At 50.8% G+C, this 57671-nt stretch carries 57 protein-coding genes (2 of these 57 cut by a window edge); 40 read left to right on the top strand and 17 right to left on the bottom strand.

Features of this window, described 5'->3' with window-relative positions; genetic code table 11:
- The 6 genes in view from phnM to JET16_RS16850 are tightly spaced (at most 56 nt apart) and all read left to right on the top strand, a layout consistent with a single transcriptional unit that may run on beyond the window.
- Window positions 1-582, top strand: the end of a protein-coding gene (gene phnM, locus JET16_RS16875) for a phosphonate metabolism protein PhnM (RefSeq protein ID WP_199617690.1). The gene continues 600 nt to the left of window position 1, outside the view; 582 of the gene's 1182 nt are visible here — the last part of the coding sequence; its start codon lies beyond the left edge, outside the window; the stop codon is at window positions 580-582.
- 18 nt (window positions 583-600) lie between these two features.
- On the top strand, window positions 601-1308 hold the full coding sequence (gene phnL / locus JET16_RS16870; RefSeq protein ID WP_199617689.1) for a phosphonate C-P lyase system protein PhnL: 708 nt from the start codon (window positions 601-603) through the stop codon (window positions 1306-1308).
- A gap of 56 nt (window positions 1309-1364) precedes the next feature.
- Window positions 1365-2390, top strand: a complete 1026-nt coding sequence (locus JET16_RS16865; protein ID WP_199617687.1) for a phosphate/phosphite/phosphonate ABC transporter substrate-binding protein — start codon at window positions 1365-1367, stop codon at window positions 2388-2390.
- A gap of 40 nt (window positions 2391-2430) precedes the next feature.
- The gene (gene phnC / locus JET16_RS16860; protein ID WP_199617685.1) at window positions 2431-3219 is read left to right on the top strand and encodes a phosphonate ABC transporter ATP-binding protein; all 789 of its coding nucleotides are present in this window, start codon (window positions 2431-2433) and stop codon (window positions 3217-3219) included.
- A complete protein-coding gene (locus JET16_RS16855) occupies window positions 3209-3994 on the top strand; it encodes a PhnE/PtxC family ABC transporter permease (protein WP_199617724.1) in 786 nt (261 codons plus the stop codon). The genes phnC and JET16_RS16855 overlap by 11 nt, the downstream gene beginning before the upstream one ends.
- Complete coding sequence (locus JET16_RS16850; RefSeq protein ID WP_199617683.1) at window positions 3994-4815, top strand: PhnE/PtxC family ABC transporter permease; 822 nt, start codon at window positions 3994-3996, stop codon at window positions 4813-4815. Before JET16_RS16855 ends, JET16_RS16850 begins: the two co-directional genes overlap by 1 nt.
- Window positions 4816-5099: 284 nt before the next feature.
- Here the strand turns inward: JET16_RS16850 and JET16_RS16845 are convergent, their stop codons facing one another.
- Window positions 5100-6101: an aldo/keto reductase gene (locus JET16_RS16845; RefSeq protein WP_199617681.1), complete on the bottom strand. Its 1002-nt coding sequence runs from the start codon at window positions 6099-6101 to the stop codon at window positions 5100-5102.
- A gap of 111 nt (window positions 6102-6212) precedes the next feature.
- On the opposite strand from JET16_RS16845, the gene pdxR reads away from it, so the two are divergent.
- The 5 genes from pdxR (at window position 6213) to JET16_RS16820 (ending at window position 12624) form a co-directional block, all read left to right on the top strand.
- A complete protein-coding gene (gene pdxR / locus JET16_RS16840; RefSeq protein WP_199617679.1) occupies window positions 6213-7619 on the top strand; it encodes a MocR-like pyridoxine biosynthesis transcription factor PdxR in 1407 nt (468 codons plus the stop codon).
- Between the two features lie 783 nt (window positions 7620-8402).
- Complete coding sequence (locus JET16_RS16835) at window positions 8403-10196, top strand: alanine--tRNA ligase (RefSeq protein ID WP_199617677.1); 1794 nt, start codon at window positions 8403-8405, stop codon at window positions 10194-10196.
- Between the two features lie 396 nt (window positions 10197-10592).
- Window positions 10593-11030, top strand: coding sequence for a cupin domain-containing protein (locus JET16_RS16830; RefSeq protein WP_407673158.1), 438 nt, complete (start codon window positions 10593-10595; stop codon window positions 11028-11030).
- Between the two features lie 56 nt (window positions 11031-11086).
- On the top strand, window positions 11087-11407 hold the full coding sequence (locus JET16_RS31150; protein WP_199617676.1) for a winged helix-turn-helix transcriptional regulator: 321 nt from the start codon (window positions 11087-11089) through the stop codon (window positions 11405-11407).
- 671 nt (window positions 11408-12078) lie between these two features.
- A complete protein-coding gene (locus tag JET16_RS16820; RefSeq protein ID WP_199617675.1) occupies window positions 12079-12624 on the top strand; it encodes a cupin domain-containing protein in 546 nt (181 codons plus the stop codon).
- Between the two features lie 97 nt (window positions 12625-12721).
- On the opposite strand, the gene JET16_RS16815 is transcribed toward JET16_RS16820, so the two are convergent.
- A complete protein-coding gene (locus JET16_RS16815; protein ID WP_199617674.1) occupies window positions 12722-13768 on the bottom strand; it encodes a bifunctional transcriptional activator/DNA repair enzyme AdaA in 1047 nt (348 codons plus the stop codon).
- Between the two features lie 122 nt (window positions 13769-13890).
- Here JET16_RS16815 and JET16_RS16810 point away from each other — a divergent pair, with 122 nt between their 5' ends.
- Both JET16_RS16810 and JET16_RS16805 read left to right on the top strand, forming a co-directional pair.
- On the top strand, window positions 13891-14868 hold the full coding sequence (locus JET16_RS16810; RefSeq protein ID WP_325176710.1) for an AraC family transcriptional regulator: 978 nt from the start codon (window positions 13891-13893) through the stop codon (window positions 14866-14868).
- A 151-nt stretch (window positions 14869-15019) separates the two neighbouring features.
- Entirely contained in the window at window positions 15020-15679 is a 660-nt protein-coding gene (locus JET16_RS16805; RefSeq protein WP_199617673.1) for a peroxiredoxin-like family protein, read from the top strand.
- A gap of 92 nt (window positions 15680-15771) precedes the next feature.
- On the opposite strand, the gene JET16_RS16800 is transcribed toward JET16_RS16805, so the two are convergent.
- From JET16_RS16800 to JET16_RS16790, 3 genes are all read right to left on the bottom strand, one after another.
- Entirely contained in the window at window positions 15772-17217 is a 1446-nt protein-coding gene (locus tag JET16_RS16800) for an alkaline phosphatase PhoX (RefSeq protein WP_199617672.1), read from the bottom strand.
- A 218-nt stretch (window positions 17218-17435) separates the two neighbouring features.
- Complete coding sequence (locus JET16_RS16795) at window positions 17436-18200, bottom strand: SDR family oxidoreductase (protein WP_199617671.1); 765 nt, start codon at window positions 18198-18200, stop codon at window positions 17436-17438.
- A gap of 88 nt (window positions 18201-18288) precedes the next feature.
- Complete coding sequence (locus JET16_RS16790; protein WP_199617670.1) at window positions 18289-19116, bottom strand: MerR family transcriptional regulator; 828 nt, start codon at window positions 19114-19116, stop codon at window positions 18289-18291.
- A gap of 163 nt (window positions 19117-19279) precedes the next feature.
- Between JET16_RS16790 and JET16_RS16785 the strand changes: the two genes are divergently transcribed.
- Window positions 19280-20086, top strand: a complete 807-nt coding sequence (locus JET16_RS16785; RefSeq protein WP_199617669.1) for an AraC family transcriptional regulator — start codon at window positions 19280-19282, stop codon at window positions 20084-20086.
- Between the two features lie 86 nt (window positions 20087-20172).
- Window positions 20173-21117 carry a DMT family transporter gene (locus JET16_RS16780; RefSeq protein ID WP_199617667.1) on the top strand — a complete coding sequence of 315 codons (945 nt, stop codon included), beginning with the start codon at window positions 20173-20175 and terminating at the stop codon, window positions 21115-21117.
- A gap of 18 nt (window positions 21118-21135) precedes the next feature.
- Here JET16_RS16780 and JET16_RS16775 read toward each other — a convergent pair whose 3' ends face one another.
- Window positions 21136-21738, bottom strand: coding sequence for a TetR/AcrR family transcriptional regulator (locus JET16_RS16775; protein WP_199617665.1), 603 nt, complete (start codon window positions 21736-21738; stop codon window positions 21136-21138).
- A 183-nt stretch (window positions 21739-21921) separates the two neighbouring features.
- On the opposite strand from JET16_RS16775, the gene JET16_RS16770 reads away from it, so the two are divergent.
- From JET16_RS16770 to JET16_RS16735, 8 genes are all read left to right on the top strand, one after another.
- A complete protein-coding gene (locus JET16_RS16770) occupies window positions 21922-23091 on the top strand; it encodes a YhgE/Pip domain-containing protein (RefSeq protein WP_199617663.1) in 1170 nt (389 codons plus the stop codon).
- A gap of 122 nt (window positions 23092-23213) precedes the next feature.
- A complete protein-coding gene (locus JET16_RS16765) occupies window positions 23214-23426 on the top strand; it encodes a YwbE family protein (RefSeq protein WP_199617661.1) in 213 nt (70 codons plus the stop codon).
- Window positions 23427-23558: 132 nt separating this feature from the next.
- Entirely contained in the window at window positions 23559-24104 is a 546-nt protein-coding gene (locus tag JET16_RS16760; RefSeq protein WP_199617659.1) for a PadR family transcriptional regulator, read from the top strand.
- A 26-nt stretch (window positions 24105-24130) separates the two neighbouring features.
- Window positions 24131-25297, top strand: a complete 1167-nt coding sequence (locus JET16_RS16755; protein ID WP_199617657.1) for an MFS transporter — start codon at window positions 24131-24133, stop codon at window positions 25295-25297.
- 72 nt (window positions 25298-25369) lie between these two features.
- Window positions 25370-25528: a hypothetical protein gene (locus JET16_RS16750; protein WP_199617728.1), complete on the top strand. Its 159-nt coding sequence runs from the start codon at window positions 25370-25372 to the stop codon at window positions 25526-25528.
- Window positions 25529-25616: 88 nt separating this feature from the next.
- The gene (locus tag JET16_RS16745) at window positions 25617-25868 is read left to right on the top strand and encodes a hypothetical protein (RefSeq protein ID WP_233531731.1); all 252 of its coding nucleotides are present in this window, start codon (window positions 25617-25619) and stop codon (window positions 25866-25868) included.
- Window positions 25869-25894: 26 nt separating this feature from the next.
- Window positions 25895-26320 carry an SRPBCC family protein gene (locus tag JET16_RS16740; RefSeq protein ID WP_199617654.1) on the top strand — a complete coding sequence of 142 codons (426 nt, stop codon included), beginning with the start codon at window positions 25895-25897 and terminating at the stop codon, window positions 26318-26320.
- Window positions 26321-26322: 2 nt separating this feature from the next.
- On the top strand, window positions 26323-26703 hold the full coding sequence (locus JET16_RS16735; RefSeq protein ID WP_199617719.1) for an ArsR/SmtB family transcription factor: 381 nt from the start codon (window positions 26323-26325) through the stop codon (window positions 26701-26703).
- 474 nt (window positions 26704-27177) lie between these two features.
- Here the strand turns inward: JET16_RS16735 and JET16_RS16730 are convergent, their stop codons facing one another.
- The 4 genes from JET16_RS16730 to JET16_RS16715 all read right to left on the bottom strand — a co-directional run bounded on the left by JET16_RS16730 (window position 27178) and on the right by JET16_RS16715 (window position 30414).
- Window positions 27178-27492: a luciferase domain-containing protein gene (locus tag JET16_RS16730; RefSeq protein ID WP_199617653.1), complete on the bottom strand. Its 315-nt coding sequence runs from the start codon at window positions 27490-27492 to the stop codon at window positions 27178-27180.
- Window positions 27493-27530: 38 nt separating this feature from the next.
- Window positions 27531-28874 carry an MFS transporter gene (locus tag JET16_RS16725; RefSeq protein WP_199617652.1) on the bottom strand — a complete coding sequence of 448 codons (1344 nt, stop codon included), beginning with the start codon at window positions 28872-28874 and terminating at the stop codon, window positions 27531-27533.
- Entirely contained in the window at window positions 28871-29347 is a 477-nt protein-coding gene (locus JET16_RS16720) for a MarR family winged helix-turn-helix transcriptional regulator (protein ID WP_233531729.1), read from the bottom strand. Before JET16_RS16720 ends, JET16_RS16725 begins: the two co-directional genes overlap by 4 nt.
- Window positions 29348-29466: 119 nt before the next feature.
- Window positions 29467-30414 carry a helix-turn-helix transcriptional regulator gene (locus JET16_RS16715; RefSeq protein WP_199617650.1) on the bottom strand — a complete coding sequence of 316 codons (948 nt, stop codon included), beginning with the start codon at window positions 30412-30414 and terminating at the stop codon, window positions 29467-29469.
- 100 nt (window positions 30415-30514) lie between these two features.
- Between JET16_RS16715 and JET16_RS16710 the strand changes: the two genes are divergently transcribed.
- The 8 genes from JET16_RS16710 to JET16_RS16675 all read left to right on the top strand — a co-directional run bounded on the left by JET16_RS16710 (window position 30515) and on the right by JET16_RS16675 (window position 39774).
- The gene (locus tag JET16_RS16710; protein WP_199617649.1) at window positions 30515-31708 is read left to right on the top strand and encodes an MFS transporter; all 1194 of its coding nucleotides are present in this window, start codon (window positions 30515-30517) and stop codon (window positions 31706-31708) included.
- A gap of 174 nt (window positions 31709-31882) precedes the next feature.
- Window positions 31883-32389, top strand: a complete 507-nt coding sequence (locus tag JET16_RS16705; RefSeq protein ID WP_199617647.1) for a MarR family winged helix-turn-helix transcriptional regulator — start codon at window positions 31883-31885, stop codon at window positions 32387-32389.
- Window positions 32386-34113 (top strand): ABC transporter ATP-binding protein, encoded by a 1728-nt coding sequence (locus tag JET16_RS16700; protein WP_199617645.1) that lies wholly within the window; start codon window positions 32386-32388, stop codon window positions 34111-34113. Before JET16_RS16705 ends, JET16_RS16700 begins: the two co-directional genes overlap by 4 nt.
- Window positions 34110-36026 carry an ABC transporter ATP-binding protein gene (locus JET16_RS16695; RefSeq protein ID WP_199617643.1) on the top strand — a complete coding sequence of 639 codons (1917 nt, stop codon included), beginning with the start codon at window positions 34110-34112 and terminating at the stop codon, window positions 36024-36026. Before JET16_RS16700 ends, JET16_RS16695 begins: the two co-directional genes overlap by 4 nt.
- 372 nt (window positions 36027-36398) lie before the next feature.
- Window positions 36399-38495 (top strand): AAA family ATPase, encoded by a 2097-nt coding sequence (locus JET16_RS16690; RefSeq protein WP_233531756.1) that lies wholly within the window; start codon window positions 36399-36401, stop codon window positions 38493-38495.
- Between the two features lie 57 nt (window positions 38496-38552).
- Window positions 38553-38714: a winged helix-turn-helix transcriptional regulator gene (locus tag JET16_RS31145; RefSeq protein WP_407673157.1), complete on the top strand. Its 162-nt coding sequence runs from the start codon at window positions 38553-38555 to the stop codon at window positions 38712-38714.
- A gap of 366 nt (window positions 38715-39080) precedes the next feature.
- On the top strand, window positions 39081-39443 hold the full coding sequence (locus JET16_RS30190) for a type II toxin-antitoxin system RelE/ParE family toxin (protein WP_199617637.1): 363 nt from the start codon (window positions 39081-39083) through the stop codon (window positions 39441-39443).
- A 31-nt stretch (window positions 39444-39474) separates the two neighbouring features.
- Window positions 39475-39774 (top strand): helix-turn-helix domain-containing protein, encoded by a 300-nt coding sequence (locus JET16_RS16675; protein WP_199617635.1) that lies wholly within the window; start codon window positions 39475-39477, stop codon window positions 39772-39774.
- Window positions 39775-40078: 304 nt separating this feature from the next.
- Here the strand turns inward: JET16_RS16675 and JET16_RS16670 are convergent, their stop codons facing one another.
- From JET16_RS16670 to JET16_RS16660, 3 genes are read right to left on the bottom strand one after another with little or no spacing between them, the layout of a single operon-like run.
- Window positions 40079-40615: a chromate transporter gene (locus JET16_RS16670; protein ID WP_199617633.1), complete on the bottom strand. Its 537-nt coding sequence runs from the start codon at window positions 40613-40615 to the stop codon at window positions 40079-40081.
- Window positions 40603-41193 carry a chromate transporter gene (locus JET16_RS16665; RefSeq protein WP_325176709.1) on the bottom strand — a complete coding sequence of 197 codons (591 nt, stop codon included), beginning with the start codon at window positions 41191-41193 and terminating at the stop codon, window positions 40603-40605. Before JET16_RS16665 ends, JET16_RS16670 begins: the two co-directional genes overlap by 13 nt.
- Window positions 41194-41218: 25 nt before the next feature.
- Window positions 41219-41701 carry an Lrp/AsnC family transcriptional regulator gene (locus JET16_RS16660; protein WP_199617631.1) on the bottom strand — a complete coding sequence of 161 codons (483 nt, stop codon included), beginning with the start codon at window positions 41699-41701 and terminating at the stop codon, window positions 41219-41221.
- A gap of 230 nt (window positions 41702-41931) precedes the next feature.
- On the opposite strand from JET16_RS16660, the gene ggt reads away from it, so the two are divergent.
- Window positions 41932-43482, top strand: coding sequence for a gamma-glutamyltransferase (ggt, locus tag JET16_RS16655; protein ID WP_199617717.1), 1551 nt, complete (start codon window positions 41932-41934; stop codon window positions 43480-43482).
- On the opposite strand, the gene JET16_RS16650 is transcribed toward ggt, so the two are convergent.
- Window positions 43428-45104 (bottom strand): PucR family transcriptional regulator, encoded by a 1677-nt coding sequence (locus JET16_RS16650; protein WP_199617629.1) that lies wholly within the window; start codon window positions 45102-45104, stop codon window positions 43428-43430. The genes ggt and JET16_RS16650 overlap by 55 nt on opposite strands.
- A gap of 218 nt (window positions 45105-45322) precedes the next feature.
- On the opposite strand from JET16_RS16650, the gene JET16_RS16645 reads away from it, so the two are divergent.
- The 8 genes from JET16_RS16645 to JET16_RS16610 all read left to right on the top strand — a co-directional run bounded on the left by JET16_RS16645 (window position 45323) and on the right by JET16_RS16610 (window position 54080).
- A complete protein-coding gene (locus JET16_RS16645) occupies window positions 45323-46045 on the top strand; it encodes an ABC transporter ATP-binding protein (protein ID WP_199617627.1) in 723 nt (240 codons plus the stop codon).
- A gap of 14 nt (window positions 46046-46059) precedes the next feature.
- The gene (locus JET16_RS16640) at window positions 46060-46920 is read left to right on the top strand and encodes an ABC transporter permease (RefSeq protein ID WP_199617625.1); all 861 of its coding nucleotides are present in this window, start codon (window positions 46060-46062) and stop codon (window positions 46918-46920) included.
- A gap of 23 nt (window positions 46921-46943) precedes the next feature.
- Complete coding sequence (locus JET16_RS16635) at window positions 46944-48032, top strand: ABC transporter substrate-binding protein (RefSeq protein WP_199617623.1); 1089 nt, start codon at window positions 46944-46946, stop codon at window positions 48030-48032.
- Between the two features lie 70 nt (window positions 48033-48102).
- Window positions 48103-49458 carry an allantoinase gene (locus JET16_RS16630; RefSeq protein ID WP_199617622.1) on the top strand — a complete coding sequence of 452 codons (1356 nt, stop codon included), beginning with the start codon at window positions 48103-48105 and terminating at the stop codon, window positions 49456-49458.
- A 42-nt stretch (window positions 49459-49500) separates the two neighbouring features.
- A complete protein-coding gene (locus tag JET16_RS16625; protein ID WP_199617621.1) occupies window positions 49501-50778 on the top strand; it encodes a Zn-dependent hydrolase in 1278 nt (425 codons plus the stop codon).
- Window positions 50775-52019: a pyridoxal-phosphate-dependent aminotransferase family protein gene (locus JET16_RS16620; protein WP_199617620.1), complete on the top strand. Its 1245-nt coding sequence runs from the start codon at window positions 50775-50777 to the stop codon at window positions 52017-52019. The genes JET16_RS16625 and JET16_RS16620 overlap by 4 nt, the downstream gene beginning before the upstream one ends.
- Window positions 52012-53223: an amidase gene (locus JET16_RS16615; RefSeq protein ID WP_199617619.1), complete on the top strand. Its 1212-nt coding sequence runs from the start codon at window positions 52012-52014 to the stop codon at window positions 53221-53223. Before JET16_RS16620 ends, JET16_RS16615 begins: the two co-directional genes overlap by 8 nt.
- Window positions 53220-54080 (top strand): fumarylacetoacetate hydrolase family protein, encoded by an 861-nt coding sequence (locus JET16_RS16610; RefSeq protein WP_199617618.1) that lies wholly within the window; start codon window positions 53220-53222, stop codon window positions 54078-54080. The genes JET16_RS16615 and JET16_RS16610 overlap by 4 nt, the downstream gene beginning before the upstream one ends.
- Before the next feature lie 50 nt (window positions 54081-54130).
- Here JET16_RS16610 and JET16_RS16605 read toward each other — a convergent pair whose 3' ends face one another.
- From JET16_RS16605 to JET16_RS16595, 3 genes are all read right to left on the bottom strand, one after another.
- Window positions 54131-55474 carry an ABC transporter substrate-binding protein gene (locus JET16_RS16605; protein WP_199617617.1) on the bottom strand — a complete coding sequence of 448 codons (1344 nt, stop codon included), beginning with the start codon at window positions 55472-55474 and terminating at the stop codon, window positions 54131-54133.
- Window positions 55475-55604: 130 nt separating this feature from the next.
- Window positions 55605-57152 carry a response regulator transcription factor gene (locus tag JET16_RS16600; protein WP_325176711.1) on the bottom strand — a complete coding sequence of 516 codons (1548 nt, stop codon included), beginning with the start codon at window positions 57150-57152 and terminating at the stop codon, window positions 55605-55607.
- Between the two features lie 33 nt (window positions 57153-57185).
- On the bottom strand, window positions 57186-57671 hold the final stretch of the coding sequence (locus JET16_RS16595; protein WP_199617614.1) for a cache domain-containing sensor histidine kinase. It continues 1311 nt past the right edge of the window; the window shows 486 of its 1797 coding nt (coding positions 1312-1797); its start codon lies off the right edge, out of view; the stop codon is at window positions 57186-57188.

Below are 57671 nucleotides of genomic sequence, written 5' to 3'. Positions count from 1 at the left end.
GAAATCGACCGCATCATCGACAGGCATCAACGGAAGGAGAAGCTGACCATTGACGCAATAAGGGAGCTCGCGCAATTCGCCCGCGAGCATGAAGTCGCGGTCGCTTCTCACGACGACGATTCCATTGAAAAATTGGAGCTTGTGCAAAGCTTCGGCGCGGTCATCAGCGAGTTTCCGATTACGTTGGAAATTGCCCGGAAAGCCAAAGAGAAGGGAATGTACACCGCAGCCGGCGCTCCGAACGTGCTCCTGGGCGGTTCCCACAGCGGCAATTTGTCGGCGGCCGAAGCTATCCGGGAGGGCAGCATTGATATATTGTGCAGCGATTATTACCCGGCCGCCATGCTGCACGCCGTCTTTGAATTGCACAGGAACCACGGCATGGATCTTTCCGAAATGTTTAAACTGGTGACGCTGAATCCTGCCAAAGCGGTCAACCTGGACCATGAAATCGGATCGATCCGGGAAGGCAAGAAGGCGGATTTGTTAATCATCGAAAAAATCGAGCCGGACTTTCCGGTGGTCACTTCGGTCTTTGTCGATGGCAGGCTCATACAAAAAACGAATTACCGAGTCGGATGACGGAAAGCGGGAAGATCAATGAAATCGATACTGACGATTGAGAACTTGTCGAAGTCGTTCACGCTTCATAACTTGAATAAACACATCAACGCCTTAGACCGCATCGATTTGGATCTGAAGGAAGGCGAATTTGTCGGTATTACCGGAAAGAGCGGCAGCGGGAAGTCTACGATATTGAAGAGCATCTACCGCACATATGCGGTCAAAGGGGGGAATATATGGTACGCATCGAAGAAATTCGGCCGGATCAATTTGGCGGAAGCATCGGAGCGGGAAATCGTTTATTTGCGCAAGCATGAAATCGGTTACGTTTCGCAATTTTTGAGTGTTATGCCGCGGACAACGGCAAGAGAGCTGGTGGAACAAGCGAGCGCGGAGATGGGGAACACCGAGGACGCCGCAAAGCGGGAAGCGGAAAAGATGCTGGAGCATTTTGAACTGGATGAGGATTTGTGGGACAGCTACCCTGCCACATTCTCGGGGGGTGAAAAGCTTCGGTTGAATATTGCCAGAGCGATGGTGAAGCGTCCGAGACTGCTTCTGCTTGACGAACCGACCGCAAGCCTCGATCACGGTTCGAAAACGAAGGTCAGAGAATTGATGGAGCAATTGATGAGGGAAGGCACGACCATGCTTGGTATCTTCCACGATCTTGAATTCATGAACAATTTATGCCACCGCGAGTATAACATGCACGACGGTCATTTTACGCAAGTAAGCGTTTGATTTAATCGCAGATTAACACTCGGTCTATAACATTCATATTGGGAGGATTGTTGAAAATGAAAAAAGCACTCACATTAATCATGGCATGCGTCTTTGTTGCGATTTTCTCAGGTTGTTCGCTGAATTCGGCCGGGAGCGGCACGATTTCCGTCGCATGGCTTCCGAACGAATCCGGCGCCGATGTAAGCGCGGCCCGCGAAGAGTTGGGCAAAATTATCGAAGAGTCGACCGGCAAGAAGGTGGAGCATAAGACGACGACGGATTACATCATTGCCGTAGAGGCCATTGCCAACGGCAATGCGGATCTGGCGTTCCTGGGTCCTCAATCTTATATTGAAGCTCATGACAAAAACGCGAAGGTACTCCCGCTTGTCGTACCGAGCGGGAAATCGGGGACATTGGACGACGCGGTGTACCACAGCTGGTTGGCGGTCAAGAAAGGAAACGGAGAGGCGTATAAGGACGGGGACAGCTTCAAGATCGACAATATTGCCGGAAAGAAATTCTCTTTCGTATCCACCAGCTCCACATCCGGGTTTAAAGTGCCCTCTTCCGGTATTGTGAACTATTTTACGAAGATGGATCAATACAAGGATTTGACTGCGGAGGAGCTGATGGAAGGCGGCAGCGGCAAGTTTTTCAGCGAGGTGCTGTTCGGCAATTCCCACCAGGGCTCCGCGGTGAACCTGATCAGCGGGAAGGCGGATGTGGCGGCATTTTGCGACAGCTGCGTCAAAAACTACGTTGAATTGGCGGAAGGCGAAGAAAACAAGCCCGGCGCCGTTTATCAGGTAAAGGCCGACGCGGAGGAGCCGTTCAATGCGTTCCCCGGCGAACAGTTCGTGCTCGTCTCCGTCACGCCGGTATTAAACTCGCCGTTCGTCGTAAATACGGAGAAAGTGGATCAGGCTACGGTGGACAAGCTTATTGAAGCTTTCACTTCCGACGAGGTTGCGAACAATCCGAAAATTTTCGTGCCGAAGGATTCGGAATTCTCGGGTTTGTTCAGCAAGAGCGGCGATGAAAAAATGCTTAAAGTGGAAGACGAATGGTTTAACCCGATTAGAGAATTGTCCAAATAACCGTTGGAACAAAACGCAAAAAACTTTGAGGGGTAAATCAATGAAAAATTTACTTGAAGTGAGACGGGTGTCGAAGCGTTACGGTCAAGAGACCACGGCTTTGTCCGATGTCAGCTTTAGCGTCAAAGAAGGCGAATTTGTTTCCATTATCGGTCCGTCGGGGGCGGGGAAATCGACCCTCCTCCGGTGCATCAACAGGATGGTCGATGCCAGCGGCGGAGAAGTCATCTATAACGATGTGAACGTTATGAAGCTGGACAAGCTGCAATTGAAGAAGGTCAGAAGAACGATCGGCATGGTTTTCCAGCACTATAATCTGGTCAACAGAATGAGCGTCATCGAGAATGTGCTTCACGGCAGACTCGGTTACAAATCTACCATTGCCGGGGTGTTGGGCCTTTACAGCGAAGAGGAAAAAAAGCAGGCGGTCAACATGTTGAACATTCTCGGTTTGCAGGAGCAAACCTATAAGCGGGCCGACCAGTTAAGCGGAGGGCAAAAGCAGCGGGTGGGCATCGCGCGGGCGCTCGTTCAAAAACCGAAAATGCTGCTTTGCGACGAGCCTATTGCCTCTCTTGATCCCAATGCGTCCAAAGTGATCATGGATTATCTCAAAACCATTTCGTCCACCATGGGGATTACCGTTCTTGTCAATCTTCACCAAGTGGACGTCGCGTTGAAATATTCCGACAGAATCATCGGCGTGAACAAGGGAAGAGTCGTTTACGACGGACCGGCCAAAGAATTGACCACGGGCATGATTCATACGATCTACGGCTCCGAAGCGGGAGAACTCATATTTGATCACGGTGGCAAAAATGCGGGGTGATTTCTTCGCGAGAAAAAGGATGAACTCCCTGATATATCTGGGAGTGTTGTCTTTAGTTACGCTTGCGGCGATCGTGATCACGGAATACAATGTTGCGAAAGGCTTTACCTCCATTCCCAAGGCAATCTTCTGGGGGGCTTCGAATTTTTATCCGAATGCGGAATCGTTGGGAAAGCTTCCCGATATTTTGGTCAAATTGCGTGAGACGGTGCTTGTTTCCGTCGCCGCCACTTCGACGGGGGCTGCCCTCGCCTTGCTGTTCGCTATATTCGGAGCAAACACAACCCGGTTTAACGCGTTTCTAGGCGGTATCAGCAGAGGGATCGCCACCGTCTTCCGAAACATCGATGTCGCCGCGTGGTCGATGATATTGCTGTTCTCTTTCGGCCAGAACGTGATGACCGGATATTTCGCGTTATTTTTCGGTTCGTTCGGATTTTTGACGAGGGCATTTATGGAAACGATCGACGAGGCGAGCGGGGGATCGGTCGAAGCGCTGAGAGCGACAGGCGCCGGATATTTCCACATCGTATTCCAATCCGTCATTCCGTCCGGCCTTCCCCAGATGGTCAGTTGGGTGCTGTTTACGATTGAAACCAACATCCGCCATGCCACGCTTGTCGGAATTTTGACAGGTTCGGGGATCGGCTTCGCCTTTAACTTATACTACAAAAATATGAACTATCATGCGGCCAGCCTCGTAGTCATATCAATCGTCATCACTATCTTATTCATCGAAGCGATTTCGAACTATGTCAGGAGGACGATATTGTAATGGCCGCCGAGACCGCAACGAGAATCAAAGTAAAATCGTTGAACAAAGCGACGATTACGATACGGGCCACGCTGCTTGTGCTGGCGGTTGCAACCGTATTCGGGTTCCTGACATTCGATTACAAAGACTTGAACTTCTTTGACGCTATCTTCAAGACGGCGCAAACTTTCAAAACCGTCTTGTTCGAGCCGCACTTTAAACATTTTACTTTTCCCGAAGCGGTATACAAGGTTTTTGTAACGATAGGACTCGCTTTTCTGACAACGTTGTTTGGAGCGGCGGTCTCCCTCTTTCTGGGTTTGTTCGCGGCCCGGAACTTGACGACGAGGGCGATTTCCAATGTCATCAGAGGCTGCGTCGCGTTTATAAGAGCGGTTCCGACGGTTTTATGGGTATTGATATTCGCCGTGTCGGCCGGGCTCGGGAGCGTTGCCGCGGTGGTCGGCATGAGCTTTCACACGATCGGATATTTGGTTAAAGCTTATTCCGAATCGTTCGAGGAGATGGACGAGGGCGTCATCGAAGCGTTAAAAGCGAGCGGCGCCAACTGGTGGCAGATCGTGTTCCAAGCGGTCATTCCCGGCACGATCACTTACCTTCTTTCTTGGACGTTTCTCAGGTTCGAAATCAACTTTGCCGTTGCGGTGGCTATGGGCGCGGCGGCGGGAGCGGGCGGAATCGGATTCGACATGTTTATGGCGAGCGTATTTTATTACGATCTAAGAGAAGTCGGTGTCATAACCTATTTTATTCTGATATTTGCGATCTTGCTGGAGATATTTGCAACCCGGTTGAAACGGAAGCTCGGGGTGAATGCGTGACAGCAGGATAGCCTCAGTTGTTTTAGAGGAACTGCAGGGTCTTATTTGGCTAAATTGGGCTCTGTCGAAGAAAATAGCGGAACTACAGGCACTTATTGGCTGGATATTAGGGAAAATGCCTCTCAATCCATCCAAATAAGTAACCTCAGTTCCGCTATTTTCATTGGGATCGTATTTTTAGGTGTTTTTAGGTCAAATAAGTGCCTGTAGTTCCTTTGAATTTGAAATATATATACGCGTTCGTCATTGGCGGTCTCTCACCTGATAGTAGTCGACATGACTTGTTACTGCGACTCCTTGTACAAAATTTGATCGATCTGCTGCATTTGCTCCTTGGTCAGCGGTCCGAACTGCAGCGCCTGCACGTTTTCCTTTACCTGCCGCATAGAGCGAAAACCGGGTATCGGTATCGTATCCTCACTTTTGGCCCAAATCCAGGCTAAAGCGCCTTGCGCAAGCGTTCTGCCGCCTGAGGTTAGGATGTCCCTAATATTCGAGAGCATGGCCGTCAGCTTGGGTGACGGCTTGCCGTCGCTATTGAAATAGGTCAGCCATCCCAGATTGTGCTTGCCGCGAATGTCCTTCGGATTGCTGACACCGGCATTCGCCGAATACTTGCCTGTCAGCAGGCCCATGGCGAGCGGTCCGCGGTTAATGCTGGCGAGGCCGTATTCTTCGCACACTTGCAGGATGGCGTCATTTTCGCGGAAAATGTTGAGATCGTGCTGAATGGCTGCGCAATAACGTCCTTTGGCGAACAGCTGGGCACTATCGGGCAGATCGGTTGACCAGCCGTACCAGCGGATTTTGCCTTCGGAAACCAAGTCCTCCAACACGGCCATGACTTCCTCCGCTTGGTCCGGCGGGTAATCGCCCAGGTGGAATTGATACAGATCGATGTAATCTGTGCCAAGTCTCCGAAGCGAAGCTTCACACGCTTGTTTGATGTAGGCAGCCGATGCATTTTTACCGAGCGCTTCCTTAGCAGCTTCATCGGTCACGTATCCGAATTTTGTAGCGATGACGACTTGGCTGCGTTTGCCTTGGACAGCCCGGCCGACTATTCGCTCACTGTGTCCGGCGCCATAATTATCAGCGGTGTCGATCAAGGTAACTCCCAAGTCGATCGCTTGATGAATGGCGCGAATCGACTCGCTGTCATCAATCTCGCCCCACCCGTATTCCTGGCCGGTTACCGCATCATGCCATGGTCCTCCGATCGCCCAGCAGCCGATACCGAGCGCTTCGGTTTCGATTCCCGATTTTCCCAGCTTCCTTTTCAACACTGCAATCACTCCTTTGTTCTTTGGTTGATTTTGATTATAATGAATGCAATTGGTATAATTTAGGTCCAATATCCATGAGTTTTGAGGAACCAATTTAGGGGCGGATTATAAATGTTCGGGTTTAGGCAGGGCGAACATCAGGGTTCGGTGATGATGCAGTTGTGCACGCATTTGCGCGCTATGATTGAGAGCGGGGACTTGCAGGCGGGGTTCAAGCTTCCTCCCACGCGGACGGCGGCGCAGGAATTGGGTATCGCACGCAGTATTATCATTGAGGTGTATGAGCAACTGATAGCCGAGGGGTACCTGGATAGCCGCGTCGGCTCGGGTACATTTGTTGCGGGCGGGATTCAAGTGCGTTTCAGGCGGCTGGCGGAGCCGGGTGCATGGCAAATTCCGGCCGAGTCTGCACGTATCGCCGCAAATAACGGCGTTATCGACTTCCGTGGCGGAGCGCCAGATCCGCGCTTGTTTCCGAGACGGCTTTGGGGCAAGTATTTGCGGGAGACGGCGGACCGCACGGGGGAAGAGCTGCTCGATTACGGCGACATTCGCGGCGATTCGGCGCTGCGCAGCGCACTTGCCAGCTATTTGTTTCGCGTAAAAGGCATTCGCTGCCATCCCGAGCAGGTCGTGATTGTTTCCGGTTCGTCGGAAGGCTTTTTGCTTATCGCTACCGCCTGCTCGCAGATGGTTCGGACCGTCTATGTGGAAGAACCGACGATCGATATCGTTCCGGCGATTTTTCGGCGGATTGGCTATACGCTTAGTCCGGTGGACGTCGATGAGAAAGGGATGGACATTGATCGGATCGGCCCGGAAGAGCCGGGTGGTTTGCTGGTACTGACTCCTTCCCACCAATACCCGACCGGCAGTGTTCTTCCTATTCAGCGCCGACAGCAGGTGGTGAGGCTGGCGGAAGCTGCGGGACATTACATTATTGAGGATGACTACGACAGCGAGTTCCGGCACAGCGGTGTGCCGATTCCACCACTGCAGACGTTAGCGCCGTCCCGCGTCATCTATTCGGGTACTTTCAGCAAGACACTCTCTCCGTCGTTGCGCTTAGGATTTCTCGTGTTGCCTCCCCAGCTTGCGGATACGGTCATCCGTACGAAAGCGGATCTTAATCTGTTTGCCCCGACGATTGCCCAGCATGCGCTTGCCAAATTTATCAAGGACGGTCATTTCGACCGCCATGTACAGAGGATGAAACAGGTTTACAAAAGGAGGCGCGGCGTGCTTGCGGAGGCGCTGAAGCGCCATTTTGGCGACGGGGTGGATATTCGAGGGGATGAAGCAGGCATGCACCTGCAAGCGAGCTTCGAAGAGGGACGCTGCGCGCGCTTGAAATGGGAGGAGGCGGAAGCGTTCGGCGTACGGCTGAATTCGCTGGAGGATTACGCGCTCGGGAAAGGTCGCCATCACCATCAGGTTGTGCTGGGCTACGGCAAACTGGATGATAAGGAAATCGCGGAGGGGGTAGCGCGGCTGCGGCGATTTATAATTGGTTGCTGATCCCGCAGTTCAGCGGTATTATTCGACGGCTGGCGAACCCGGGTTCGTCTGCTCGTAGGAAACGAATGAATCTCATTCTTCGATTCAGCATCAATGAAAGAGCATGGCGTCTGAATCTACCGCTAAGCATGCCTGCGTTAAATTCGTTTCATAAGCGATTTATAGGCATATATCGATATGCACCTTGGTTTTACCGCCGGAAGTTTTGATTGTAAGAGCTCAAAGTCATTCGTAACTCAGATTAAACAATACGTGCTAGCCGCTCATTCGCTCTTGAAATAAGCATTGGAAACTGCAGTTCTTTAGCGAGCAGGAGCGCTCTATCGTAACTTAAGATTGAGATCAATAGTACATCGAAATGGATCAGGGTCAACTACACCAAGCTACCGATATGTCGACAGCCTGTTCAGCTAACGGGCAGTTTACGTTAATTACGAGTGGGTTTTCGAGTATTATGCAGGTTGCTAATATACACGATTGACATCTGAATTCTAACTGGCTACAATAACAATAATTAGGAAATGATATAAATGAAATCAATGAATGAACAAAATATGCTACATTTCGTTCAGAGAGGGATGTTTTGGTGTGAAATCCTACGAAACTTAGTATGTTGCCGGTTCAGGAGTGCGGTTAATGCCCGCCGGTTTGACTCGTTATAGTCAATTGAGCTGATTGTATCGCTAAATGCGAAGACAATAACTTGGGTGGTACCGCGATTAATTCGTCCCAATCTTGGGGCGTTTTTTTGTTGTCTAAAATAGAGTAAAAGGAGAAATATCAATGAAACTGTATACATCTGAAGAGATTAGAGCGAAGTATATTCAGTTTTTTCAAGAAAAAGGTCATGCCGTCATTTCTAGCGCTTCCGTTATACCCGATAACGATCCCACCGTATTGTTTACGACAGCGGGCATGCACCCGCTGGTGCCCTATTTACTTGGAGAGAAGCATCCATCTGGAACGAGGTTAACCAATGTTCAGAAGTGTATACGTACTGTGGATATAGATGAAGTCGGTGATGATACCCATTGCACCTTTTTTGAGATGATGGGCAACTGGTCACTTGGCGATTATTTCAAACATGAATCCATATCGTGGAGTTGGGAGTTCGTCACTTCGCCGAACTGGCTCGATATACCCAAGCATAAAATTGCGGTTACTGTATTCGAAGGAGATGATGATGCTCCCCGTGATCAGGAGTCGTACGAGATATGGTGTGCATTAGGTCAATGTGAGGAAGAGATCTTCTTCTTGCCTAAAGCCGATAATTGGTGGGGGCCAGCAGGTCAAACAGGTCCTTGCGGTCCCGATACGGAAATCTTCATTATCTCGGATAAAGAACGTTGCGGTCCTACATGTTCGCCAGCATGTGGATGTGGGCGCTATGTTGAATTCTGGAATATTGTATTTATGAAATATAACAAAACGGCGGAGGGAAAGTTTGAACCGCTTGATCAAAAAAACGTCGATACGGGAATGGGCTTAGAGAGAGTGCTAGTCGCTTTGAATGGAGGAACAGTCTATGATAGCGACCTGTTTACTACGATATTCTCACGAATTGAAGAACTGTCGGAGACGGCATACGAAAATCAACCCAAAGCGTATCGAGTTGTTGCGGATCATACCCGCACGGCAGTATTTATCCTTGGTGATAATTACGGCATTACTCCGTCTAATGTCGACCAAGGCTATGTGCTGCGAAGATTGATTCGCCGAGCTGTTAGATTCGCAATGCAATTGAGTATTCAAGAAGGCGGTCTAGCGGATATCGCTAGCGCTGTGATTGACAAGTACGAGCTAATATACCCAGAGCTGCAAAGCAATCGCGATAAAATTATTAGGGAACTCCAGGCGGAAGAAGCTCGTTTTCAAAAAACGCTCGCGCAGGGACTTCGTGAATTCGATAAGCTTTCGATTTCATTAGTAAATGGTCAAATAGACGGTGCAGCTGCATTCAAACTTTATGATACGTATGGGTTTCCCATCGAATTGACCATGGAACTGGCAACAGAGCGTTCCATCGCCATCGATCTGGAAGGATATCTAGAGAAATTTCAGAAGCATAGAGAGTTATCTCAAGCCGGAGCAGCCCAAAAGTTTAAAGGCGGTTTAGCAGATAATTCTGCACAGACGGCAAATCTGCATACGGCAACTCATCTTCTGCATGCTGCACTACGAAAGGTTCTCGGAGATGAGGTGGCGCAAAAGGGCAGCAATATAACGGCTGAGAGACTGCGCTTTGATTTTTCGTTCCATCGTAAAATGACTGAAGAAGAGATCGTGGCAACCGAGCGGCTGGTCAATGAAGCGATTGCCGAAGGCGTCGGGATTACGTTCGAAGAGATGACGCTTGAAGATGCACGTAGAACAGGGGCTATTGGTCTATTCGAGAGCAAGTATGGCCAGATGGTAAAAGTATATACGATGGGCAAATTCTCCAAAGAGATATGCGGCGGTCCTCACGCGGTGAATACGGCTGACCTTGGTACTTTTAAAATTGTTAAGGAAGAGAGCTCGTCTTCTAGCGTAAGGAGGATAAAGGCAGTACTTGAAAGCACTGATGCTTTACGCTAACGGAAGACGATAGTGCAATAAGTATAGTAACCAAGAAAGGGGCTGCCGTGGTCAACTCCTTTCCCATTTTTCGCCGTTATGACCGTTAAGGTGAACCGTATCTTAAGTAACGGCGAAAATGTTTGGTGGAACAAGTTTTGCAAGACCAAAAGCTTGAAGTTAATGATATTGTAAAAGTTTTTGTTGGTAAATGTATGCACATTTCTCGTTTTATACTTGCAATTTAAAAGTACATACTTTATACTCGATCTATCAACAATAACGGAGCCGGCGTTATGACGTTGAAGAAGATCGGATCTCTAAGGTTACATATCAATTCAAACTGATGCTCCGACACGAGGATTTATTAGAAAAGGATATTCGCAAAGATGAAGACAAGTTAGAAGGAAACTCAAATTGAAAGGAAGTTTGCAAATGAACGGAACTCATTTCAGCGTTGTGGAAGCAGGTCCTTTTAACAGTCTTTTGACTATGTCGAAGGACCCCGTCCCAGGAAAGTACTTTCTGAAGGACAGACTTGGACTAACCGGCATGGAAGTTTCACTGAACCAACTGCCGGAGGGAGGCTCTATCCCGTTTTATCACACTCATGGCGAGAATGAGGAACTATACCTATTCATAGGCGGTCGAGGTCAGTTTCAGGTGGATGGACAGATTTTTGATGTCAAGGAAGGAATGGCTATTCGTGTTTCACCTGAAGGCGAACGCACGCTTCGCAATAACGGTACTGGAGATTTGTATTTCATCGTAATTCAAGTCCAAGCGGGCAGTCTCCGTCAATGGGTGGAGACGGATGGCGTCATACTCGATAAACCAGTGGCCTGGCAGGAATAGGATCAATTACTACACTCAAATTGCAATATGCAAGCACAGAAAGTATAATTTTGCTTATGAAAAAGCGAACATTTTCCGTCTGTCCCATTGTATATTCGCTCGACATATGGGGCGATCCCTGGAGCCTCGTTATTCTTCGTGACGTCCTTATCCAGAACAAGCGGTATTACCGCGAATTCCTGGCTTCACGGGAGCGCATCGCATCCAATATTTTGAGCGCACGGCTCCAATCACTTGTTGAAGCAGGCTTGCTCGTCAGAATTGAAGGCGAGTCAAATCGGGCACAAACGATGTATCGGCCAACACAAAAAGCACTTGAGCTGATTCCGGTCCTATTTGCCATTATGCATTGGGGCCCAACCCCAATACCGATATGAGTATTCCGATTATGCAAGAACTAAAAACAAACGGAAAAGAGCTGGAGAAACATCTTCTGCGGAATTTCGACGATGTTCGTTCATAGTATGATCAAGTCCATCTATATAACAAAAGGAGCTGCCGCGGCAAGCTCCTTCGCTATTTTTCGCCGTTATGACCGTTAAGGTGAGCCTTATCACAAGTAACGGGTGTGGGATATGCCGGAGGAGCGACTTTTTGCGGACGTGTTGTAACCTTAAACCTCTATTCAAAGAACACGTCTGCAATGGAGCCCGGAGGTATATCCCACACCATACTAACTCTCTTGCGGGCACTATCCTTCTGGCTCAGAAGAATGGCTAAGATGCAAAGGCGGCGGCGTGGAATGAAACCAGGTTCGCTTTATGAGCCACGGGGAGAATGTGCGCAAGAGGAGGATACGAACGTTATGTCCGGGAGAGCACCACAACGGAGGATAAGCCAATCTGAAACTAAGGGAGAGTGCACGTACGGTAATCAGCGTAATCGTTCCTTAAGTCTTTGCTGCATGAGCATATTGTAGAACATGAGACAGAGCTTTCTATTACGAACAATAGATCACTATATGTTCGGAAAAGTGTTGCGTTATCCAACATTTATCCAGCCTCCTAGATTATACTAAGAGCAGACGGCAAGCTCGGAGGTGGAGGCAATGAGTAATGATTACCCGAATGGAAGCGTCTTGCTTTATCCCGACGGTCAATCCGTCACATGTTTGGAGCGGAGCAAGGACAACGACGGAGAATATTTATTGGTGGAGCACAAAATAATCCGAAATGGCGCCATCAACGGACCGCATTGGCATCCGGTTCTAACGGAAACATTCACAATAAAGCAAGGAAAAATGCGGTTTAAGGTGAACGGAGAAGAAACCGTGCTCGGACCGGGAGAGAAATTGACGATTTTTCCGGGTCAGGTGCATCAATTTTGGAATGAGAGCGACACTACGCTGGTTGCGCTTCATGAAATACGGCCCCCGGGTCTCCATTGGCAGATGTTTGCTCTTATCCATAAGTTGGAATGCGAAGGGAAGTTGAACGGCAAAGGTATTCCGCGCAATCCGCTATGGCTAGGATTAGCCTGGGAAGCGATGGAAGGGTATATGGCCGGGCCACCCAAAATTGCGCAAGATTTAGTGTTGGGAGGGTTGGCCCGATTGGCGAAAGGTTTCGGCTATAAAGTCTTTGTTCAAAAGTAGGCGGCGGATCTGAACGCTACGGCTTGATGAGGGTGAACACCCGGGCGACGTGGATAGACTTGCCATCATTCGTCCTTAAAATTTAGCGGAACTAACTTTAATTCCCTTGTTTTTCATGCTCCAGCAGCCAATGTTTGCGCGTCAGGCCGCCGCCGTATCCGCCTAAACCGCCGTCCGAATTAATAACGCGGTGACAAGGAATGACGATGGCGAGCTGATTTGCCCCGTTGGCTTGCGCCACAGCGCGAAATGCCGTCGGTTTTCCGAGAGAAACGGCAATGTCCAGATAGGAGCGGGTTTCTCCCGGCGGTATTTTCAATAATTGCTCCCAGACGCTTTTTTGAAAATCTGATCCTAATAGAAAGAGCGGGGTTTTGAATTTGGTCAGCGTACCTTCAAAGTATTGAACCAATTCTCTTTCAATCGATTGAATCGGCTCCGTCATTCCTGGGATAATCGCCGATCTTGTCCGTTTTCTGAGCCTTTCGACTTCACGCTCCAAACCACGGCGGTCAACAAATTCCAAAAGATAAAGCGCTTGTTCATCCGCAATGGCAATCATCGGGCCGAGACGCGTATCGATCCAAGCTGCGTTCAGAATCTTCCTATTATTAAGAAAAGCAGGAGCCGCTCCCATGATTCGTGAGAATGCGTCTCTGAAACCGCTTCCGGATTCATAGCCGGTCGACAGTTGACTGTCAATGACCGATTGGCCGGACCTGATGTTCTTCAAGGCAAGCCCCATGCGGCGCGCGCGGGCGTATTCGACGAATGTCATGCCGAACCGCTTCTTGAACTGCCGTCGCGCCGTCGATTCGTCAACCGAGAGATTTTTAAAATCTTGCCCTTTCCATCGTTTTTCCGGATTATTCTCAACAGCTTCGACAAGTACGCGAACAATATCCGAGACATGGTTCGGATGCGATAACGGACGGCATCGTTGGCATGGCCGGTAAGAGGCGAGAAGAGCCTGCTGAGCGGACTCGAAAAATTCGCAGTTTTCAAACTTCGGCTTTCGTGCCGGACAAGTCGGGCGGCAAAATACGCCGGTTGTCTTGACGCCCACATAGAACAATCCTTCGTATTCGGTGTTTTTTTCTAATAATGCTTTGTAATATTCTTCATTACGATTAGAAATTATCATTTGTACACTTCCAAACCTTGATTGATACTCTTATTATAGAACCTTATCGCAAATAGCGCCGCCGAAAATCAGGCATTGATTTTTTTGCGGGGGCGATACTGCAAGTCAATAAAAGAACGTGGGTGAGAGCAGTGGGTGTTCCCGACATTCATCAAAACTTTAATCTTTTCTTCGATAGCTTTCACATGAGCAGGCAGACGGATAACCGGACGGAAAAGTTAAAGTTTCATTCAAAGATGGGGGAGGGCTCCGTTCACCGGCTAGCGCCCCGTTCAGATATAGTAGTGGCTATCGCAGATTTCAAGCTGCATCACAATCGTATAGTGAACCTTCGTACAGAGGCGGCTATGGTCGAGCTGAGCTACTGCTTGGAAGGCACTAGAGAAATGCACGTCTCCGGTGAGCGGTACAAGGTAGCCCCCGGCAGCTACACACTTCAATTTGTCAACCCGGCGGAGGCCGGACTGCAGTTTAGCAGAAATCAATCTTTCCAAATGCTAAGCATCGGTATCCCCGTTTCAACCTTCCATCACTTTATGGAGGAGGCGGGCGGCGCGCGTTCGGCCGACTTTAACCGGATCATCGGGGGAAAGCCGTATCGCATGTTTCAAGAAAGCATCGATCCGGCGGCTTCCATTCTCATTAAGCAGCTGATGGAATCGTCCGGAGGGCAAGGCTTGCGAAACCTTGAGGCGGAGTGCAGAATACTAGAACTGCTGTCTTTGGCGTTCCGCTCTTTCTTAATGGACGGCGGACCGGCAACGACGAAGCTGTCCAAGACCGATATGGAGAAAATCCGGCAAGCGAGGGAGATTATTCTCGAACGGATGACGGAGCCTCCCACACTGTTGGAATTGTCCCGGTTGATTGGCTTGAATGATTATAAACTGAAAATCGGCTTCAAAGAAATGTACGGCCAAACGGTGTTCGGTTACCTCAGGGATCGGCGTCTGGAGAGAGCGTACCGCCTGCTGCAAAATGGAGGCGCCAGTGTGATCGAGGTGTCTTATGAGGTTGGGTATTCGAATCCCAGCTACTTTGCGGAAGCTTTTCGGGAAAAGTACGGCGTCAACCCCGGCGCATTCGTTCGGCGTTCGTAAAGCCCGGTTCATTAACCGCTCTTAGGAGCGGTTTTTTTTGTGCGGATAGTGCGGATCTTCCGGCTAACCGCCATCGGGCTCCGTCAACTGGTAGAGATGTGGTTAGGGGCGTGTTACGATTTTCGCATATCAGGGAAGGGAGAGATATGCAGTGGAAAGTACGCAATATACGAAGCTGAAAGATCAGCTGGAAGCTGTGGCGAAGCATGGGGTGGAGGTTCTGCCTAAGGAGGTTATAGAGGCATTCGAAAGATCGATCCGGGAGCTGCGTGAATCAGGCATGGCCAAAGGTTTGGCGGTTGGGACAGAGGCGCCTGACTTCACCTTGCGGAATCAGACAGGCAACGGGGTCACCTTATCTGAAGAAATCGCGAAGGGCCCGGTTATTCTTACCTTTTACCGCGGAGAGTGGTGCCCGTTCTGCAACCTGGAGTTAAAAGCGTATCAACGAAACTTGGGCAGCATTCATGAGGCCGGAGCTCAATTGTTGGCGGTAAGTCCCTTAACTCCGGACCACACGTTAACGGTACAGGAGAAGAACGAATTGAGCTTTCACGTGTTAAGCGATTTGGGTAATCAAGTCGCGCAGAAGTATCTGCTTAAATTTAAGCTGCCGGACTATTTGCACGAAATCTACCGTTCGCTCGGCTTTGGCTTAGACGGATTTAACGGCGACGATTCCTGGGAGCTTCCGGTGCCTGCAACGTATTTAATTGACAAGCAGGGGATCATTCGTTTAGCGAGCGTGGACCCGGATTATAAAACAAGGATGGAGCCTGGTGAAGTGTTGAACGTTCTCCGCTCCTTATAACTGAGTTAGTAATATCGGCTTATTAGAAAAAGGGCTATCCCTTGGTCATTAATTATGACTTTAGGGACAGCCCATTTTCAAATCGGACTTGCTTACAATATCGGCATTCCGTGGCGGTGGAGCGCGGCGGCTTCGAGCGAAGACATGCCTTTGCTTTCGGCGAAGGCTGCCAGCTTGTCCGAAATTACCGGAGCGAGGTGCGCCGGAGGAGCGGCGTGGCCCATCAATCTTTGGCGTCCGGAATTGCTGCGTGCGAACGGACCCCAGATGGCAAAGGTGATTCCGGGACGTTGAATATTTACAAAGAACGTGTGGCCGTCCGGAGAGAAGACGGGACCCGCCAGCTCGGCTCCGTTCAGCGTATTTTCCGCGAAAACGTACGTTTGTCCTTCAGGAGTGACGCCGATCACTCTGTCCGAGCCGCCGCCGTCTTCGGCAATCCATAAATCGCCCCACGGCGTGATGCAGATGTTGTCGGGCGCTTCCAAATCGTTTTTCTCGGAAGATTCATAGAATAACTCCAACGTGTTGGTTGCCGGGAAATAGCGGTATAACCGGCCTAAACGTTCCTCTCCGGCGCTCGTGTCGTCGAACCAGAATACGCCTCCCGAAAACCATGCGCCTTCCAAGCGGCTGAACACGATGCAACCTTTTTCTGCGGCCTCGAGGCTCGGTTTTTCCGGATTCACGTCTTTCCAAACGATCCCGAATGTTTGCCCCGTGGCGAACGATCCGGCTAACGCGGCAGGCATCTCCTCGATCGCCGCGGCTTGCAGCTTGCCGCCGTTGTGAAGCGCTCCCGGCTTTTGGCTCCGGTCGTTAGGAATGAAACGATACAAGAAGCTGGGGCTGGCGTCTTCCGTCAAATACACAATGCCCGTGCTCGGATCGATCGCCGTCGCCTCATGCGAGAAAGCGCCCATTTCCCGAATTGGAGTTTTGGACAACTCGTTTTCGGGATTCAAAGGATCGACCTCGAACACATAGCCATGGCCCATTTCGCGCGTTTCCTCGCATGTGAGCCACGTTCCCCAAGGAGTTGCTCCTCCGGCGCAGTTGCGGATTGTCCCCGCGGAGGTTACGTACTCGTCCATCACTTTACGGTCCGGACCGACCACAAGTGCAGTCGTGCCGCCGGTTCTTAATTTGTCGTACGGATTTTTTCCTTCAACTGGATTATCCGTATTTCCGCTCTGCTCGTGATTGCGCACAATGATAGTAGAATTATGCCGCCCAGCAAACGCGGCCATGCCGTCAAACATTCCCGGTATCACTCGTCCGTCCGAAAGCTTGCCGCCCTCTTCCGAAATAATACGGTACTGGAAGCCTTCGGGTAGATTCAGGATGCCGCCCGGGTCCTTCACCAAAGGTCCGAATCCGCCGCCGAATCCGGCTAAGCCGGCCCGAGGATTGTCGAGAGCCGCAAGAGCGCTCTTGCCTCCTCCCAACGAGAACGCGCCTGTTGCGCCCAACGCCAAAGCTACCGTACTCATTCCGCTTGTTTTTAAGAAGTTCCGTCGGCTTAATCGCTTGTCCAACTTAGTATACCTCCCTATCAATTTTGGAGATGAGTTTCTATGATGAAGTTCTATTTAAAAGCATAACAAATCAGTTTTAAGGAATTGTTGAGATAGTTTAAATGTTTAGTAAATTGGTGAAAATGGACATTTTGTACCGATACTTTGGAACCGGAAGCATGCCATAAACGCAGAAAAACCCCGTCCATGCTGAAACGGAAGGGGCTTCGTTCTCAAACTTATAAATGTGATCCTCCGGTCGCATCGATCATCTGACCCGTTACCCAGCGGCCGTCCGATGCGGAGAGGAACGAGACTATGTCCGCAACGTCCGATGGCTGCCCGATCCTGCCGAGGGCAGACATTTCGGCGGCGTACTTCTCTCCGTCGGGGGTATGCAGCCATGAGGCGTTAACGTCCGTATCGACGATGCCCGGAAGAACCGCATTGACCGTAATGCCGCGGGAACCCAACAATTTCGCAAGATGCAGCGTAAATGTATTAATCGCGCCTTTAGACAAATTGTAAGCCATGATGTGGGGATATGCGATTCGCGTAACTCCGGAAGAAATATTGACAATGCGTCCGCCGTCGCGCAGAACCGGCAATGCGTGCTGGACGAGGAAGAACGGGGCTTTCACGTTGACGGCAAACACCTCGTCGAATGATTCCTCCGTTGTCTCCTCGAATGTTTTCGAAGTAGCGATGCCCGCATTATTAACCAGAATGTCGAAGCGGGGAACTCCCGTAACGCCAATAAGCGCTTCCTTCAACGAATCGATCAACAGCTGTACCCCAGCAACAGTTTCGAGCTTTGCTCCTATGGCAATTGCACGTCCCCCTTGCTCTTCGATGACGCGAACGACATGTTCCGCGGCATCGCGGCTGTTGCCGTAATGAACGATAACGAGCGCGCCGTCTTCCGCCAGCCGCAGCGCAATTCCTTTGCCAATCCCTCTGCTTGCTCCAGTGACTAATGCAACTTTCCCTTTCAATCGTTTCAATTGTCTCACTCCTTATTTGGTCTGGAACTACTGTACACCTTCCAGTAAAGGGGAGAGTCAAGAGGTCGCAGAAAGAAACAACGAGATGCTATTTAGACGACTCGACGGGTATGAGCAATTCCGCCAGTCTCAACTTTCCATACATATCTGTGTCCGAGGTTAAATAGATTTCCCGGATCGGTTCTTTATCGGGATGAATATATCCATTCGATGAAATCCACGACATCAATTGCGCAACCGCTGTGCATGAATTATCGTATGGGTCGCATCGGTGCACAAGGGAAGCGGCTGCTTTCCATTCGGGCTGGAGGCCGACTTTCACTCTGTCGCTGCTTGGGATATGTTTGGTTAGCGGCAATGCCACCTCGATATCGGCTCGATCCATATTCATGCTGCGGTAATCGTGCCATAAAATCGTGAGTAAATTACCGTCACTCTCCCCGTAGATGCGAACGTACTGCGTGATTTCGTCCAGCAGCAGACACAGCTGCGAACGGGGGATCACGTCGCGAATGGAGGCCGCGAGCCGAGGTTTTACATGCCGGATTGTTATTGTTGATGGTTTATGTTGATTTTCCGTCCGTTCCATGCGGAGCAGTTTTGCATTGATTTCATCCAACTGATGCTGCGCCTCTTGGATCGTACGCAGCAGTTCTTCCTTCTTGTCTAGCAACTTGCTCCTCACTGTATCCGGTAGCACTTTTTCTTCCAGAAGCGATTTAATTTGTTCCAACGTAAAACCCTGTTCTTTCAAAGCAACGATGCGCTTTACGGTGAGGAGCTGCTCCTCGGAATAATACCGGTAACCGTTGTTCATGTCTACCGCGGCAGGCTTTAATAATCCCGTCTCATCGTAAAATCTCAAAGTTTTAACAGATACTCGGCTCAGCTTAGAGAAAGCGCTGATTTTTAACACCGAAGCTGTCTCCTTTCAGAAATTCGGTTATTTTAAACCATCTTATTTCATAACGATGCAACGGGTAAAGGGCTGGTCGTCTTTGTATGTTATTCCAGTTTCAAGATGCTATAATGATGAAACATTACGGTGTTTGAACACACAGTGGATTGGATGTGAGAATGTGCCAGGCGTAAACTTTTTCCGCGATGAGTCGGTACCCTTTCTAGAAATTAAATTTTGTAATGACAAAAGCTTATCGTATAAGAAACATTTTCATGAAGAATATTCAATTGGGGTTATAGATGAAGGCTCGAGTTCGGTGTGGTGCGACGGTAAAAACATCGATGTCGGGGCGGGAAGGTTCATATGGATTCCGCCTTACTTGCCGCACGCCTGCAACCCCCGGGAGAAGTCGGATTGGAAATATAAGATGCTGTTTATTCGCCCCGAGTGGATGAATCAAGCGCTGGGGGCTAAGGAGGAGAATCTCCATGAGCCGTTCCTGTTCGAAAATGAAACGAATCAACTGTTAAAGAGATATTTGAATGATATGATCCGCTGCTTGAAGAGCCGGAAAACTCCGTTAGAGACGGAAACCGTTGCTATTGAAATGGTAGATATGATCAGGAACGGGAGAGCCGTCAAAGAGAAGCGGCCGGGCGATGGTTGCCAAGCCAAACAAAGTCTGATAAGGGTCAAGGATTATTTGCATGAGCACTATTTGGAACGGGTTACGTTGGAGCAGTTCGAGAAGGTGTCCGGGATCAGCCGCTTTCACTTGCTCCATTCGTTTAAGAAAGAGCATAATATTCCGCCGCACGCTTATCAGAATCTCTTAAGAATTAATTTCGCCAAGAAAGAATTGCGCAAGCGGAGGCCCATTGCGGAAATTGCCGCGGAAGCGGGCTTTTACGACCAAAGCCACTTTACGAAATTATTCAAAGGGTATGTCGGCGTCACTCCGCACAAATATGCTATTTCAATGTAAGTCCGTATAAAGAACAATTTCATACAATACTCCTCCGCCCCGACTCTGTACAATGGCTTCAACATCAGATGAGGGGATAGAGGAAGGTGTCATCCGTTAAACTGAAAGCAATATTGATAAAAGCGGAAAACTATAATATCGCGGGAAATTTGGCTATGGTCGTTGTCGTGATATTGTGGGGTTATTCATTTGTCAGCATTAAAATTGCGGTAAGCTTCGTTCCTCCTGTCACAATGGCGCTTCTGCGGTTTATGATCGCATCCGTCATTCTCTTTATACTGCTGAAGAAATTGGAGCCTGCCGCAACACTTGAGAAGAGAGATTTGCTTAGAATGGGATCGGCCGGTTTCTTGGGAGTCACGTTGTATTTTTTTCTTGAAAATACCGGGATCAAACTTTCAACCGCCTCGAATGCCGCCCTTATTGCTTCCGTTATTCCCATCCTCGCCACGTCTTTGGATATTTGCTTTTATAGGACGAAGGTTTCTGCAACGCAATGCTTGGGCATGGTGCTGGCGATTGCGGGGACATATTTGGCGATTACCGCGAACGGACAGGTTCGGCTCGATTCCGTACATTTCAAGGGAAATGTTCTCATCGTTTGCGCGATGGTGTCGTGGGTGCTGTACACTTTATGCAATAAATCATTCGGGGCAAAATATTCGGGGCTGTCGGTAACGGCTTGGCAGCATATGCTCGGTACCGCTCTGTTAATTCCATTAGCCATTACGGAATACCAACAGTGGAAGCTCTTTCCGGTCTCTATTTTGCTTCATATTATATTTCTTGCCGCGTTCTGTTCCGCGGGCTGTTATTTATTATACATTTACGCTTTAAGAAAACTGGATGTTGCGGCAACCACGATGTATTTGAACCTTGTGCCGATTGTCGGGGTCATATGCGGACATTTGTTGTTGGGGGAGACCGTTTTACCCGTTCAGCTCCTTGGGGGAGCCGTAATCATAGGCGGGATTCTCTTGGTCAATCTAATAAACCGCAAAGACGCTATTTCGGCAAAGATTATTGAATGAATGCCGCAACGCTGCGCCCTACTTCAAACCCGTCCAAGCCATCGGACCGTCTCCGCCGATTCGCGTAATGATGCGAGCCACGTCGGACGGGGACAGCTGTCTGCCTGATTCGAACCAATGCATCAAAATGCCGAGATTGGCCGAAGTGACATACGCAATCAGGTAATCGCGCGGGATGGCCGCGTCATCCGGCTGCGGAATATTTTTTAATACATGGTTAAACAGCCTGTCCTTCATAAACTCCTTGACTCTGAGCGGAAAAGCGGGATCTCCCTTCGGTCCGAGAATGACGCGGAAGAAGTCGGCGTGTTTGTCGAAATATTCGAGCACTTTCACGCTGGGTGGATAAGGTTCGTCTTTGTCCGCATAATATTTAAGCTCAAACGGATTGATTCGGGCCATCTCATGAGTCAACCCTTCGAATATTTCCGTCTTCAGCTGCTCCAGAAAGTCTGCCGCATCGCGGTAATGCAGGTAGAACGTCCCCCGGTTTACGCCAGCCCTTTCGGTCAAATCGCTTACGGTCAAGCCGTCCATCCCTTTTTCCTCTATAAGTTCCAGCAAGGCTTTGCGAAGCAGCTGTTTTGTCCTTATTTTACGGCGGTCCATTTTGATCGTCATCGGATCACCCTTTTTAAAAATTTTGTGAAAAATGAACATGCGACGCTCGAAGTGACGATTACTAAACATTTTTCAGCTAAACTGATTATTGATTTGCCCTTGGCACCAATTATAATTAACATCGTGATGATTAATCAACACTTTGTTCATTAAAATTCAGGGAGCTTGGGGAGGCTGTTAGAGATGGTTTTTGTGAAACAGCGGTTGTTGTGGATAGGGATAGTCGTTGTTTTCGTTGTGATTATGATTTTCGGCTTGGCGATGATGGGCTCGGCGCTCGGGGCGAAGCCGAAAGATTTGCCTGTTGCGTTGGTCGTGCTCGATCAAGGCGCGGACCTTCCGAACGGCGGCAAGCTGGCAATCGGGGAGACGATTACAAGCAAGCTTCTCGAGCTGGAAGATTTGCCGGTCGCGTGGGAGGTGCTCGATTCCGAGGAGGAAGCGAGGAAGGGGCTCGACGATCAGAGTTATTACGGCGCTTTGATCATTCCTTCCGATCTGAGCTCGGGGGTGCTCTCGCTGCAGACGCCGGATCCGAAACCGGGGACCGTGAAAATATTGGTGAATGAAGGTATGAACGTGCAAGCGGCAGCAGCTGTGAAGCAAATTTTAGGGCAAGTGGCGAGCGGGGTGAAGAGGGAGCTGACCAAGCAAGCTCTTACGATGATCGGCCAACAGACGCAGCAGCTTCCGGTTCGCGCAGCAGAAGCGCTGCTGGCGCCGTTTGATGTGGAAGAGCTGATTGTTCATCCGGTCGGCGAGAATAACGCGAACGGCAGCGCGCCGAACATGCTGACGCAGATTATGTGGCTGGGCAGCATGGTCGCCAGCATCTTCTTGTTCCTTGCGGCCGGCAAAGAGAAGGAGAAAGGGTACGGAAGTTGGGCGGTCGTCTCTTCGCAGACGGCTGCCGGATTGTTGACCGTGTTTGCCGCATCCGGATTCCTGATGTGGATGGCTTCTTCTTGGTACGGAATGGAGATCGACGGGCTTACGGAAGCATGGTTGTTCCTTTGGCTTGCGGGGACCGCGTTCTTCCTCTTGCAGTCATCGCTGCTCAACTGGATCGGGTTCCCGGCTGTCGCTCTGCTTGTCTTGCTGCTGTTTTTCTCAATGCCGGTTATTAACATGGCGCCGGAATTTTTGACGGAAACGACGCGGGATTGGCTCTATTCCTGGACGCCGTTCCGATTCGTCACGGAGGGATTGCGCAGCATTATGTACTTCGGAGGCACGGATGTTGCGGCTGCTAGCTATTCGGTGTTGTGGTGGCTTGCCGGGACCTGTTTCGTACTGCTGCTCGCTTCCGGCGTCCGGAAGAAAGCCGCCGCCGTAAAGGCGGTATCGCAGTAAGTAGTTGGCAATACTAATGAAGATACCCGGTGTGCTTCTGTTCAGGCGGGCCGGGTTTTTAGGTTGTAAGGGGGTTATGGTACGATAGGGGTATATTTTATCACATCGGAGTGAAACGCAGCATGGCGGGAAACGGAAAGAACCGGAGCGACATTCGCCCGGGATTGCACGTCGATATCGTGCTTAAGAAGGATCAGAGAACGGGTGTGACGACACGCGGGGTGGTGAAGGACATCCTGACGAACTCGCTTTTTCATCCCCACGGCATCAAGGTCAGACTTCAAGACGGGCAGGTCGGCCGGGTTCAGTCGATCGTGGACGGTACGGACATATAAAACGCGAACATTTTCAGGGCTGCCCATACGGGATTAGCCCTGTTTTGGTTTTTTAGTTGTTATTTATATCGGGGCGACATATAATATGTATCGAATCGACATATAGAAATGGTGTAAGTAAGGAGGTTTACTATGTACGAATTGTTTATCTTAGGCGAGTTGATGACAGGGGATAAACATGGGTATCTGCTGCAGGACATTCTAAAAAATGCGGTCGGACCCTTCCGGCAGATCAGTTCGGGAACGTTATATCCGCTCCTGTCGCGGCTTGTGGAGAACGGACTGATTCGTCAGCTGGCAGATGAGGGAAAGGAGGGCGCAAGACCGCGAAAATTGTACCAATTGACCGAAACCGGCCGCCAACGCTTCCATGAACTAATGGCGCAACCGCTCGAGCATAACGCGGAGGCCGAGCTTCTTTTTCATTTCAAAATGGTCTACTTCCTTTATGTGCCCAAAGACGTTCGTCTTGCCTGCCTGGAGCAGTATTTGAAGTACCTGCAAATCAACCTGCATTATATAACCGGCTTCGAGTCAAAAATCCTGCTTTATAAACCGGAGCCCGAAAAAGAACGCGTTCAATTACTGCGGGTTATCGATCACCGGAAGCATGTCGGAGCGGCGGGTATCCGGTGGGTGGAGGAAGAGATTGAGCGAATTAAATCGAGTGGAGAATAACTTAGAGTCGCTGGGGAGGAATGTGCGTGGAGCGCTTATGGACGAAGCCTTTTGTTCTAATGACGGTTGGAATGCTTTTACTGGGAGCCGGTTTTTATTCGCTCGTTCCGACTTTGCCGCTTTATATTAAGCAATTGGGGGGTACAGAATCGCAGGTCGGGTTGGCTGCCGGTATGTTTACGCTGTCTGCCGTCATATTTCGTCCGTTCGTCGGCGGAATGCTGGATCGGTACGGCAGGCGGCCTTTTATACTTTGGGGGCTGCTTCTCTTCGCATTGTCCATGTATTTGTACGATTGGGTCGGCGGCATCGTCAACTTGATGGCTTTGCGCGTACTGCACGGCATGAGCTGGGCCGTCTCCACAACCGCCGTCGGAACCGCGGTTACGGATATTATTCCGGTCTCCCGCCGCGGTGAGGGCATGGGTTGGCACGGTATGGCGATGACGGTGGCCGTTGCGATCGGCCCGCTCCTTGGAGTGTGGGTCACACAAAGTTATTCGTTCCATGCGCTGTTCCTTATGGCTGCCGGTCTTTCCGCCGCGGCGCTGCTTTTCGCAGCTGTGACGAAAATACCGTTCCAACCGAAGGCGGCAGGGGGAAGGATGGAATTTTTCGATAAATCGGTTTTACCGGTAACGGTCGCGCTCTTTTTCCTGGCCGTCGCTTATGGAGGAATTCTCACATTTCTGCCGCTGTTTGCCGAATCGATCGACGTAAACTCCGGGACGTTCTTTCTCGTATATGCCGTCGCGCTTACCCTGATTCGGCCCGTTGCCGGAAAACTTTCGGACAGTCACGGCGAATTGGTTGTCATCGTGCCGGCACTTGCGGTTACGATTTCAGCATTGCTGGTACTAAGCTTCGCTAACGGATTAGCCGGCGTCATTGCTTCGGCCGTGCTGTTCGGCACCGGTATCGGTTCGGCGCAGCCGGCGCTTCAGGCGGCAACGCTGCGTCTTGCCCATCCGGACCGTAAAGGAGCAGCCAATGCTTCCTTCTTTACCGCGTTTGACTTGGGAATAGGACTTGGGGCCATCATACTGGGGTGGGTTTCCCAATATACGGGCTATCAGGTTTTGTTTATGGCCAGCGCCGTGTCGGTTGCCGTTTGCTTGTTCATTTTGGTAGTGTTCGTAAGGCAACGGTTGAAGGTTGGTGTACAGAGCAACGAAGCGGCAAAATCTGTTTGACACGAAACCATTTGGTGTCGTATAATTCGATGTGAAACCAAATGGTTTCGCAATTAGGAAGGATTGTGATCGGTGAATGAAGAGTTGTTGAAAAAACTGCGCTACAAAGAAGGACGGGCAACGGTATTGAATGCGCCTGAAGGATACCGTCTTGGCATTGAAGCAGGGGAGGTGATCGGAGAGGCAAACGATTTTTTCAACGATAAAGAATTTATAAGTTTTCTGCTTTAGCAGGAAATGAGTAAATTCTTTACCAAGAAAAACTTCCTCTTACTCGCGGTCGCTCATCCTTGAATGTACTTCGATAGAAGTTTTTCTTATGCTATTTGCAAACAATGCGGAAGAAGTTCGCGAATGGGTGCCTAAAGTGATTCCGGCCTTGAAAGAAGATGCGATCTTCTGGATCGCATACCCGAAGCAAAGCTCGAAAATCAAGACGGACATCAACCGGGATATTTTGTTCGGCATCGTGCAGGATATTTCATTTAGACCCGTAAGCAACGTGGCCATCGACGATAAGTGGTCGGCGCTGCGGTTTCGCCATCGGGATAAAGTGAAGACCGCCAAATAAACACTACCAAACAGGAGGATAAAATAATGGGGAACGACACTCAAAAGACATTGCCCGATATTGAGAAGAAGATCGTGCTGAACGCGCCGATCATGAAAGTATGGCACGCCGTCGCCACTTCGGAGGGCATCGCGGCTTGGTTCATGCCAAATAATTTCAAGCCGGAATCCGGCTTTAAGTTCCAATTGGACGCGGGTCCGTTCGGCATGTCCGATTGCGAAGTAACGGAGTTGGATCCGCCAAACCGGCTATCTTTCCAATGGGGCGAGGAATGGACCGTTACTTTCAAATTGACTGAAATGGAAGGGAAAACGGAGTTTACGCTCATCCATTCCGGCTGGGTTGAAGGTATGGTTACGCCGTTCGGAGAAACGCACAATATTGTGCGCGACAGAATGTCTCATGGTTGGGGCGGACTTGTCGAAAAATTGGGCGCATACGTCGAAGTTTGATGATGACATCCGCATCGCCTAGACACGATGTATTTCAGGCCATCGCCGATCCGACCCGACGAGAGCTGCTGAAATTGCTCGGTGACCAGGAGATGCCCGTTACCGTGATCAGCGGACATTTTCCGATGACTCGGACGGCCGTTTCCAAACATCTGCGTATTTTGGCGGATGCCGGGCTGGTCAAGGAGAGAAAAGTCGGCCGCGAGACGAGGTACCGGCTCGAGCCCGAGCCGCTGCTCGAATTGAAAAGATGGCTGTCTTATTACGAACGGTATTGGGAAAATAAGATGGGCGCGTTGAAACGTTTGGTTGAGACCGGAGACAACGACGAGGAACAGGCTGGATCACCGTTGGAGTTGATTGAACCGGAGACAAATAAATAAGAAATCACCGGAGCGCTGCTTCACGGAGTCTCCGGTGATTTTTCCGCTGCTTTGAGCTTATCCTAATGGATAGGTTCAACATCCGCACGGTCGATTCATTGTTGACAGGAATTTGCAGCCGAAATATTTCGCTTAAGGTGAAATGTATCCGGCACTTCGGCCCGCTAACCGGAGAAAGTCCGGTTACAGCGCTTATTTTCGGCCTGCTGTGCGCTCCTAACCGGAGAAAGTCCGGTTACAGCGCTCATTTTCGGCGATCTGCGCGATCCTAACCGGAGAAAGTCCGGTTTACAGCGCTCATTTTCGGCCCACTGCGCCTTCCTAGGCGCAATTTTTGGCGATTTATGACCTAATGACTATTTTCAAGCGGATGTTGCCGCACTCGTCAAAAATCCATTGCATTGTCCAGCAAACGGGTCCTCTTTCGGCAGGTTATTGGCGTAAATGACCGTTATTAACGGCTTTCCCCTTCGTCTACTTATTCTTCATAAGCTCATACTTGAGACGCAGCAGCTCAATCGCTTCGGATGTATCCGTCTCGGACTTCAAATAAATCGATACCCAGCCCGATTCGGGATAAATGTGGTGGGGCTGCGCGCGTCCGGCGGAAATCATTTCATCCCGAATGGATTTCGGCAAAAGCATGTCGACCAGATGATCGCCGTGCAGATGTCCGATTTCCTTTCCTTCGTAGTTGAATTCAATTCCACCGAAGCGGTGGGGTTGAACGGTAACTCCGGGCCACGACAGCAATTCCGCGGTCAACGTTTCTTTCCGATTTGTATTCATCAGATCAACAACCTCCACACTAATGGATTGTTAAGACGTTACCTGCCGGCGCTTGCAGACAGGCTGCCTACTCTTCCTTTCAAGACAAAGAACACGATACAAATCTGAACCACGATAACGAATGCCAAGCACAATAAAATGGCCGGAAAAGGAATGCCCGAATCGGCCGCCTTTGTCGCCGCAGTCCCCCCGATCGCTCCCGCCAAAAATCCCGCCAAGCTGAATATTCCCATGCCGGAGCCGATATTTTCCCTCGGAAGCAGCAAGGTAACGAGTTTGGAGACGGATGACTGCATAAAAATGAACCCGACATTCGGCAGTATGAGACATAAAGCAACTACCCACGGGGCGATACCAGCTAACAAAGAAAGCGAGACAAAGCCGGCAATCATTAGCGACGCGGCAATGAGCATAATAGGAATGCTGCCATAGCGATCCGTCAGCTTACCTCCGACGCGCCCGAACACCGCAGCCGCCATGGCCGCCGGGAACAGCACCAATCCGATCCAGTCGGCGGTCAGTTGGAACGTCGATTTCAGCAGAAGCGGGGTGAGCAGCATGATGCTGAACCCTGTCGAGGCGGACAGAAACTGCGCGGCAACCGCGTAACGGAACGGCCCTTGTGTAAACAGGGATAGGGAGATGAACGGTTCGCGCGATTTGAGGCTTCTGGCGATGAAGAGCGAGAGCAAAACTGCGAAAGCGGCGGCATAAACAAGGTTTGAAGCCGTGATCGCAAGCATCAGCATCGCCACCGAAGCCGCCAGCAAGCCCGCTCCGAGTGCGTCGATGCTCCCTGCGCGCCTTTGCTCGTTCGGCAGCGCTTTGCGAAGGAACGGAAGTACCAGTAGCGTGCCGAGAGAAAGCAGGAACAGGTATTTCCAATGGAGCGCTCCCGCTACAAAGCCGCCTACGATCGGACCGACACCCGATGAGAAGGCGATGAAGGACGCGATCACGCCGATCACGGCGCCTCGGCGTTCCTGTGGGAAATAGCGCGCCGGAATAATCATCGCGAGCGCGGGTACCGAAGATGCGCCCGCGCACTGCACGAGACGGCCGGTTAGGAGCCACAAGTATCCGTCCGATAAGAAGCCGATGACGGAGCCGGCGGCAAACAACGATATGCCGATCGTCATCAACGTCTTTAGCGGGAATAAATCCGCCAGTTTTCCATACATAAGCGATCCGATCGCATATACCATCGCGTAGCCGGTGACAACCCAACCCGCCAGCGACTGCGTTATTCCGAGGTCCCCTGCGATATCCGGAAGCGCTACATTGAACATCGTCACATTCATTACCGAGAATAAAAGCATGCATCCAAGTAAAGGGACAATCTGTTTCCCGGGTTGTTGGTTCTGTTGAACTTCTTGCGTCATTGCTCGCTCACTCCGTTTCGCACTTGTTCTCTGACGTTGAACAGTATCTTCTGCAGCATGGACAGCGTAAGCTCATATTCCTCGCCGCCCATGCCGGACCGGATTTTTCCGTTCACATCATGTAATACTTCCTGCACCTTCGGCATGACCGATCTGCCCGATTCCGTCAAATAAAGCAAGTTGTACCTGTTATCGGCGGGGTCCGTTTCCCTTCGAACGTACCCTTCCGACTCCAGCTTGCTGATCGCCTTCGCCGTCGTCGTCTTGTCGATGAGCAGCTCTTCGCTTAGCGCTTTCTGCGAGATCCCCTCTTTGTTGGCAACCGTCATCAAGAAGATATACTGCCCGCTCCCGATACGGTATTGCTCCAACCGGGATGTAATAAGAATTTGCATATGGCGGTAAATGGCCGAAATATACTTGCCGGGCGACTCGACGCCCCCGCAAGGCGGTTGTTTCGAGTTCTGGTCCAATGAAAGCACCTCCTGTAAATAGGATGTCATTGCAACTAATATACGCGACAATAGGATGTCATTGCAACTATTTTTTGAAAAAAATTACTATTGGGAGGAAGTAGTACAGTCTATCGCCGCTACTGATATTTGGACATGATTTCTCCGAAAAGCCGTTTCATATAGCTTATCAGCTCCTGAGGGTGCTTTACCGTCGCCTCATTGCCCAATCCGATGAAAAATCTGGCATAGAAAGCGAGATCGCTCCGGGCAATCGGACCTTCCAGCCAGCCGGTGCCGTCCTCCCGGATATGCAGATGGGAGCCCAGCCATAATGCAGCCTCGCACATTTGGACGCCTGTTCGGCTCAATTCCGCATATAGCTGCGCCGACTCCTTCTCCGTGTGGAAGAACGACTCCTTATTTCCAAGATGTACATGACGCAGATCCATAGGCTCCGTACCGTCGGGATCGAATGCCGCCGAAACAATGCGATCGCAGCGAAAAACGCGAAAGTCTTTGCGCTCGAAGCAGTAAGCCGGACAAAACCACAAGCCGTTATTGGCATAAATTCCAATTGGCTGTATTTTCCTGCACGACTGATCCCCGCGGGACTCGTATTCGATGAGCAGCACCTTTTGGTCAACGGCCGCTTCGAGCAGCATCGCTAAATAAGGGGATTCCTGCTGTCTCGTCGGCGTTACGAAATCCACCCGGTTTTTCATCTGATCGATGCGGTCGCGAATGTCCCCCGACATGTGCAAATAAAACTTATCCAATGCGGAAGCGGATTCCGCTTCAAAGGGCAGAGAGGAGTAATGACGAAGCGCGTACACCGCAAAAAACATGGCGACAGCTTCTTCTTCGGAAAATGCGATCGGCGGCAAAATTCTTTCCTTCAGCACCTGATAACCGCCGTGAGGACCTACCTCCGAATAAAGCGGTACCCCCATCCCGCTTAATTCCTGCAAATCTCTTAGCATCGTTCTCGTGGATACGCCGAACTCGCGGGCAAGCTCTTTGACCGTAAATTTGCGTTTTCGGTTGACCGTCATCATCAGTTCCAACAAACGTTTCGATTTCGACATGGCATGGCTCCGATTATATTATTGGTTTCATGACAACTTTTGTCACTATTATCTTCTACAATAGGCTCAGAATCAAATACAAAAGAAAATGGTGAAGAGAATGAGTAAAATTACCGCGTTATTTTTTCTTGTCATGTTCGTTATCGGTACGGATACATTTCTAATCTCCCCGCTGATTCCGACACTGCAAAGCTTGTTCGGTGTACGTACGGAATTGGCGGGATGGATGATGGGAGCTTACACGCTGGGTTCGGCGGTGTTCGCGCTGATCGCCGGACCTTTGTCCGATGGGTGGGACCGGAAGAAAGTGATGCTGTCCGGTCTTGTTTGCTTCGCGGTTTCAACATGCTTGTGCGGCTTCGCCGTCGATTTTTGGAGCATGTGCTTGTTCCGGTTTATGGCGGGTGTCAGCGCGGCGTTCACAGCGCCGCAAGTGTGGGCGTCCATTCCGACCCTGTACCCGCCCGCCAAAATCAGCAAAGCGCTGGGCGTCGCCTACGCAGGACTAGCTGTCTCCCAAGCGCTCGGCGTGCCGATCGGAAGCGTGCTGGCTGCCGTGAACTGGTCTTTTCCATTTTGGGCCATCGGCATATTTTCTTTGCTGCTGGCGGTTGCGGTCTATTTCGCCGTACCCGGCATGAAACCGCACCAACAGCAAGGAGCTAAGCCGTCAATTTTCAAAAGATACGTTCCTCTGCTGACTAGCGGAAAAGCGAGGGGAACCTACATCGCTTACTTTTTTGTACATTTAGGGAGCAGCGCCGCCTTTGCTTTTCTTGGGAAATGGCTGGCCGACGGCTTTTCCCTTTCGGTTGACGAGGCGGGATATGTGATCATTTTCTTAGGGCTGGGCAACTTGCTTGGAAGCATATTCAGTCCGTATGTGATTAAAGCTCTACAACCGTTTCGTACTATGGCTGCGGGCATGCTTGTCATTATTGTGGCTTATATCGCGCTGCCTCATATACCGTCGGTACTTATCGTCAAAGGCGCTTTCTTTTTCATTTTTGCTATCCTCGGTATATTGTTTCCGCTTATGGTGGGGCTATTGAACGGATTGAATCCGGCCATTCGCGGCACCATTTCAAGTCTGGCCACATCAACCATGAATGCTGCGACAACGGTCGGAGCATGGACGGCGGGAATGCTTTATGCGCTGTTTAACGGTTATGCTGCCGTAGGTATTTTTACGGGGATCTGTCTGGCGTGCTCGCTGCTCGCATTTATTTCAAGCGGGGTTCTGTCGCCTCAAAGGGAAAAAGAGCGAATGGTTTGTGACGGGAGCGACTTTTGAGACCCGATTTCGAGCCTACAACGGCGATGGGAAGGGGCTCAAGGAGCGAGCGGCACAAATCCAGGAGCGACGAAAAGGATCATTGACACGTCTATTTTTCCGATATATTATTTAGGTTAGCTAATTAAATATTTTGGTTAGCGAATATAAATAGTATTGAAGGGACTCAACCCGATGAAAAACGACCACACGATTTCCCAGGAGCTGATACGCGCCATTCGGCAAATAGGACGCATTAACTGGACCGGGCGGAATTCGGACGATTTCACGAAGAGCGAGAAGATGATGCTGTATGTCGTCCGCAGATGCATGAAGTCCGGCTCGACCGGATTGAAAGCTTCCGAACTGAGCGACTTCCTCCACGTTTCCTCACCGACCGTCACTCAGATGGTCAACGTGCTGGAAGCGAAAGGAATGCTCGAACGGACTCCCGATCCGGACGACCGACGGGTCGTTCGCATCCGGTTGACGGAAGCGGGACAGCAAGCCGTCGACACGGTGGAGCAAGACATGCTGGAAGGGACGAACGGGCTGATCGACCATTTGGGGATGGAAAGAACCCGTCTGCTGATCGAACTGCTGGACGATGTGTACCAGTATTACTCCGACCGGTCGTCTGTCTATTTGCTCGATTGCAAGCGCCCCTCAATTCAACCGAATGAAGGTGAAAGCGAACAATGATCAAGCTGTTTCGATTTTTGAAGCCGTACCGGCTGCAGGTGGTCCTCGTCCTTGTCCTCGTCTTTCTTCAGTCGTTGGCTGAGCTGTATCTCCCGACGCTGATGGCCGACATTGTGGATCGCGGCGTAGTGCAAGGCGACACCTCGTACATTTGGCGAATCGGCGGGCTTATGCTTCTCGTTGCCGGCGCCGGCGCTGTTTGCGCCGTCGGCGGAAGCTTGTGGGCGGCCAGATCGTCCGGCGGCTTCGCTAGAGATTTGCGCAGCCGGGTATTCGCTCACGTGGAGCGGTTTTCACTGAACGAATTCGACAAGATCGGCACCGCTTCGCTTATTACCCGGACAACGAACGACATTACCCAAGTGTATCAAGTGCTGACGATCGCTATGCGCGTCATGGTCATGGCGCCCATGATGTGCTTCGGCGGCATTGTGATGGCGGTGTCCAAAGACGCTCCGCTGTCGCTTGTTATTATCGCTATCGTTCCAGTGCTGGCCGGTTTTATTATATTCGTGTTCCGCAAGGCCGGCCCGCTCTTCAGGGCGATGCAGACGAAGCTGGACAAATTGAACCTCGTTCTTCGCGAAAATTTGACCGGCATCCGCGTCATCCGTTCCTTTAACCGGGTGGAGCACGAGCAGCGGAGGTTCGACGGAGCCAACTCTGATTTGACGGACACCGCGATCAAGGTGAACCGGATCATGGCGGTGATGATGCCGGTCATGATGTTGGCTCTCAACTTCGCGGGGATTGCGATCATATGGTTCGGCGGCATCCGGATCGAGTACGGACATATGCAGGTCGGCGATTTGATCGCATTTATCCAATACTCATGGCAAATCATGTTCTCTCTTATGTTCGCCGCCATGATGTTCACGATGATTCCGCGCGCCGCCGCTTCGGCTGCCCGTATTAACGAAGTGCTCAATATGACGCCCGACATTCGCGACGGCGCTGCCTCCGGGCAGACGCTAGCCTCGGGACCGTCGTTGGAGTTCCGCAATGTGACGTTCAGTTATCCCGGCGCGGAAATGCCGGCGCTCAAGGACGTTTCCTTCACGGCGGGCCCCGGCGAAGTGACGGCGATTATCGGCGGCACCGGTTCTGGCAAGTCGACGCTTGTCAATTTAATTCCGAGGTTCTACGACGTGGACGAAGGAAAGATTCTGATCGGCGGCGTCGACGTCCGCGACATGCCGCAGGAGAGCCTGCGGAAGCTGATCGGGCTCGTTCCCCAGAAGGCGATGCTGTTCACCGGCACGATCGCCGACAACATCCGTTTCGGCGACGGGCAGGCGGCGGACGAAGACATTCGCCGCGCGGCCGAAATTGCGCAAGCCGCCGAGTTCATCTCGGGCATGAACGACGGCTTTGAATCGCCTATTTCTCAGGGCGGCGCGAACGTGTCCGGCGGGCAGAAGCAGCGGCTGGCCATCGCCCGGGCGCTCGTCCGCAAACCCGGTATCTATTTGTTCGACGACAGCTTCTCCGCGCTCGACTTCAAGACCGACGCCAAGCTGAGGGAAGCGCTGCAGTCGGAAATCGCCGATTCGACGGTTATCATCGTCGCCCAGAGGGTGAGCACGGTAATGGATGCGGATCGTATCATCGTGCTGGACGAAGGCCGGATCGCCGGCGTCGGCACCCATCAACGGCTGATGCAAACTTCCGACGTATACCGTGAAATTGTAGCCTCGCAGCTATCCGAGGAGGAGATCGCATGAGCGGGCAGCAGACAAATTTGCACAATACCGGCAAACCCGGCGGACCGGGCGACAGAGCGGCGGCTCCCGGCCCGGCGTTGCCTTTCGGGCCCGGCGGACGGGGCGGTCCTGCGATGATGGGCATGCCCGTGCAAAAAGCGAAAAATTTCAAAGCGACGTTCCGCAGGCTGCTTACTTACATTAAGCCGCACCGGACCGCGATGGCGGTCGTATTCCTGACCGCCGTGCTCAGCACCGTATTCGGAATTGTGAGCCCGAAAATTATGGGGAATGCGACAACGATACTGTTTGAAGGCATGATGGCGGGGGCGGGTATCGATTTCGGTGCGATCGGGAACATTTTGCTATGGCTTGCAGGTCTTTATGTTATCAGCTCGTTGTTCAGTTATATCCAGCAGCACGTGATGGCCGGCGTCTCGCAGAAGATCGTCTACGATATGCGCCAAGAGGTCAACCTGAAGCTGGCTCGCCTGCCGCTTAAATATTTCGATTCGCGCACCCACGGCGAGACGTTAAGCCGCGTCGTCAACGACATCGACACCATCAGCGGCACGCTGCAGCAAAGCTTGACCCAGTTCATCACGTCGATTGTGACGCTGGCCGGTGTTGTGGTCATGATGCTCACAATCAGCCCGCTCATGACGCTCATCATTATCGTCACTCTGCCGCTCAGCTTCGTCTTTATCCGAACGATTACGACCCGGTCGCAGAAGCACTTCAGGGGCATGCAGCAATCGCTCGGCGAATTGAACGGTCATGTTGAAGAAATGTACACCGGCCATCAGGTCGTCAAAGCGTTCGGACATGAGCAGAAGTCGATCGAACGGTTTGACGGAGTCAACGCCAAATTATACGAATCGGCTTGGCGGGCGCAGTTTATTTCCGGCACAGTCATGCCGTTGATGAATTTCATCGGCAACATCGGCTACGTGTTGGTCAGCGTCGCAGGCGGTATTTTGGTCATGCGCAACGCAATAAAAATCGGGGACGTGCAGGCGTTCATCATGTATTCGAAGCAATTTTCGATGCCGATCGCCCAGACGGCACAAATCGCGAACATTATCCAATCGACCGTCGCGTCGGCGGAACGCGTCTTCGAGCTGCTTGACGAGGAGGAGGAAACTCCTGAAGCGGAGGGTGAGCGGCTCATTGCCCAGCCGAAAGGAAACGTCCGGTTCGAGCATGTGAAGTTCGGTTACAAGGAAGATGCTCCGTTGATCGAGGATATGAACATCGATGTGTCGTCGGGACAGACCGTCGCGATCGTCGGGCCGACCGGCGCCGGCAAGACGACGCTCGTCAACTTGCTGATGCGGTTCTATGAGCTGAAGGGCGGGCGCATCACCATTGACGGGATCGACATCACGCAGTTGAAGCGCGGCGACCTGCGGAGCTTGTTCGGCATGGTGCTTCAGGACACGTGGCTGTTTAACGGCACGATCCGCGACAACATCGCTTACGGCAAAGAAGGAGCGACGGAAGCGGAGGTCGTGCAAGCGGCTAAAGCGGCGCATGCGGACCACTTCATCCGGACGCTGCCCGAAGGCTACGATACGGTGTTGAACGAAGAAGCGTCCAACATTTCGCAGGGCCAGAAGCAGCTGCTTACGATTGCGCGTGCGATTCTCGCCGATCCGGCGATCCTCATATTGGACGAAGCGACTAGCAGCGTCGATACGCGGACGGAGATTCACATCCAGCATGCCATGAGCGAGCTGATGAAAGGACGCACCAGCTTCGTGATCGCCCACAGGCTGTCCACGATCCGCGACGCCGACCTTATACTCGTCATGAATCAAGGGGCTGTTATCGAGCAGGGAACGCATAAGGAGCTGTTGGCCAAAGGCGGGTTCTACGCGGACCTGTACGAGAGCCAGTTCAGCGGCCGGAAGAAGCAGAAGGAAGCAATATAGGAAAGATTGATGTAGGAGGCGAGGCCTCAAAATTGCCGGTAACGTGGTTTTGAGGCTTTTTCCTTGTTTAAGATGTTTTGCGGAGAACCTTATCATAAGTGAGGCGAAATTTTTGGCCTTACTCGCTTGCGGGGCGCGGAAAGTTGCCCCTCAACCCACAGGAGTAGGTCACCCTTGTAGAATAAAGCAACGAAGCCGGCTCTTGATTATTGAAAATTAGTTCATTGGCCACATTTTCTATTCTAACTTATTTACAAATTATTCTAGTTAAATGAAGAGAAACAGTGTAAGATTGAGATACACTGTGTTTAATTTTTCCTATGCTTATGGATCTTTCCACATGACATCGAAGGAGGATTGCAATTGAAGCTCATGGGTTTTCGAGTGAGACAATTTCGCTCAGTAGAGGACAGCGGCTGGATAAAAGCAAATGATGTCACAGCATTCATAGGCACAAATGAATCAGGAAAAACAAATCTGTTGGTACCTTTATGGAAGCTAAATCCAGCAAAAGATGGCGAGATTAATGCAATCCAAGATTACCCGCGTGACAAATATCATATTATCCGGGCTCAAAATAGGAAGCCGGTTTTTATTGAGGCAAGATTTGAACTTTCGGAACAATTGACTCACACCGTTTCAACAATGACAAGATTGCCAAGAGACCAAGTAAGTCAGGTCATTGTTAAGAAGGATTTTGATGGCCTGTTCTACGTAGAGTTTCCAGAAGCCAAGGGACCGTCAAAACCTGAAACTCAAATAATTCGTGATAAGATCGTGCAGACTGTTCAAGATATCAATGGGATCCCAACTACACTTAGGACTGATGAACCATTAAAGGAAAGCATTTTGCAGGTATTAGCTGCGGCACTTTCAGTAGCTGAGGATATTACGGAGCTAACAATTGATCTGCCTGTCCTTACTCAGATCAAGGTAATATTAAATGAGATTGACCTGTCTAAAGCCGCTAGGAGATCGTCCATTTCACCTAGATTTGGGCAGTTAGTGGATGAATTTGAGGAATTAATTGAGGCGATAGATGTACCGGAACCAGAGGAAAACGAAGAAGCAAATAAATTGATTTTAGATAATTTGCCTTCTTTTGTTTATTACTCTAACTACGGAAATCTTGACTCTGAGATATATTTACCACATGTAATTCAAAACATGAACCGAAATGACCTTGGTGTAAAGGAAGCTGCAAAAGCAAGAACGTTGAAAGTCTTATTTAATTTTGTGAAATTAAAACCTCAAGAAATACTGGAATTGGGACAAGACTTTGCACAAGGATCCTCTCCTACTCAAGAGCAAATTGATGTTGTGGCTGAAAAGAAGAAGGAAAGAGATGTTCTGCTTCAATCTGCATCAACAGAGTTGACATCAAGATTTCGGGAATGGTGGAAACAAGGTGACTATCGATTTAGGTTTCAAGCTGACGGTAATCATTTTCGAATTTGGGTGTCAGATGACAAGAGGCCAGAGGACATAGAATTAGAGGGTAGGAGTACAGGACTTCAATGGTTTTTGAGTTTCTATCTTGTATTTTTAGTAGAAAGTCAGTCTTCTCACAAAGGAGCAATATTGCTTCTCGACGAACCAGGAAATTCACTGCATCCGATTGCACAAAGGGACTTATCAGCTTTCTTTGATAATCTTTCAAAAACAAATCAAATTTTTTATACAACCCATTCACCATTCATGGTTGATCCAAATCATCTGGATAGGGTTAAGGCGGTTTACATAGATTCGTCTGGCTCCACATCTGTCTCCGCAAACCTTCGAGCAGCTGAGGGAGAAGTCAAACAAACACAATCTATTTATCCCGTTCATGCTGCTTTGGGGTTGTCGGTATCAGATACTTTATTACAAGGTTGTATAAGCGTAATTGTTGAAGGAACTTCGGATCAATATTATTTGAGCGCTATTAAGAATTTTCTTATAGGAAAGGGTCTGATTCTCCCTAGTCGAGAAATTGTATTTATCCCGGCCGGAGGAGTCAAAGGTATCGCAGCAGTTGTATCCATCATTTCAGGGAAAGACCAAACACTTCCTATTGTACTACTTGATGGCGATGGACCGGGTTTAAGTGGGGCTAAGAAATTAAAAGAGACAATTTTTGAATCAAGTCCTAACAACGTTATTGTTGTGAATGATTATGCTGCATTAGAAAGCGCAGAAATTGAGGATTTAATATCTGTTGATTTCTTGGCAAGCATTGTTACACGAATGTTACCTAGACCGGCGGATTTGGAAGAAGACTTCTTAGATGTTGTTCAATCTGACATTCCGATTGTCCAACAAATTGAGACATATGCGTCGTCTAATAATATTGAATTGCAAAAAGGCTGGAAAGTAGAGCTTGCTCAACGAACTAAAACGCAATTGCTTAGAGAGAAAGCAGCTAAACAAATTGATGACTCCAAGATAGAAGCATGGGTAAAGCTCTTTCAGCATATTTTAGGAGTTTAGCCTCTTACCATTGAAAATAATGAAAGATTCAAGACAATCCTGTCGATCACGATTTAAATGCCGGAGCCTCGACCAAGAGTAGAATATATGTTTAGTTCGTCAGGACGATCAATGATTGTATTTCTTGATATGATGAGCGAATGGGGGAAAGGCACATACTTCCGGAAAAAAGTGGAATGCAGCAATAAATTCAGATGCTATACCATAACTTCGCGGTGAACCGTATCACAAATAGTGGTAAAGCGGGGAGTAGAGGTAATAGTAAGTCTAGATGATTTTGTAGAGAGACTCGATTGATTAAGAACAATGCAAAATGACCGGAAGCACTTAGGCTTAATCTACCGCCCTTCGGTTGCTACACCCGTCACTTTCATTGGAACATAAATTAGTTCCAACGAAAGTGACGGGTCTTAGTTATGTTCTTATGGCTGCAAATTGCAGTTCTATAACGATAACATAAAGGGAACAATCAGTTTTCATCGGATGATATCGTTGATGGGTTATGCCGATTATGATATAATTTATATCATAATCGGCATAATTAGTTGAGATAATGAATAAAGTAATAAAGGAGCCAATTAACTAGTGTACGAAGTTAAAATTTATGAAGATAAGGATGGGGATTCAGAGCTCAAAATTTGGCTTCGAGAGTTAAAACGACGTAAAGACAAAGGAATAAAGGAAGCCAGAATCATACTTAACCAAATTCACTATTGCATTGAACGTATAAAAATGGATGGGACATTCGTTCCTGAGGAAATTGCCAAACACATCGTAGATGACATTTGGGAGCTGCGTCCAGATAAACATAGGGTCATGTTTTTCCAAGCGAGAGAAGGTAGGTTTATTTTATTAAACCACTTTCGCAAAGAAACGCAGAAAACTCCAGCCAAAGAAATCAAAAAAGCTATTCAACTAAGAGATGACTGGAACAGTCGTAATCTTTAACCTTCTACAAAGGAAGAATGGAGGAAGCGCAATGAATTTCGATGATTTTATAAATGAAATTGGTGAGAACACAATAGAAACGGAAACGATCCGACAAATCGCTCGAATGGTCTCGGATGTTGTTAGACGTCGAAAAATGCTTGGATTAACTCAAGACGAAGTTGCTAAGAGGGCGGGTCTTTCTCAAGCACAAGTAGCACGACTAGAAAACAGTTCACAAATTCCGAGAGTAGATACCTTAATAAAAGTGGCTATTGCCCTTGGAATGAATATTACATTGAATGAAACCGAAGAAGAGGCAGCCACTGGTAATTTTCTTGCTCATGCCTAATTATAAACCATAAACATCTGATTACGGGAGCCAGTGGCTCTTTTTTTGACTTATTTTGCTGCTTTACCATAACAATACGCTGAACCGTACCACAAGTAACGGCAGGTTTCTTAGGGGTGGAACGGGTAGGAGCCTGTAAAAGCGTGTTGACCGGCATCGTTTGAGAACGACTATATACAGCAGGTGGAGAGTATGATTTTCACTGAAACGAGACAAGAGCATCGAACGGAAATGATGTGTAAATGTGGAACGATAGCTAAGTTACGTATGGATGAAGTGAACTGGGAAACAGATGATTTGAAGCCTACAGCTGTGAAAGCACAATCCCCCCGTAGGCGAAAGCCGCTACGATTACCAGCGCGGGATGGATTCGCTTGATTTGCAGCGCCCAGAAGGCGGCTGCCGCAATGCCGAGCGACTGCCAAATGCCGATGTCCAATACGGAGCTTTTGCTTAATTGCCAAGTAAGCATCACCATTAATATGGCAACCACGGGCTGCACCAGCAACGTCATTCCTTTGACGGAGAGAGAATCCCGGTACCGCTGCAATAGCTTGATGAGCCCGATTAAACCCAAGGCTGATGGAATAACGGTAGCGAAGAGGGCTGCGAGCATGCCGATCCAGCCCCCTGCGTTATACCCGACAGAGGCTGCGATTTTCGTAGCGATTGGTCCGGGAAGCGCGTTTCCTAAGGCGAGCACGTTCGAGAACTGAGCGTCATCGAGCCAATGATAATGATGCACGATTTCTTGATACATTAGAGGGATGGATGCGGGACCGCCGCCGTAACCAAGCACATTGGCGATAAAAAAACCGAGCAATATTTTTAACCATTCCATGTTTGGCCCTCATTTCTTTTCCGTTTGGCCAGCTCGACAATATGCAGATGCAAGGCTCCGTAAACTAGCGAAACGCTGATTACAATAGCCGGATGCAGGTGGACAATTTGAAGCAGCAGAAAGATGAAAACAAATAAAGACACGGCAATGAGCTTTCCTAAACCTTTGACGGCCTTCTCCGAAAATTCGTACGCCATGACGCCGATCATGACGGCTATAACGGGTGTGACGGCGGAAATCATACCTTGAATAATCTTCGAGCCGCTCAGAATTTGTACGACGGAAAGCAGCGCGACCATTGCGATGCTTGTCGGAACGATGTGCGCCAGCACGGCGACCAACGCACCCGTAAATCCCTTCTGTCTGTAGCCGAGATACGCCGCCATCTTGGTGGCGATCGGTCCGGGAAGCACGTTGGCCAGCGCTAGGATTTCGCCGAATTCCTCATCCTCCATCCAGCGGTAACGGGTTACGGCCTCGTAACGGATTAAAGGTATGACGGACGGGCCGCCCCCGTAGCCCAGTATTCCTGTTCTAAACATGCCGGCGGCGATTTCTAAATAACGTTTGTCAACCACTGTGCAGCTCCCCTCCCGCTCCTAATTACAACCTCATCCCCATACGGCTCTTATACCGGTGAATTAAGATTTGGCAATCTACACTTGTAACCCCCGGAAGCGGATAAATCTTTTCTTTCAAAAACTGCTCCATCTCCCGGTTGTTAACGAACAATCCGTGCATGTGGAGCTTACTGGGGCCTGTCATGTGATAGAGGCTGGTTACGTAAGGCTCTTCGGCCAGCTGATCGGCTACCTGAATCAAGTGTTTAGGTTCTACGTCGATATTAAAAAAAGCGGACACCGTTATTCCGATTTTCTCAGGATTAATGACGGCAGTGAACCGTTCTATAACCCCATTTTCCATGAGAGCGTTGATCCGGTTTTGCACGGCAACCCTGGAAAGGCCGATCTCTTGGGCCAAATCGGTGTAAGAAATACGGCCGTTCTTGTTCAGTATGGCAATGATTTGTCTGTCGATCTCGTCGATGATGCTGTTGGGGGCTTCTACCGCGGCTTTCGAGTTCATGACCTCACCTCCTCCGTCATCGAATTGCGAAATGTAAGAAAAAACGATATTTTAATTGCTTCACGAAGTAATATACAGCGTATTTGTGACATAATCAATAAAAAATCGGAAATATAGTAACAAAAAAATATTGATATAGCCATGAAAGCGTGTTACCATTGCGCAAAGTTGAAAACCAATGGAGGGGAAGAGCTGTGCCGTCGAGTAAAAGTGTCATCGGTCCGAAAACGATGGTTGTGAGCCCTCATTACCTGGCCACGGCTGCCGGAGCACGCATCCTGGAGAAGGGCGGGAACGCCTTCGACGCGGCGGTTGCCGTAAGCGCGTGCTTGGCGGTCGTTTATCCTCATATGACCGGTCTGGGCGGGGATTCGTTCTGGTTGTCCTACCATTCGGGCGACGGCAAAGTACGCGCTTACAACGGCAGCGGGCGTTCAGGCGCTCTCGTTCACCGCGGCCGGTTTGCCGGTATGAATGCGATACCGACTCGCGGAGTGCTTAGCGCTATCACGGTACCGGGAATGGTGGACGGCTGGAATGCGATTCATGGGGAATACGGGAGGTTGAGCTTCGCGGATGTGCTTGAACCGGCCATAAGCTATGCTTCCAACGGGTTTCCGATGTCGGCCGATCAACACGAAAATACGGTGAAGTGTTACGAACTGCTGTCGGAGAAGCCTTTTACTTCGGCTATTTACACGCCAAACCGCCGGATTCCGAAGCCCGGCGAACGATTTGTTCAAGCCGGTCTTGCGAAGACGCTGACAAAGATCGCTCTTAACGGACGGGATGCCTTTTATCGGGGAGACATCGCCCGCGATATTGTACATTTCCTCCAATCAAACGGCGGATTGCTGACACTGGACGATTTTGAGGCGCATGAAGGAAATTGGGTTGACCCGTTGTCAAGCGCATACAGGGATCATACCGTATACCAGCTGCCGCCTAACTCGCAGGGCTTTGTCGGACTTATGATATTGAATGTGCTGGAAAAGTTCGATTTCCAAGGCATTGAGCACGGTTCTGCCGAGTACTATCATCTTCTTGTTGAAGCGGTTAAGATTTGCTTCCGAGACCGTGACGCGGTGCTGACCGATCCTGAATTTTCGGATATTCCGCTCGACCGGTTGCTTAGCAAGGATCATGCTTCCAAGCTTGCCGATCAGATCAAGCCCGGCGGTGCTTCCTCCAGGGAGGCCGAGTCAATGGGCAGCGATACGGCATATGCGGCCGTTATGGATGCGGAAGGGAACGCGGTTTCCTTCATCCAAAGCCTGTACTTTGAATTCGGTTCCGGCGTGGTGGCGGGAGAAACGGGAATTCTCCTCCAGAACCGCGGATCGTTCTTCTCGCTCGATGCGAAGCATGTCAATTGTTTGGAACCGCGTAAGAGGACTTTTCACACGTTAATGCCCGCGATGGCATGTCTGGACGGCAAGCCGGCCATTTTGTACGGAACGCAAGGCGGGGAAGGACAGCCTCAAACCCAGACGGCGCTGCTGACACGGATGATCGATTACGGAATGGATCCGCAGCAAGCGATTGACCAGCCCCGCTGGGTATGGGGGAGAACGTGGGGAGCCCCTACGCAGGAGCTGAAGCTTGAAAGCCGGATTGATCCGAATGTCATTGATGAGCTGCGCGCTCTCGGCCATACGGTCCGGACCGTCAACGCTTTCGACGGCATCGTCGGCCACGCCCACGCGATAGCGGTAAATCGTTACGGTTACCGCAGAGGCGGCGCCGACCCTAGAAGCGACGGCGCGGCGATGGGCTGGTAGTGAACATTCTCGATCAGGTAAGCCAGCCGCAAACGTAAAGAATCGTTCGGATCCCGCAGGCTTCGGCAAGTCAGCTGCTCGAACTTGTTCAGCCGGTACGCGACGGTATTGCGATGGATAAACAACCGCTTGCTCGTTTCGGTAATTTGGCACTGCATTTCCAAAAATACTTTAGCCGTGTTCATCAACTCCTTCCGCTCGTGCTCTTCCAGGTCAAGCAAAGCTTGAAACGAATCGCGGTAAAAATCGTGCAGCACATCCTGCGGAATCATCTTCATCAGATCGACGACTTCTTTGACTCTGAAGGATTGGACAAAGCGCGAGTGCTTTAGTTGATAGCCCATAAGCAAAGCGTTATGCGCTTCTTTAAAGGCGGCCGGAATCGAAGTCAATTGGTCCGTCGGATTCCCGATTCCGAACGACAGCGAGATTTGCTCGGCTTGATAAAGCTGCTCCTGCAGCTGAATGAAAAACTCGCGAATTTGAAACTCGGCCGCCATCTCGCCGCGCTCCCATTTAATGAGAATGACAAACAAATCTTTTTTGATAAACACGATAGAAGGCAGTTTCCGCTTGTTCACGATATCCTTCAGACAGTCATAAATATGGTCCCGTTTGCTGTACAAGTTATCATCCTTAAACTCCGGCAAGTCATCTATCTTTCCGACTGCGCAAAGGCACGGATACGTTTCTTCCAACCCATAACGTCTCCCTTGACGTACGATCTCCGACGCGGATTGAAAATTCCCTTCCACCAAGTCGTCGAAAAAATCATTCTTGTACCTCATTGACCGCTCCTTTACGGCTTGGAGCTTCATAAGCTCAAAGCCGATCACATTAGCGGCTTGCTCAATCGCCAGCAGCGGGAGAGCCTTGGTCTCAATTGTCCAATTCACGAACAGCAAGCAGCAGCGCTTATGGGAGGTTATCTCCAACGGATAGAACAGCAGCTCCTGGCGCTGACCGGTCTCCGCCTGAAATAAACACAGTGTCCAGGGTCTTGTGCGGAGCAGTTGCCAGTGGGTTAGAAAGTATTGTGCCGGTTGTTGTATATGCCGGTAAAGAAAGTCCGGCTGCTTCTCCGATTCGGCCAAAACCTGCAAGCGGGAGTCGATTAGCAGAACAGACTGCTTAGTCAGTTCGGACAACGCTTTGAGGATCGAAGGAATTCCTTCGCCTTTGAGCACCATCTGAGAAAACTCGCGATGCATCGACAAGGCGTGCCGGAGCTCCTCGTTTCTCTTCTCCATGATGTAGCTTAGCGCTTCTCCGACCATTTCCCCGAGGGAATGATTCAGCGAAAGCTCGATAATCGGAAATTGCAGCTCGTTCGCGAGGTGAAGAACGGATGCCGGGATTTCTTGAAGAAACCGTTTGGTCTTGACGGCGAGGCCTGCGCATTGATGAACAGCCATATTTCGCACTAATTCCAGCATTTCTTCCGGATGCTCTTTAATCGCATAACCGGTTGTCAGAAGAAGCTCATCCTCTTTGAGAAAGTCGATAATATCCGGAGCGTCCATCATATTAACCGATCGAACCTCTCTATTCATCCCGCTGTGTCCCGCCAGAACTCGACTCCCTTGAAAAATGGGGATCTGAAATAATGCACTTAAATTCACAATTTACCCTCCATATAATGTTAGTATAAGTAACGCGAGGTGACCTATTGATTGAATTTCACTGTACAATTCTTCACGTTATTATGCAAGTAGCACAATATAGGTATAAATTCTTGTTCGCTTTTGCTATTGAAAAAGGAGGTGGAAGTGATACTATTTATCTATCGAAATTGACCATGTTATGAAAAGTGACATAATGGTTAAAAGGGGTGACGGCTTTGCACCTGGTGGTCGACCAAGTTGAAAAATCCTACGAAGGCAAGAAGGTGCTTAGAAATATTAGTTTTCATGTGGATTCCCATGAGTTTATCTGCATTCTTGGGCATAGCGGCTGCGGGAAGTCGACCCTGCTCAACTTGATCGCCGGATTTTTGCAGCCGGATCGAGGCAAGATTACGGTGAACGGCGAGTCTATTAAAGGCCCTTCGAAATCAAGAGGCGTCGTATTCCAGGAGCATGCGTTGTTTCCGTGGTTTAAAGTTATCGACAATGTCGCTTTTGGTCCTGAAGTTCAAGGGCGGGACAAGGAGGAAGCGCGTGAAATCGCCCGGAAATACTTAAAGCTTGTCGGACTTGAGGAATATGCGGACCATCAACCGGATCAATTATCCGGCGGAATGAAGCAGAGGGTGGGCATTGCGCGGGCGTTGGCCAGCGACCCGGATATTCTTCTGATGGACGAACCGTTCGGCGCACTGGATGTGCTGACAAGAGACCTGATGCAGAAGGAGCTGCTTCGCATATGGCTTGAGCTTCGGCCTTCGGTTCTCTTTATAACCCACAGCATCAATGAGGCACTTTCCTTGGCGGACCGCATACTGGTGATGAAGCATGGCGAAGTGGCCGAAGTGTTCGAGATCGATATGGAACGGCCCCGCGACAAGCACCGTGCGGATTTTGCCGATCTCGTCTCCCGCATTGAGAAGCTGTTGACGGATTAAGAAAGAGGTATACGATGGGTAAACAATTAGGAACGATAGCAACCGAGAAAAGCGGGTCAGTAAACCGGAAACCAATCGGCTTTATTGAAAAAACAGCGAAATACAAGGGACTCATTCCTATTCTTGTTTTTTTCCTGCTCTGGGAAATGGTCAGCACGGTCAATGGCAGGCTGTCGTTGTTTAATCCGATTTTTTTGCCGGCTCCGACGGATATTCTGAAGGAAGGCTGGCTGTTGGCGCAGAGCGGACTGATCTTGGACAGTGTGGTTTCCAGTACGATCCGCATTATAGCAGGCTTTATGGCGGGACTCGTATGTGCGGTGTTCGCCGGTGTGCTGATGAACAAGTACAGAACGGTTGAGTATTGGATAAGCCCCGTGCTCAATCTGCTCGGTCCGATTCCCGCCCTTGCGCTGCTGCCGATCTTTATAATATGGTTCGGGATCGGCGAGTTTCCTAAAATACTCTTGATCGCCTGGACGACGTTCATTCCGGTGCTGGCTAATACGTTGGAAGGGCTAAAGTCAGTCAATCCCGTTCTCATTCGGTCCGCTCTTTGCTTGGGGGCGAGCGAGCGGCATATTTTCTTCAAGGTCATATTGCCCTCCGCGATTCCGAGTATTTTCGTAGGGGCTCAAGTAAGCCTGGGTCTTGGGTTTTCATCTCTGATCGTATCGGAAATGATGGGAGCGAAGTCGGGTTTGGGGTACATCATTGTGGATGCGCGCAATTACTTCAAGATGTCCAATATGTTTGTCGCGATCGTTTTGATAGGCCTTGAATTCAGTTTTCTCTCTTACTTGCTGAAGGTTTTGGAAAGAAGGCTGGTGACCTGGCGGAAAAACGGGGTTCGCAGCGCAGTCGAAAAAAAATAAAAAAACATTAGGAGGCGTTATAAATGAAGGAACAGCTTAAAAAACTCGTTGGCGGGGCAGCTATTGTAAGCTTGGCGCTCAGTCTTGCGGCATGCGGTGCGAAGCCTGCGGCGCAGACGGGTACACCGGCGGCGTCGGAGCCTGCGGCATCCGCAGCAAGCGACGCAATCGAATTGAAGCAGTTTACGTTGGTCGGGGTAAGAGACGCGCAAATCTCATCCCAGCAAATTATCGCCGATAAGCTGGGTTACTTCAAAGAAGAAGGGCTTGACGTGACAAGCCAATTGATCGAAAGCGGTCCGGACATCGGCCCGATGGTGGCCGGCGGAAGCGCGCCGATCAGCATTCAAACGAACTTTATGGACATCATCTTGAAATCGAACAATGTCGGCGTGAAAATCGTGGCTCCTCTCGCGCAAATAGCCGGAACCCAAGCGGTTGTCGGCGGCAAAAATCTGAAATTGGACAGCGCCAAAGATTTGGAAGGAAAGACGATCGGCGTTCCGAGCGGAGCCGACGTCGTCATTGCAATCAATAACATGGCGAAAGAGCTTGGTGTCGACGCGAGTAAAATCAAGTATGTCAACCTGTCTCCGAGCGATGCCGTAACCGCTCTTGAGAAAGGCGATATAGACGCGATGGCGTGCTGGGAGCCGTTCATCACGAAAGCGATTCAAGGCGGTGGGCACTTCCTCTTCAGCGGAACCAAGAGCGAGCTGCCGGACAAGCAGGGCGACGTCAACTGGATGAGCGTTCATACAACGATTCAGGTTACCGACGATTTCGCCGAGAAAAATCCGAATACGATCAAGGCTACGCTTAAGGCGCTTAAGAAAGCGACCGATTACATCAACGACAACCGCGAAGAAGCGATTAAAGTGCTTGCTCCGGAGCTGCGCCTGACACCGGAGGAGCTGACGGAGATTATGAACCGGAACGTCTATTCCATGGAAGTGAACGATAACTATATAAATGACAGCAACGGGGAAGCTGTCGGCAACTATCTGAAAAGCGTCGGTAACATTAAGGAACTGCAGGACCCGAAGAGCTATCACGAATTGAGCTTCCTTCAGGCTGTTGCGCCGGAGCTTGTGAAATCCGAATTCAAGTAAGAGTTATATAAAGCAATCAGTCCTGGGACGGCGCGTCCCAAGGACTGATTTTTTAAGGGGGGGTTGCGGGATGCTCGATACGGTCATTACCAACGGACTCGTTGTACTGAAAGACGAGGTGGCGAGACTCGACATAGGCATTGCCGGAGGGGCTGTCGCCAAGCTTGAGAGAACGATCGCGGAAGATAGCGCGGTGGTGCTGGATGCCGGAGGGCAGATAATCATCCCCGGGATGATTGATGTCCATGTGCATTTGAACGAACCGGGACTAGGCGATTGGGAAGGAATCCCGACCGGTTCGTCGGCGCTCGCGGCAGGCGGCTGCACCACTTACTTCGATATGCCGCTTAATTGCTTGCCGCCTACGACGACGGAGGAATTCCTCGAAATGAAGAAGCGGTTGGCGAAGGGGCGTTCCGTAACGGATTATGCCTTCTGGGGAGGCTTGGTGCCGGGCAATTTGAAGGATCTCGCCGATCTTGCGGAGAGCGGAGTGATCGGATACAAAGCCTTCATGTCCGCGGCGGGAGGAAAACAAGAAGGGGCGTTTCGGGAAGTCGACGATATCACTCTCTTCAGGGGGATGGAGGAAATCGCGAGGCTTGGGAAGATTCTTGCTCTGCATGCGGAAAGCGAAGCGATGATCGGCGCACTGGCGGACGCAAAGCTGCGGAAAGGCCGTACATCGGCTGGAGACTATTTGGAGACAAGGCCGCCTGCCGCAGAACTGGAAGCGGTGGAACGGGCGTTGTTTTATGCCGAACAAACCGGATGCCCTCTGCATTTTGTCCACATCAGCACTCCTGCCGCCGTAACCGCCATCTCGAAGATGAAAGCGGCCGGCTTGGACGTCACTCTTGAAACGTGCCCGCACTACCTCGTTATGACGGAGGACGCCTTGGAGGAGGTCGGGGCGTTGGCCAAATGCGCTCCTCCGCTTCGTTCTAAAGAGGAGCAGGATGGATTATGGCAGGCGATTGCGAGCGGAGAGCTGGATATGATCAGTTCAGACCACTCCCCTTGTCCCCCTGAATTAAAAGAGTCCCCGAACTGGTTTGAAATTTGGGGAGGCATTTCGGGAGCTCAGCATTCCGTGGAACTAATGCTGAGCGAAGGGTACTGCAAGCGCAAAATTCCGCTCCCTGCTCTGTGCCGGCTGCTCGCCGCGAACCCGGCACGGCGCTTCGGGCTTTATCCGAAGAAGGGGGAGATCCGGATCGGAGCCGACGCGGATTTCGCTTTTATCGATTTCTCAAAGTCATATATTTTGGAACGGAAGCATCTTTACGATCGTCACCGGCAAAGTCCGTATGTCGGCAGGAGGTTGGACTGCCGCGTAACGCAAACGATGGTTCGGGGAAAGACCGTCTACTTGCGGGATTCGGGCATTCAGGACGCAGGCTTCGGACAATGGGTAAGTCCGTGATATATACTGCCGATCGGCGAGGATTGGAAAGGGAGCGTTCATATGGTTACTTCACAACTGGTTTCAAAGAGCGATCGGGATCGAATCATGTCGGATATAGGGGAAGCGATCGAGTGGTTGTCCGGCTTTGGGGCGGACCCTTCGGGGGGAGTTACCCGGCTTCTTTACAGTAAGGAGTGGCTTTCAGCTCAAAAAGCGCTGGCACAACATATGGAAGCATCCGGACTGCATGTGTGTTTCGACGATTGCGGAAATTTGTACGGCCGTCTTGAAGGGGAAGGGATTTCTGCGGGAACGCTGCTTACAGGGTCTCACGTGGACACGGTGAAATCGGGAGGTAAATATGACGGAGCTTACGGGATTCTTGCCGGAATCATTGCGCTGAAATATTTGCGGGACAACTACGGCGCACCTAAGGTCAGTCTCGAAGTTGTTTCTTTGTGCGAAGAGGAAGGCAGCCGCTTTCCTTTAACGTATTGGGGATCGGGAAATATTACGGGGAAATATTCGCTGGAACGCGTACCGGACATTCGGGACCGCGATGGGGTAGAGCTGGAGCAAGCGATGCTGTCGGCCGGATTCGGCAAGGGTACATACCGCTCGCCCCGCCGTCACGATGTGCTCGGGTTTATCGAGCTTCATATAGAACAGGGCTCGTTGCTGGAACGGGAGAGCCGATCCATCGGCATCGTCAATCACATTGTCGGCCAAAGGCGTTATACGGTAAAGGTATCCGGCACGGCAAATCATGCGGGGACGACACCCATGGATGTCCGGAAGGACGCGCTTGCGGGTGCGTGCGCAATGATTCAAAAGCTGGAGGAAGCCGCACGGCTCGAAGGGGGCCAATTCGTCGCTACGACCGGGCTCTTGAATGTGTCGCCCAATCTTCCGAACGTCATTGCCGGAGAAGTCGCGTTTACCGTAGATGTGCGCGATGCGAATGCGGATACGCTTGAACGGTTTTGCCGCGAGTTTCATCGCTGCTTCAAAGAAATTGCGGATTCCCGAGAGCTTCATCTTCAAATTCAAGAGTGGATGAATGAGCCGCCTGTCCCGATGCATGCCCCCTTTAATGAAACGTTAAGAAACATCTGTGAAGAATATAATTACTCCTATCGATTTATGAATAGCGGGGCGGGCCACGACTCCCAGTTATTCCAAGCGGTGTGCCCGACAGCTTTGGCGTTCGTTCCCAATAAAGACGGAGTCAGCCATTCTCCGCTGGAATTCAGCGATCCCGGCAGCTTGGCCGACGGTATTGTGACCTTGATCGAGTGGCTTTATTTCTATGGTTATAAAGGGGGAGAGCTTGCATGAAGAGGTACAAGGATCTGGCTCCCTCTTTGCGCACTATTATGACGCCGGGGCCTGTCGAAGCGGATCCGCGTGTGCTTCGCGCCATGGCGACACCTGTGTTGGGTCAATTCGATCCGGAATTTACGGACATTATGAATGAGACGATGGACATGATTCGCGAGACGTTCAAGACGGCAAACCATAATGCATTTCCCGTGGACGGGACGTCGCGCTCGGGGCTGGAGGCGGCATTGGTCAGCCTTATTGAACCGGACGATAAAGTATTGGTGCCGATCTACGGCAGGTTTGGCCATCTGCTTGTAGAGATTGCGGAGCGATGCGGCGCGCAAGTGGCGACGATGGAGCAGGAGTGGGGAAAAGTATTCGATCCGGAGCAGGTCATTGACCGGATCAAACGCGAAAAACCTGCTATTGTGGCTATGGTCCACGGGGAAACCTCTACGGGAAGGATGCAGCCACTTGCCGAGATCGGGCATGCATGCCGGGATCTTGACGTTTTATTTGTCGTGGATGCCGTGGCTACGATCGGAGGTACGGATGTCCGAACCGACGAGTGGATGATTGATGCGGCGATCGGCGGCACGCAGAAGTGTTTATCCGTACCGGCCGGGATGGCGCCGCTCACGTTCAACGAACGCGCGGAAGCGAAAATTCGGGCTCGCAAATCCATTGAACGGGGGCTTCGAGACCCGAATGCCCCTGCAGCAGCTTTCGGACGCGTAATCAGGAGCAACTATCTCGATCTTGGCCAGCTGCAGGACTATTGGAGCCCAAGCCGGCTAAACCATCACACCGAGGCGACTTCCATGCTCTATGCCCTCCGTGAAGGCTTGCGAATCGTGCTTGAAGAAGGACTCGAAGAGCGTTTCGCCCGCCATAAAAAGCATGAAGAAGCATTGGTCGCCGGGATTGAAGCGATGGGACTTTCCTTGTTCGGCGATCCGGGCTGCAAGCTTCCGGTGGTCACATGCGTAACGATACCGGATGGAATTTCCGGCGATTCGGTCATCCGGATGCTGCTGAGGGAATTCAGTGTTGAAATTGCGAGCTCGTTCGGTCCGTTGAAGGGGCAAATATGGCGAATCGGTTCGATGGGATACAGCTGCAGCCAGAGAAATGTTCTTCACGTATTAAGTGCGCTAGAGGCCGTACTGATTCGTCATAAGGCAGCTATCGTGCCGGGACGAGCGGTTCAAGCCGCCCTTGATATTTATCTTAAAGGAAACGACGCTTATGAATAGATACGGGGCTTATATTCATGAGGATGTATCGGCGGAGCCGCAGGGAACAGGTTTGTTGAGCGGCCTTGCTTTTGCGGTAAAAGACGTATTCGATATCCAAGGACATACGTGCGCGGCGGGAAATCCGGACTGGCGCAAAACGCACGCTGCGGCTCGCGGGCATGCGGCCGTCATCCGTACGCTGCTCCGCCAAGGGGCGCGGCTGCGGGGGGTTACCCACACGGACGAATTAATGTACAGCTTAAACGGCATCAACCATCATTACGGTACGCCGGTGAATCCCAACGCTCCGGATCGGATTCCGGGAGGATCGTCCAGCGGTTCCGCGGTGGCTGTCGCCTCGCACAGTGCGGATTTTGCGCTTGGAACGGATACTGGGGGGTCGGTTCGGATCCCATCCTCCTTCTGCGGAATATACGGCATTCGGCCGACCCATGGCCGGATTTCCGCAGAAGGCGTTATTCCGCTTGCTCCCAGCTTCGATACCGTCGGTTGGATGGCGAATACGGCCGAGCGGATGTTTGAAATCGGCCGGGTGCTTCTTGATGATGCATCGGCAGTCGGCGAAGGCGTTCCGTTCCGATCCGTCTATGTACCGGGGGATGTCTGGTCGTTCGCCGATCCGGGTGCGATGAAAGAGTCGGATCCGCTGGTGAAAGCTATTGCAGGCATGGTCGAGCGGAGCGGGAAGATCATACTCTCGGACGAAGGCTATAACGATTGGATGAATGCATTTCGAGTGCTGCAGGGACTGGAGATATGGCAATGCCACGGAGAGTGGATCCGTGCGTCCCGGCCGAAGTTCGGACCGGGCATTGCCGGGCGGATTGCGTGGGCAAGCAAGCTTAAGGCAGGCGATCATGAGGATGCTTTCCGGTTGCGCCGTGAAGTCAGAGAACGCTTGGTTGAACGACTCGGCGAGGACAGCTTGCTGTTAATCCCTACAGCACCGGGCCCGGCCCCGCATCTCGGAGGGTCTACGGAGGAGCTTGAGCTATTTCGGGAGAAGATGCTTTCGATCTGCTGTATCGCGGGCCTCTCCGGATTGCCGCAAATCAACATTCCGGTGCGCGTACCGGGAAAGCCCCCGATTGGAATATCGCTTATTGCCGGCACGGACCAAGATTTGCGTCTGCTGGCCTTTGTTCATGAAATTGCGAGGGAGGCTAGTAATTTACTAGGAACTGAGAGGGGACCGGCATGAGATTAGCAACTGTAAAACATAACGGTATAGAGAAGGCTGCTATCGCTGCTCCGCATGGCCTGGTTTTGCTTGAGACGGTCAACGAATCCGAGAGGATGAAGTGGAAGGCCGGAATCTATGAGCTGCTCGTTAATGGCCAATTGGAAGATTTATCGGGCTGGTATCGCTGCGGAGGAGAGGAGAAGCTGCTAAGACTGCAGGCCATCGCGCTTGAAGATGCGGAATACGCGCCGCTGTACCGGACCCCCCGTAAAATCTGGGGAATCGGTATGAATTACGTGGATGATCCTGTGGAGCTAGCCGATATGGCTCCGGACGAAGAGCCTGTAAGTTTCATGAAACCGGATACGTCTCTTATCGGTCCAGGCGATCCGATTATGCTTCCGTCCGAATCGGAGCGGGTGACGGCGGAGGCGGAGCTGGCCGTCATTATCGGCAAGACCTGCCGAAATATCTCGGAAGACGACGCTCCGGGAGCAGTAGCGGGGTATGCTGCCGCATTAGATATGACCGCAGCGGATATACATGGCCGAAATGCCAGATATTTGACGCGTTCCAAGAGCTTCGATACGTTCTTCAGCCTGGGGGCGGAGCTCGTTACGGCTGACGAGGTGGACCGGGTAACGGATTTAACGGTAACAACGTCATTGAACGGCACAGTTGCCGGCAGCGGCAAGGTGTCCCATATGAAATTTTCGCCTTGGTTTTTGATCTCTTTCCATTCCCATGTAATGACGCTTCTGCCCGGCGACATCATTCTGACGGGGACTCCCGGAGCTGTCGTGATAAGGGACGGAGACCGGGTCGATTGTCTCATCGACGGATTTCGGCAGTTGTCGAATCCGGTAACGGGTTGAGAAAGAGCCTCAAAACCGCTCAAGAAGCGGAATTGAGGCTCGCAAGCCAGTTACTTCTTGTTCTTCCCCAGAATGGCGTTTGCTTCCGACCTGAACTGCTTCGCCGCTTCCTCCGGGGTAATTTTCTTAAATTCCAATTGCTCTACGGCCGAGGTAAGCGCCGCGAACACTTCGCCTGCGCCGACCGGCTCCGGAGGATCCATCGGAGTGCTGTTGTTCTCGGCCCATGCCACATAATCGAATACTTGAATCTGTTGGGGCGTCAGGAGCGGCTTGAGCGCTTCTTTGACGACGGAGGAGCCCGGAACGCCGCGGTCGCCCATGATCAGCTTGTTTGCTTCCACGTCGTTCAGGAAGAAGCTGATGAATTTGGCCGCTTCTTCTTTATGTTTGGAGCTTTTCGCTACCGAGAAATACATGCCCGGATTGATGAACATGCCTTGTTTCATGTTCGGTCCCGGCATATTGAACAAGGCAAGCTCGCGCTTGGCGACGGACTGAAGGCCGATAAACTGGTTTGACCATTGCCAGATGCCGATCGCCGTACCTTTGACCACCGGGTCGTCGTCCAAGCCTTTAATTTGCGCTCTGGCATCGGGCGTCATAAGCGCGCCTTCGTGAACGAGCCTCGACAAGCGCCCGAAATGATCGACGAACAAGGCGTCGTCATCATACCCGAGCTGCGTGCCGTCCGCGCTGAACAATGTTTTGCCATGGGTGCGAAGATAGTACGAGAAGAACACTTCCGGCCTCATGCCGGTATCCATAAAGAGTCCCGCCGCTTTGGCTTTTCGGGCGATATCCTCATAATCGCTCCAGGTCCAATTCGGATCCAGGGCTTCGACTCCGGCTTTCTTCAACAGCGCCGGGTCATACTGAAAAGCGAGACTCGTTACGCCAAGGCTCATTCCCCACAGCTTGTCGCCTAGACGGCCGCCATCCACGACTGCCGGACTGATGTTGGATATGTCGATGCTCTTGCCCAGGTACGGCGTCAAATCCTCAAGCTGACCCTTCTCTCCATACTGCGCCAGATACGACAAGCCCATCTGAAGGATGTCGGGCAGTTCGCCCGCCGCCGCTTGCGGCGCAAGCTTCTTCCAATAATCGTCCCAGCTGGCGTATTCCGGTTCGATTTTCACATGAGGGTTTTGCTGTTCGTACATTTTGATGACTTTCAGCGTGTAGTCGTGTCTGGGCTGGTTTCCCCACCAGGTCATCCGTAGGGTAATGTTTTCTTTCTCCCCGTCAGAAGCGGCAGCCGTTGTCGATGTCGTGGCTGACGTTTCCTTTGTTCCGCCGCCGCTTCCGTTTACATTTCCGTTCCCGCTGCCGCATGCAGCCAGAGAGAAAGCGAGGCTTAACGCTAAAACCGGCGACAACCATTTCTTCATGCGGTTTGTGCTCCCCTTTCAAATAGTATTACGTCTATGTAGTGCGGTTACAAGCCTCATTATAAAGAGGAGGGCAGTGGAGGAGAACGCAATAATCCGACTTCTTGGTCCGAAAAACCGATTAACTTCGTCAGGGGGTTCGTATAAATTCGGAAGGGGTGAAGCCCGTGTATTTTTTGAATGCATAGCTGAAATATTTGGGATTATCCCCGAAACCGAGCGTGTCCGCCAGTTCGAATACTTTCACGTCGTCCATTTGGCCGATCAGCTCGATCGCTTTCTCCATTCTGGCTTTCATGACGTAGTTGGAAAATTTTTCGCCGGTCTCCTTTTTGAACAATTTCCCCAAGTAATCGGCATTCATGTACAGCATTTCTTCGGCTACCCATTGCAAAGACAGCATCGGATTTCCGAGGTTGTCCCGGATAATGCCCAGCACTTTGCCGACGATGGCGGAGTGTTTGCTCCGGTTTGCCTCAAAGACGGCGGAAGCGAGCCCCAGGGCTGCCGACATGACGAACTCTTTCAGCGATTGGATCGTATCCAGGCCGGCCAATCGCGCTATGTCATTCATCAGAACATTCAGCCGCTGCGGACTGCATTGGCGGACCATGGCCAAATAGAGGGTCATGACATACGACTTAGCCAGTTCCGCATCCATTCTTATCCCGGCAAGCGATTCGAACAGGTCGTCGATTTCTTTCCGAACGTCCTCCACGCGGCCCGATTTAATCAGCAAGCAAAGCTTCTCCTCGTCATATTGAAACAGTTCTCCGCTTTGCCTGGTTAACGCGCCGATGTCCCGTTTGGTGATTAAGCCGCCTTCGCCCAAATAAAACCGGTAGTTCAAGCATTCCAGCGTCTCCCCGTACATGCTTCTCGCTTCGGTGATGTCGCCGCTCCCGCTTAAGGCGATCGTTACATCGGATTTGTAAAATTGCCGGAAAGTGCATCGGATTTGCCCGATCGTCCCGAGCAAAGACTTCTCCTCTTGCCGGTCCCCGATGAGCAGAAGGACCCGGTCTCCGATTGTCGTGCTAAGCAGAAGCGGCGGTTTGCCCAAAATATCCTCGGCAATATTGGTCAGAGCAAATAAATGTTCGTATTCGAAATTTCCCTCCGGTTGAAACAGCGCCAGCCTGACCTTTTCATTGTCCGGAGGGATGTTGAACAAGCTTCTGTAGGTTTCCCAGTCGCTTTTGCCATATGTTTTATTGGTAACGAGCTCCTTCAGGAATTGCTCCTTGGCATGGGGCAGCACTTTCAGAAGTCCGGCATGGATGCGCTCCACAAACCGCGCGCCGTTCTCGCTCCGTTTCCGTTCCTCCACGGCTTCGTTTAAAGCCTGTCCGATAGCCTGCGCGCTGCAGGGCTTTAAGAGGTAATGTTTGACCCCGAACTGCATGGCCTTCTGAGCATATTCGAACTCGTTGAACCCCGAAAGCATGATGAAGAGGATGTTCGGGTATTGTTCCTTCGTCTTCTCAACCAACCGCAATCCGTCCATCCCCGGCATCCGAATATCGCTGATAACAATGTCCGGACGCTCTCTCCCGATTCGTTCGAAAGCCTCGATTCCGTTGCGCGCGGTGCCGGCCAAGCGGGTCCCGTGAGCTTCCCAATCGACAATGCGGGAAATTCCGTCCAAAATAATCTTTTCGTTATCAACCAGCAGCACTTTGTACAAAATGGTTGCCTCCTTGTGCGGTTATCAGCGTACCCTCACGGACAACCTTCGGTTGCCTCCTTTAACCGGAAGCGACAGCCGGATGCGGGTGCCTGACCCGAAGCCGCTTTCCACCGTCAATCCGTATGATTCGCCGAACATCAGCCTTATTCGTTCGTCAATATTCCGCAAGCCGATTCCCGAGCCCCGGGGTCTGATCTCACCGGAATAGAGCTTCTCCAGCAGCATCGGATCCGTTCCCGGACCATTATCGTCGACCGTCACGAGAAGGCGGCCATCTTCGATCACGGCACGGACGCGGATCAGGCATGTTTCCATCATCTCCTCCAAGGCGTAGTTCACGGAATTTTCCACAATCGGCTGCAAAGACAACTTTGGAATGAGGCAGCCGGCGGCCGGCTCCGGGACGGCCAGCTCGTATTCCAGCTGGTCTTCGAACCGGATTTTTTGAATCGTCAAATAGCTTCTAACAATTTCGATTTCTTCGCGGACGGTAATAAGCGGCTCTTT

Origin of the sequence: Paenibacillus alkalitolerans (assembly GCF_016482785.1) — a bacterium.
Classification (GTDB): Bacteria; Bacillota; Bacilli; order Paenibacillales; family YIM-B00363; genus Paenibacillus_AE; species Paenibacillus_AE alkalitolerans.
The sequence above is the reverse complement of the archived record's forward strand: the minus strand, read 5'-3'. Positions and strand labels throughout refer to the sequence as shown.

Bases quoted from the DNA above. Each gene is read 5' to 3' on its own strand.
- phnL (WP_199617689.1), top strand. From the start codon at position 601: ATGAAATCGATACTGACGATTGAGAACTTGTCGAAGTCGTTCACGCTT.
- JET16_RS16865 (WP_199617687.1), top strand. From the start codon at position 1,365: ATGAAAAAAGCACTCACATTAATCATGGCATGCGTCTTTGTTGCGATT.
- phnC (WP_199617685.1), top strand. From the start codon at position 2,431: ATGAAAAATTTACTTGAAGTGAGACGGGTGTCGAAGCGTTACGGTCAA.
- JET16_RS16855 (WP_199617724.1), top strand. From the start codon at position 3,209: ATGCGGGGTGATTTCTTCGCGAGAAAAAGGATGAACTCCCTGATATAT.
- JET16_RS16850 (WP_199617683.1), top strand. From the start codon at position 3,994: ATGGCCGCCGAGACCGCAACGAGAATCAAAGTAAAATCGTTGAACAAA.
- pdxR (WP_199617679.1), top strand. From the start codon at position 6,213: ATGTTCGGGTTTAGGCAGGGCGAACATCAGGGTTCGGTGATGATGCAG.
- JET16_RS16835 (WP_199617677.1), top strand. From the start codon at position 8,403: ATGAAACTGTATACATCTGAAGAGATTAGAGCGAAGTATATTCAGTTT.
- JET16_RS31150 (WP_199617676.1), top strand. From the start codon at position 11,087: ATGAAAAAGCGAACATTTTCCGTCTGTCCCATTGTATATTCGCTCGAC.
- JET16_RS16820 (WP_199617675.1), top strand. From the start codon at position 12,079: ATGAGTAATGATTACCCGAATGGAAGCGTCTTGCTTTATCCCGACGGT.
- JET16_RS16815 (WP_199617674.1), bottom strand. From the start codon at position 13,768: ATGATAATTTCTAATCGTAATGAAGAATATTACAAAGCATTATTAGAA.
- JET16_RS16775 (WP_199617665.1), bottom strand. From the start codon at position 21,738: ATGACGATCAAAATGGACCGCCGTAAAATAAGGACAAAACAGCTGCTT.
- JET16_RS16770 (WP_199617663.1), top strand. From the start codon at position 21,922: ATGGTTTTTGTGAAACAGCGGTTGTTGTGGATAGGGATAGTCGTTGTT.
- JET16_RS16765 (WP_199617661.1), top strand. From the start codon at position 23,214: ATGGCGGGAAACGGAAAGAACCGGAGCGACATTCGCCCGGGATTGCAC.
- JET16_RS16760 (WP_199617659.1), top strand. From the start codon at position 23,559: ATGTACGAATTGTTTATCTTAGGCGAGTTGATGACAGGGGATAAACAT.
- JET16_RS16745 (WP_233531731.1), top strand. From the start codon at position 25,617: ATGCTATTTGCAAACAATGCGGAAGAAGTTCGCGAATGGGTGCCTAAA.
- JET16_RS16740 (WP_199617654.1), top strand. From the start codon at position 25,895: ATGGGGAACGACACTCAAAAGACATTGCCCGATATTGAGAAGAAGATC.
- JET16_RS16735 (WP_199617719.1), top strand. From the start codon at position 26,323: ATGACATCCGCATCGCCTAGACACGATGTATTTCAGGCCATCGCCGAT.
- JET16_RS16730 (WP_199617653.1), bottom strand. From the start codon at position 27,492: ATGAATACAAATCGGAAAGAAACGTTGACCGCGGAATTGCTGTCGTGG.
- JET16_RS16725 (WP_199617652.1), bottom strand. From the start codon at position 28,874: ATGACGCAAGAAGTTCAACAGAACCAACAACCCGGGAAACAGATTGTC.
- JET16_RS16715 (WP_199617650.1), bottom strand. From the start codon at position 30,414: ATGTCGAAATCGAAACGTTTGTTGGAACTGATGATGACGGTCAACCGA.
- JET16_RS16710 (WP_199617649.1), top strand. From the start codon at position 30,515: ATGAGTAAAATTACCGCGTTATTTTTTCTTGTCATGTTCGTTATCGGT.
- JET16_RS16705 (WP_199617647.1), top strand. From the start codon at position 31,883: ATGAAAAACGACCACACGATTTCCCAGGAGCTGATACGCGCCATTCGG.
- JET16_RS16700 (WP_199617645.1), top strand. From the start codon at position 32,386: ATGATCAAGCTGTTTCGATTTTTGAAGCCGTACCGGCTGCAGGTGGTC.
- JET16_RS16695 (WP_199617643.1), top strand. From the start codon at position 34,110: ATGAGCGGGCAGCAGACAAATTTGCACAATACCGGCAAACCCGGCGGA.
- JET16_RS16690 (WP_233531756.1), top strand. From the start codon at position 36,399: ATGGGTTTTCGAGTGAGACAATTTCGCTCAGTAGAGGACAGCGGCTGG.
- JET16_RS31145 (WP_407673157.1), top strand. From the start codon at position 38,553: ATGCCGGAGCCTCGACCAAGAGTAGAATATATGTTTAGTTCGTCAGGA.
- JET16_RS16675 (WP_199617635.1), top strand. From the start codon at position 39,475: ATGAATTTCGATGATTTTATAAATGAAATTGGTGAGAACACAATAGAA.
- JET16_RS16670 (WP_199617633.1), bottom strand. From the start codon at position 40,615: ATGGAATGGTTAAAAATATTGCTCGGTTTTTTTATCGCCAATGTGCTT.
- JET16_RS16660 (WP_199617631.1), bottom strand. From the start codon at position 41,701: ATGAACTCGAAAGCCGCGGTAGAAGCCCCCAACAGCATCATCGACGAG.
- ggt (WP_199617717.1), top strand. From the start codon at position 41,932: ATGGTTGTGAGCCCTCATTACCTGGCCACGGCTGCCGGAGCACGCATC.
- JET16_RS16640 (WP_199617625.1), top strand. From the start codon at position 46,060: ATGGGTAAACAATTAGGAACGATAGCAACCGAGAAAAGCGGGTCAGTA.
- JET16_RS16635 (WP_199617623.1), top strand. From the start codon at position 46,944: ATGAAGGAACAGCTTAAAAAACTCGTTGGCGGGGCAGCTATTGTAAGC.
- JET16_RS16630 (WP_199617622.1), top strand. From the start codon at position 48,103: ATGCTCGATACGGTCATTACCAACGGACTCGTTGTACTGAAAGACGAG.
- JET16_RS16625 (WP_199617621.1), top strand. From the start codon at position 49,501: ATGGTTACTTCACAACTGGTTTCAAAGAGCGATCGGGATCGAATCATG.
- JET16_RS16620 (WP_199617620.1), top strand. From the start codon at position 50,775: ATGAAGAGGTACAAGGATCTGGCTCCCTCTTTGCGCACTATTATGACG.
- JET16_RS16615 (WP_199617619.1), top strand. From the start codon at position 52,012: ATGAATAGATACGGGGCTTATATTCATGAGGATGTATCGGCGGAGCCG.
- JET16_RS16610 (WP_199617618.1), top strand. From the start codon at position 53,220: ATGAGATTAGCAACTGTAAAACATAACGGTATAGAGAAGGCTGCTATC.
- JET16_RS16605 (WP_199617617.1), bottom strand. From the start codon at position 55,474: ATGAAGAAATGGTTGTCGCCGGTTTTAGCGTTAAGCCTCGCTTTCTCT.